This window comes from Nocardia salmonicida NBRC 13393, from assembly GCF_001613085.1.
Classification (GTDB): domain Bacteria; phylum Actinomycetota; class Actinomycetes; order Mycobacteriales; family Mycobacteriaceae; genus Nocardia; species Nocardia salmonicida.
The window spans coordinates 114139-166581 of sequence record NZ_BDBR01000024.1; the positions used below are offsets into that span (position 1 = coordinate 114139).

Below are 52443 nucleotides of genomic sequence, written 5' to 3' on the forward strand. Positions count from 1 at the left end.
GGATCTCACGCTGGCCTTGGTGGCCGATGATTTCGGAGACGAATTGGCGTTGCGGGTAGCTCGCCAGCTGGTGATGTATCTGAAACGACCGAGTGGGCAAAGTCAGTTCAGTGTGTCGCTCGAGCCGGTGTCGACCACTCGGCGGATCGAGGATCTGCGGCACTACATCGCGCGCAATATCGCGAATTCGCTCACGGTGACCGACCTCGCCGAGCAGGTCCATGTCAGTGAGCGCCAGCTCACGCGGATCTTTCGCACCGAACTCAGGATGACGCCCGCGGCCTATATCGAGTCGGCGCGGGTGGAGGTGGCGCGGCATCGGCTCGAGACGAGCGACGAAACGCTCCAACGGATCGCTGCCACTTGCGGTTTCAACACCATCGATACGCTCGCGCGTGCCTTCCGCCGCCAGCTCGATACGACCCCCAACGAGTACCGCCGCCGATTTCGTATCGGGTGACTCACTATGATGTCGATCAGGACATTGTCGGTGATGGTATGAGCAGTAAGAGGTTTCGGGAATGGGTATTGCGGAGGAATGGCCGACCGGGTCGGCTACGACGATGTTGTGGGGAATGACCGGGCTGTTGCAGTTGTTGGTGAGTGGCTCGGCGGCCTAGAACTTGTCTTGCGCCCTTTCAGTGGTCTGCCATCGAGGGTTCTTTCGCTGTTGAACATCTTGTGCGGCGGAAAATCCGTGGCAAATCTGAACAATGAAGGGTTCACAATGAGCAAGATTCGTGTCTTCGGTGTGGCTATGGCTGCGGCGGCGAGCATCGCCGTGCTCGGTGCGGGTGCGGCGTCGGCGGAAGAGCCTGGCCCCAGCACCGGGTCGTCGGAGCAGCTGGCCGCGATCCTGGCCTCGCTGACCTCGGGGTCGGGCGAGGAAGCCGAGTAACTCCGGAAGAATCGCGGGCCTCCGTTGTCGCGGCGACGGGGGCTTCGCTGTGGGTCATCGAACGGGGATCAGGCGGTACAGCCACCACGGGCGGCTGGGGAACGCGGGGTCGTAGACGCGCAGCATCATGCGTCGCTCCAGACCGGTGCTGCGTTCGCGCAGGCGCAGGTGGCGCCGCGCGATGTCCTGCGGGCGAACTTCGCTGGTCCACACCGGGTCCCAGTCGGGAGAGTCGCTGCACGCCGCGGTGATGGCGGTGATGCGCTGGGTGGGGGCGAGCGGGGCGAGCATGCGGAAGGCGTGGACCAGGAGCTGGGCCTCGGTGGTCCAGTCGAGATAGACCTTCTTCGCCACGGGGTTGAGGAACATCCACTCGAGCATGTTCACGCCGGCGCCGAGGCCGGGGAAAAGGCGCTGGTAGTCGGAGTTCGCGGCGAGCATGTCCATGGTGGGGAAGCGGGCGAAGCAGGCGGGGTGGGTGAGGCTGGCCAGGTCGGCGAGGTCTTCGGCCGAGGGGGTCGTGGGTGCGGTGCCGGATTCGATGGCGGGCAGGCCGCGGACCAGAATGTGTTTGCGGTACCACTGGGGCACGTCGAGGCTGTCGAAAAGTCGTTGCAGCATCGCGGGATTGGGGACGAGGGCCCCGGATTCGATCTGGCTGATGAGAAGTGGCGCGAGCTGTGTGCGGGTGGCGAGTTCGCCCCGCGCAAGCCCCGCGGCCAGTCGTCGCTCGCGCAGATACACACTGAGCGCAGTGCTTTCGGCCATCCCAACCCCCGAGCCTCACCCCGACCGACGGTAGATCCCAGAGTACGCCGGGTGGGTAGCCGGACGGCGGGGAACCGCGACCGCCGAGGCCGTCAGCGGGCTGGTTTCAGGTGCTCACCGCGTCGAAGGAGGACTGAGCGGGCATGTTCGCTCGGCGTTCACCTCGTCAAGGTTGTAGGTAACCATTCCGTGATAGGAATGGCCGACCCACTTCGAAGGAGATTTTCATGGATGGCCTGATGTACTTCCTCACGACGCTCGCTGCACTCTCCAGCGGCTCCGCATAGAGGCAGAGACAGAAAACGGGCCGGAGCTGAATGCTCCGGCCCGTTCTGCTAACTACCTGCGGATCAGAAGGCGGCTTCGTCCAGGTCCATGATGTCGTTGTCCAGGTTGGCGAGGATCGCGCGGGTGGCGGTCAGCTCGGGCAGGACGTTGCGGGCGAAGAACTGCGCCGAGGCGACCTTGCCGGTGTAGAAGGCGACGTCGGAGCCGGTGGCGCCGTTGTCGAGCGCGGCGAGGGCGATCTCGGCCTGGTTCAGCAGCATCCAGCCGATGAACAGGTCGCCGACGGCCATCAGGAAACGCACCGAACCAAGGCCGACCTTGTACAGCTCGGTCGGCTGCTCCTGGGCGCCCATCAGGTGGCCGGTCAGGGTGGCGGCCATGGTCTGCACGTCCTCGAGCGCGGTGGCGAGCAGCTTGCGCTCGCCCTTGAGGCGCTCGTTGGCCGAGTCGGACTCCAGGAACTTCTGGATCTGGCCCGCCACGTGGGCCAGGGCCACACCGCGGTCACGCGCGATCTTGCGGAAGAAGAAGTCCTGCGCCTGGATGGCGGTGGTGCCCTCGTAGAGGGAGTCGATCTTCGCGTCGCGGATGTACTGCTCGATCGGGTAGTCCTGCAGGAAGCCCGAGCCTCCGAAGGTCTGCAGCGAATCGGTCAGGTACTGGTAGGCGCGCTCGGAGCCGACACCCTTGACGATCGGGAGCAGCAGGTCGTTCACGCGGAACGCGACGTCCTTGTCCGCACCCGAGACGACCTCGGCGATTTCCGGGTTCTGGTGCGCGGCGGTGTAGAGGTAGATCGCGCGCAGGCCCTCGGCGTACGCCTTCTGGGTGGCCAGCGAACGGCGCACGTCCGGGTGGTGGGTGATGGTCACGCGGGGCGCGGCCTTGTCGGTCATCTGGGTCAGGTCGGCACCCTGGACGCGGGTCTTGGCGTACTCCAGCGCGTTCAGGTAGCCGGTCGACAGGGTCGCGATGGCCTTGGTGCCCACCATCATGCGAGCGTTCTCGATGACGTCGAACATCTGCGCGATGCCGTTGTGCACCTCGCCGACGAGCCAGCCCTTGGCCGGAACGCCGTGGCCGCCGAAGGTGACCTCACAGGTGGCCGAGGCCTTGATGCCCATCTTGTGCTCGACGTTGGTGACGAAGACGCCGTTGCGGTCGCCGTAGGTCTCGGTGTCGAAGTCGAAGTGGGTCTTGGGTACGTAGAACAGCGACAGGCCCTTGGTGCCCGGTCCGGCGCCCTCGGGACGAGCCAGCACCAGGTGCATGATGTTCTCGAACATGTCGTCGGAGTCACCCGAGGTGATGAAGCGCTTGACGCCCTCGATGTGCCAGGTGCCGTCTTCCTGCTTGATCGCCTTGGCGCGGCCCGCGCCGACGTCGGAACCGGCGTCGGGCTCGGTCAGCACCATGGTGGCGCCCCAGTTGCGGTCGGCGATCTTGGCCGCCCACTTCTTCTGCTCGTCGGTGCCGTTGTTGAAGAACACCTGCGCGAAGCCCGCGCCCGCCGCGTACATCTGGATGGGCGGGTTGGCGCCGAGCACCATCTCCGACAGCGCCCACGCGACGGCGGACGGGGCGCCGAGGCCACCGAGCTCCTCGTTCAGCGGGACCTTGGCCCACTCGCCGTCTTCGAGCGCCTTGTAGGACTTCTTGAAGGACTCGGGGATGGCCACGGTGTGGGTGTTCGGGTCGAACACGGGCGGGTTGCGGTCCGCGTCGGCGAAGGATTCGGCCAGCGGGCCTTCGGCCAGCCGGCGGACCTCGGAGAGCATTTCCTTGACGGTGTCGGTGTCCAGGTCGCCGAAGGCGCCTGCGTCGAGCACCTTGTCGATGCCGAGGACCTCGAAGAGGTTGAACTCGAGGTCGCGAACGTTTGCCTTGTAGTGGCCCATGTGAGTACTCACTCTCCATTGAGTTCTGGTGCGGTCGGTGGTGTGCCGTTCCCGCCCGTCGCCGGTTTTCCGCATGCTACTCGCGGGTAACTTATCCACCATATTACCGGTGGGTAATGGTCTCGGCAAAGGGGTAGGCGGCAATGTGATGTGAAAAACACGCGCGGCTGCGGAGGCGTTGCTCGCCGCGACCTCGGGGCTACCGTGAGATGTGCGCATCGAGACGACTGTGGGACCGGCCGAGATCGAGCTCGACGAGGTGCGTGACCCGGCGTTCCTGCTGGTGATCACGCATGGGGCCGGTGGCGGCGTCGATGCCGAAGATATTCTGGCCGTGCGTGATTCGGCCGTCGAAGCGGGCGGGACGGTAGCTCGGGTGGTGCAGCCCTATCGGGTTGCCGGTGGGCGGGCGCCGGGGAACGCGGACAAGCAGGACCGGGCCTGGCTCGAGATCGTGACGGCGTTGCGGGCGAGATTTCCCGGAGTGCCGGTTGTCCAGGGGGGTCGCAGCAACGGCGCGCGGGTCGCGTGTCGCACGGCGGTGGACGTCGGGGCGAGGGGCGTCATCGCGCTGTCGTTCCCGTTGCATCCGCCGGGCAAGCCGGAGAAGAGCAGGCGCGATGAGCTGCTGGCGACCGGAGATATCGAGGTTGTGGTGATCAACGGGGGTAGTGACCCGTTCGGGGTGCCCGACGCCGCAGACGCCGCCGAAGTGCGGGTGATTCCCAAGCAAGCGCACTCGTTCCGCACCGGATTCGACGTCATCGCCGCGACCGTGGCCCCCTGGTTCGCCCGTTGGGCGCGGTGATCAGTCGGTGGATTCGGGGAGCGGGCGTTCGGCGATGAGCAGGGAATCGATCGCGTCGGGGCCCTCGGTGGGGCGGAAGACCTCATTCGCGAGGGAGATGGTGATGTCGTCGCGGGCCAGGTCGGCTCTCAGGTCTTCGGGGGAGAAGAGGATCTGCGCTTCCTGGGGGCCGCCGTAGCCGTCGGTGATGTTGCGGGTGGCGTGACCGAGGACCAGGAGCATGCCGCCGGGGGCGAGCATGTCGGACAGTTGGTGCAGCAGGGTGCGGCGCTCGTCGGCGGGGAGGTGGACGAAGACCATCAGGATCAGTTCGAAGGGGCCGGTGATGTCGGCGGCTTCGAGGTCGGTGATGTCGGCTGTTTGCCAGTGCACCCGGGAACGGACCGAGCGCGACAGGCGAGCGGCGACGGTTCTGCCCTTGTCGATCCCCACCTGGGAGAAATCGACGGCGGTCACCTGCCAGCCGTGGGTAGCCAGCCAGAGTGCGTGGCGGCCCTCGCCGCAGGCCAGGTCGAGAGCCCGCGGGAGCGACGGCGCCACCCCTGATTCGTCGGGGAGCAGGGGGATTCTGCGGTCGAGGCCGTACACATGTTCGACGACGGTGCTGTTCGGCGGTGCGCCCCAAACCAATTCACTGCGCGCATAACGCGCATCCCAATCCGCCGCTTCCATGAGTCGAGTGTAGGACCGGCGGACGCCGTCAGAGGGTGGTGCGCATCAATACGACGTTGTACTGGGTGTGGATGGTCGTCATGAAGTACAGGTCGCGGCCGGTTTGATACGGGAAGATCGACGGGGCGTAGGCGGTGGGGAGTTCCCGGGCATCGATCAGCACCTCCGGGGCGCTCCACGGGCCCACCGGCGAGGACGCGCGGCGCATCACCACGGAGTTGAACGGGTCGGTGGTGAGGGAGATGAACTGGCCGAGGTACTCGTTGTACATCACCGAGAGTTCGCCGACGCCGCCCATGATGGGGGCCGCCGCGTTCACGTCGTTCAGCTTCCACTCGTGGCCGTCCCAGTACTCGTAGGCCGCGAGGTTCTCGATCTGGGCTTCGGGGACGCGGGCGATGAAGGCCTCGCTATTGCGGCCGGCGCGGGTGCCGTATTCGTAGACGAAGCCGCCGTCCTTCACGAAGCTGTTCATCTGGAAGTTGGCGTTGCCACCCTCGTCGGGACGGCGGGTGTGGCCGAGATCGGCCCAGGTCTCGCCGTTGTCGGCCGAGGCGGCGAGGCCGGAGAAGCTCGTGGTCCATTCACCGGGGGCGTCCCAGGTCTTCACCGACATCAGCGACATGTACTGCACGCCGTTGGCCGAGATGCCCGCGGTGGGGATGCGGCTGATCTCGAGGAAGGGGATCTTGGGGCTGGGAATCAGGTCGCGTGCCTGGCCGATGACATCGCGCACGACACTGTCGAACATGACCCCGTCGGCCGGGTTCTGGTCGTGGCTGCGGACCAGGATGTTGGAGCGCCACGCCCAGGTACTGCCTGCGAGCAGGTTGGGGAAGCCGATGCCCGCGGTGTCGCCGAAGGCGGTGAGCATCTCGCCGCGCCCGTTGTCCCACATGATGCCGAGGTCGGTGCCGAGAACGTTGTAGTTCTGGGTGTTGTTGGGGCTGGCCATGCCCGTGACCTGGAAGACCGCCTGGGTGCGTCCGTGCAGGACGGGCAGGCCATGGGTGCCGTTGAGGACGGGAATCGGGTTGATGGCGTTCGGGTTCGCCACGACGGGAGGCGCGGCGCTCACCAGCAAGGCCGTAGTACCTGCGAGTGCGGACAGCAGGATGGATCCGGTCTTGTTCACGGGTGTTCGAGCCTCCGGGTCAGGCCGAAATCCGGGAACGTCGCGGCTTTTCCGTCACGCACCACTCTTCGGCTGGTCAGCGAATCGAAGCGATGCTAACAGCAGCTAAGAGTGATATGCGGTACATACGTTGGGTAGCCGACATGAATTTGCAGGTGGATTGCTTGTCAGTCGCTACTACTCATGGCCTTACGCAGGAGCAATGGCAGTTGGGCCAACCGCTCGGCGGCGAAGGTCGCACGGGAAGCGCGGTGCCACGAGCGGTCGAACAGGTGCTTGGCGGCGGCCACTGCGGCGCGGTCGCGGGCGGTGACGCGGTCGGCGAGGGCCTGCGCGGCCTTCACGGGATCGTCGGCGACGTCGGTGATCAGACCGATCCGGAGCGCGTAGTCGGCGTCGATCGAGTCGGCGGTCATCGCCAGCAACTTGGCCTGGTCGATGCCGATGAGCTGTGACAATGTGGCCGGGCCCGTCATGTCGGGAATCAGGCCGTGGGCGACTTCCATGACCGAGAATTCGGCCGTGGGGGCGGCGATCCGGAAGTCGGCGGCCAGTGCGATCTGGAGGCCGCCGCCGAAGCAGCGCCCGTGGACCGCGGCGATTACCGGGACGTCGAGTCGGCGCCAGGCCCAACAGGCTTCCTGGAAGGTATTGGTGCCGCGCAGGGGCCGAGGGAGGAATTCTTTGACGATAGCCACTGGATTGCGGGTGGCGGCGGCGATATCGAGTCCGCTACTGAAACTCGGGCCGTTTCCGGTGAGGATGACAGCGCGGGTTGTCTTGTGGTCGGCCACTTTTCGAGCCGCCTCGACAAGATCGCGGAGCATTTCCAGAGTGAGCCCGTTGTGTTTGCCGGGCCGGTTCAATTCGACATAGGCGCGGTCGTTGTCGAAGCGGACGGTGATGTGGTCTCCCATATCGCTATCTTACTCGTGAGTCAGTTCGAGTGGGTGGCCACGCGGACGACGGTGCGGCATGATCCGAACGCATCGCGCGTCATTCGATGCGCGACGATCGAAAGGACTCACCGAATGCGGATCTGTCTGATGGCCGCGGCGCTGCTCGCGCTGCCGGTGCTGGCGGCCTGCGGCAGTGGCGACGAAGCACCGGCGGTTACTCAGGCCGAGCTGTCGAAGTCGTTGCAGGACAAGGGTTTGAGTAACCCCGCGCTGGCCGACTGCGCCGCGCAGGTTTTCCTCGACTCGGGGATGTCGCAGGAGGGGCTGCGGGTGATGGTGTCGAACGCGCAGTCCGACGATCCGGCCAAGCTGCTCAGCGAGGGCGACGCGGCCAAGGTGAGCTCGGCGCAGTCGAAGATCGCCGCGGATTGCGTACGCGTGGGGAGCTGATCGGAGCCCGTATCGATCGCGTCGATTCAAACCCTCGTCGGGGTCGGCTGCCGGTGTTGCACTGGAACAGCCGACGACGAGGAGGAACTGCCCGTGACCACGGAGAGAATCGCCGACCAGGTCTCGTTCGCCTACTGGGTACCCAACGTCAGTGGCGGGCTGGTGACCAGCGATATCGAGCAGCGCACCAGCTGGGATTTCGACTACAACAAGAAGCTCGCCCAGACCGCGGAGCGCAACGGTTTCGACTACGCGCTCACCCAGGTGCGCTACACCGCGTCCTATGGCGCCGAGTTCCAGCACGAGTCGACCTCGTTCAGCCTCGCGCTGCTGGCCGCCACCGAGCGGCTCAAGGTGATCGCCGCCATCCATCCTGGACTGTGGCATCCGGCCGTGCTGGCCAAGTTCGGCGCCACGGCCGACCACCTGTCCGGCGGCCGGTTCGCGATCAATGTGGTGTCGGGCTGGTTCGCCGGTGAGTTCAAGGCGCTGGGCGAGCCGTGGCTCGAACACGACGAGCGGTACCGGCGCAGCGCCGAGTTCCTCGAGGTGATCCGCAAGATCTGGACCGAGGACGCGGTGAACTACGGCGGCGACTTCTACCGGATTCGCGACTTCACCTTGAAGCCGAAGCCGCTCAACACCCCCGAACGGCCCAATCCCGAGCTGTTCCAAGGTGGTAACTCCACGGCGGCTCGACGCAACGGTGGCCGCCACGCGGACTGGTACTTCTCCAATGGCAAGGACTTCGACGGCGTCACAGAGCAATTGGACGATCTGCGCGAGGTCGCCAGGGACAACGATCGCGAGGTGAAGTTCGGGCTCAACGGGTTCATCATCGCCCGCGATACCGAGAAGGAAGCGCGCGACACCTTGCGCGAGATCGTCGAGAAGGCGAACAAGCCCGCCGTGCAAGGGTTCCGCGATGCGGTGCAGCAGGCGGGCGCGTCCACCGGTGATCGCAAGGGCATGTGGGCCGATTCCACGTTCGAGGATCTGGTCCAGTACAACGACGGCTTCCGGACGGGGCTCATCGGCACGCCGGAGCAGATCGCCGAGCGGATCGTGGCCTACCGGGCGCTCGGCGTCGACCTGATCCTGGCCGGGTTCCTGCACTTCCAGGAAGAGGTCGAATACTTCGGCGCCAAGGTGCTGCCGCTGGTGCGTGAACTGGAGGCCGCCGCGACGCCGGTCGCGGCGGGACGCTGATGACGGTGGTGACCGCTGAGCGGATCGCCACGGCCGACCAGGCGGTGCGGATCGCGGCCGAGTTGGCCCAGGCGTTCGCCGCTGGTGCCGCCGAGCGCGATCTCTCGCGTCGGCTGCCGCACGAGGAGCTGGATCAGCTCTCGGCCAGTGGCTTGCTCGCGATCACCGTGCCCGCCGAATTCGGTGGCGCCGACCTACCGCCGAGCGTGGTCGCCGAAGTAGTGCGGATTCTGGCCGCGGCCGATCCGAATATCGCGCAGGTGCCGCACAGTCACTTCGTGTATCTGAATCTGTTGCGGCTGACGGGAACTCGGGCGCAGCGGCGGGACTACTTCGGCAAGGTGCTCGCTGGTGCGCGGATCGCCAACGCGCAGTCCGAACGCAGCGGCGCGACGGTTGCCGAGATCGCGACGGTGCTGCGGCCGATCGATGGTGCGGCCGGACGCGGCGGTGCTCGGCGGTTCGTCGTCGAGGGGACGAAGTTCTATTGCACCGGGTCGCTGTTCGCCGATGTGCTCGCGGTGTTGACCAGACTCGATGATCCACAGGGCATTTCGAGGCTCGCGCCTGGGGAGTACGTGGCTTTCGTGCCCGCGCTCGAGCCGGGCGTACGGATCGTCGACGACTGGGATGCGCTGGGGCAGCGGACAACCGGCAGCGGGACGGTCGAGTTCGACGCGGTGGAGGTCGGGCATGAGCAGCTGGTCGCACGGGCATCCGCGGTCATCGCGCCCACCGGGTACGGCGCGTTCGCCCAGCTCCTGCACGCCGCCATCGACGCGGGTATCGCACGCGGTGCCTTAGAGGCGGCGGCGGAGTTCGTCCGGACGCGGAGCAGGCCCTGGTTCGAGGCCCAGGTAGCGAATGCGGCCGACGATCCGCTCGTCGTGCACCGGTTCGGCGAACTGGCTGTTGCCGTCGCGGCCGCTGAATCGACGCTGATCGCCGCGGGTGCGGCGGTCGACGCGGCGGTGCGGCCCGGGGTGATCGCGGAGGGCGAGGGCCCGGTGGCGCACCTCGATAGCGCGGGCGCGCGGGCATCGATCGCCGTCGCCACGGCCAAGATCCTCGCCGACCGTGCTGCGAACGAGGTGTCCGCCGCGATATTCGAAGTGGGCGGCACCCGCAGCGCCGCGTCCGAGCACCGGCTCGACCATTTCTGGCGCAACGCGCGCACCCATACGCTGCACGACCCGGTTCGCTGGAAATACCAGCACATCGGCCGGGCCGTTCTGCACAACCGACCGCCGCCGCTGCACGGCGTCATCTAGAACCATCACGCGAGACAAGGACAGCCCATGACAGTGACGGTCGTCGTCGGAAACCCGAAACCCGCTTCGCGCACCCTCGCCGCGGCGGTGCAGGTCGCGCGAGCACTTCGGCCTGATGCCGAGCCGCAGGTGATCGACCTGGTCACCCTCGGGCCCGGCCTGCTCGGCTGGGGTGACCCAGCGGTGACGGCGGCCGCGCAGACCGTCGCGACCTCCGAACTCGTCGTGTTCGCCAGTCCGACCTTCAAGGCCACCTACACCGGGCTGCTGAAGCTGTTCCTCGAACAGTTCGACGGCGGTACCGGCCTGGCCGGTGTGGTGACCGTGCCGGTGATGCTCGGCGCGGGGCCGGCCCACGCGCTCGCACCCGATCTGCTGCTCAAGCCCGTGCTGGTGGAAATCGGTGGCACCGCCGCGCTGCCCGGGCTCTATCTGTCCGACCGGACTTTCGGTGAGGACGGCGTCATCGAGGAATACGCCCGGCGATGGGGACCCGTCGCCGCGGCACTGACAGACCCGGCCGTGCGGCCGGTGGAGGCAACGAATCATGCATGAGCTCTTGGAATTTCCCGCCGACGGCAACGGCTTACGCCGCGCCTTCGCCAACTTCCCCAGCGGCGTGGTGGCCGTGTGCGCCGAGATCGACGGCGTCCCACACGGTTTGGCGGTGAGCACCTTCGTGCCCGTCTCCCTCGATCCGCCGCTCGTGTCGTTCTGCGTGCAGAATTCGTCGTCGACCTGGCCCAAGCTGGCAGGCGCGGGCCACCTCGGCCTGAGTCTGCTCGGGACCGACCAGCAGGCGGCGGCCAAGGCGCTCGGCGCCCGCAACGGCGACCGCTTCCGCGAGACCGCCCTGCACCGGGGAACCGGCGAGGCGGTGTTCATCGACGGCGCGACGGCCTGGATCGAAGGGGTTCCGGAAACACAGGTCAGCGCGGGCGATCATCTCGTGGTGATCCTGCGCGTGAATCGTGTCGCCGCACGGGAGGACATCGATCCACTGGTGTTCCACGGCAGTAAGTTCCGGACTCTGCACACGGGCTGAACCTGCGTCGTACCGCTCAGGACGGGCGCTGATCCTTCACTCGGCCGCGGATGAAGAGCACCAGCACGTAGCCACTGATGATCAAGAGCATGGTGAACAGGCCGGCGGCTTGGAGGAGACCGCCCGAGGACGCGTCGGCGGCGACCTCGTCGACGCCGCCGGTGGCGAGCATCGTGGTCGGGTCGGTCAAGCCGTGCATCACCATCGCACCCAGCAGAAAACCGGTCACCCGCATCGTCAGGTACATCAGTACGCCGAAGGAGAAGGTGTAGAGGATGGTGGGGCCGACGACCGTGATCGACTGCCCGCCGAGCAGATTCATGCTGTGCGACAGCGCGAAGGCGAGCGAGGTCACGGCCGCGACCACCAACTCACCGTGGCCCCCGTCGCGCAGCATCTTGACCGCGAACCCGCGGTAGGTGAGTTCCTCGACGAAGCCGATCAGCAATCCGGTGGCGAGCAGGAGCGCGACGACGTCGGCCTGATGCAGGCCCCAGTCGATCCCGAGCACGCGCAGCACGATCGGCGTAGCGACGATCACCGGTGCGATCCACATCCACTTCGACCGGTAGATGGGCTGTCGGCCGTACAGCTCCCGGTTCCAGCCCAGATACGCGGAGAACGCCGCCAGCACAACGGCTCCGATGATCAATGATGCGGTGACCTGGAGGAACACGCTGCCCAGACTGCTCAGCAGATCATCGTCGACGTAGTGCCCGCCGAGGTGGCCGATCACGTACCCGGAACCGAGGTAGATCACGAGATAGACAACGAGGAAGGCGAGAAATCGCCAGAATCCGCCGCGATTCATGAAGCCCCGCAGGCCGCGTTGTTCCTGCGACACAGGCACCGTATCGGTCATGTCGACTCCATGCTCTCTCGGGCAAGGCTGAGCATGTCCACGGTATGTGATGCGTCTTCCGACAGCGGGGATTTGCCAGCGAGTCCGGGTTCGCCGCTGATCTGTCGTAGAAATGACGAAAGGCCCCAAGGTGACCTGGGGTCTTTCGTTGTTGAGCCGATGACGGGAATCGAACCCGCGCCATCTGCTTGGGAAGCAGAAGTTCTACCATTGAACTACATCGGCAGTGCGCTGTTGGGCGCGTTCGCGACTCTATCAGACCTCTCGCCGTGCGAGGTAAGTGTTGATGTGTCCGCTCTCCTGGTCGGTGGGCTGACGAGGGCGCTCGCTGAACGGAGCCGCAGGGGTCGGGGTTCTACCTGGGGTGCAGCTGCCTACACTGGGCCGGTGCTGCTCTCCGATCGTGACATCAGGGCCGAGATCGCCGCGGGGCGGCTCGGTGTCGAACCGATGCTCGAGTCGATGGTTCAGCCGTCGAGTATCGACGTGCGCCTCGACGGGCTGTTCCGGGTGTTCGACAACAGTCGCTATACCCATATCGATCCGGCGCAGCAGCAGGACGAGCTGACCAGTCTGGTGGAGCCGAAGCCGGGGGAGCCGTTCGTGCTGCATCCGGGGGAGTTCGTGCTCGGGTCGACGCTCGAGGTGTGCTCGCTGCCCGACGATCTGGCGGGGCGGCTGGAGGGTAAGTCGAGTCTGGGGCGGCTCGGGCTGCTCACGCATTCGACGGCGGGGTTCATCGATCCGGGTTTCAGTGGGCACATCACCCTGGAGTTGTCGAACGTGGCGAATCTGCCGATCACGCTGTGGCCGGGGATGAAGATCGGGCAGCTGTGCCTGATCCGGCTGTCGAGTCCGGCCGAGCACCCGTACGGCAGTGCGAAAGCCGGGTCGAAGTACCAGAATCAGCGGGGGCCTACGCCGTCGCGGTCGTACCTCAACTTTCCCCTCTCGCCCGATTCCTTGAGCGCGGTCGAGACGCGCTGAGGGCCTGCCGCCACCGCGATACGCAGCACCAGCGACAGGGCGGGCAGGGTGTCGCCGCCCCCGGACGGCGGGCGCACCCAGTGGCAACCCTCGCGGCTCCAGCGACCCAGATTGGTCGGCAGCATCACTGCGCTGCCGATGCCGGGGATATCGATGTCGAGCCCCGCGAGCTCGGCGGCCTCTTCCTCGGAGGGCCTGGCGTCGGGTGCGGCGAGCACGCTCCAGCGGATCTGGCGTGCCAGCACCGGACCCTCACAGCGTTGCTCGCGCAGCGCCGTGAGCACCTTCTCGGCGCGCGTGGTCGGCAGATGCACCACGCAGAGCCGGTCGGTGATCGGCAGCATCACAAAGCCACCGCGCTCGCGGACGGGTAGCCGGAATTCGCGCTGGTAACACTGCACCCAGTCGTCGACAGTTCTGGCTTCCACGTTTCCAGAATCCCGTATACGGGAGGGCCTGACCACTGCCCCGCACCGCCCTTTCACTGCCTCTGGCAACCGATTCCGCGAACTTGTGGTGTGTCTCACTGTCACGCTCGTACTCTGGAGGGAGTTGTTCGTCGGATGAGGTGACGCCGTGGTCGGAGAGTGGACAGGGAGAGAGGCCAGAGCTCTTCGCGATGCCAAACGAATGAGCATCCGGGAGTTCGCGGCCCATCTCGGTGTGCACGAGCGGCTGGTGTCGAAATGGGAGGCCGGCGGGGTGCGGGTGCGCCCACGTCCGGTGAACCAGGCAGCGCTCGATACGTCACTGGCTCGCTCCGATGACGTTGTGCGCGCGCGATTCTCGACCCTGCTGGCGCCCGCGGGTGATGCCGACCTGCTCGCGTTCGTCGATGCGGGAACTGTCAAAGGTGCTGTCCCCGAGGTGTTGTCGGAGAGGGAGTTGATCATGGCGGCTGCGCACGAGGCCAGCGAACACGCGGCCGCCGCGGAGGGTACGAACGTGGGGGCGACGACGTTGGCCCAGCTCGACGCCGACGTCCGGCGCATCGCCAACGAATACGTTCATGCCGCACCGGCGCCGATGATGGTGGAGATGCTGCGGGTGCGCAGGCGGGTGTATCGACTACTCGACGGGCAGCAGAAGCCGGTCGACACCAGCCACCTATATCTGCTGGCCGGTACGTTGTCGGGGCTGCTGGCCAACGCGAGTACCGACCTGGGCTATCTCGATGCCGCGGGCGAACAGATCAGGGCCGCTTGGGCTTACGCGGAACTGAGCGGGCACAACGGGTTACGCGCGTGGACCCGCGGCATGCACGCGCTGATCGAGAACTGGTCCGACCGGCCGCGCAACGCCGTCCAATTAGCCCGCAGTGGACAGGAATTCGCCGGTCCGGGGCTGGGGCGGGTGCGGTTGCTCAATATCGAGGCAAGGGTGTGGGCACGGCTCGGCAGCGATACCGAGACCGACCGGTGCCTGCGCGCGGCGGAAGTGGCGGCCGGTGATCGCCGAGACGAGCTGCACGACGAGATCGGCGGGGTGTTCGGTTTCGGCCCACCCAAGGCCGCCTACTACGCGGGCGCCACCTGCATCCAGCTCGGCCGCGCCGAACAGGCACTGGCCGCCACCGAACGCGCCATCACCCTCTACTCGAGTGGCCCGCCGCTGCAACGCTCCTACGGGGCCGAATCGCTGGCCCGCGTCGACAACGCGGCCGCCCACCTCATCAACGGCAGCATCGACGGCGCCGCCGACGCCCTGCGCCCGGTCCTCGACCTGCCCGAGGACAAACGCATCGCCCAGCTGAGCGAGCGCCTCGTCGGCCTTCGCCGCCGTATCGCCGCACCGACTTATCGCGACGCGGTGGAAGCGCGCGGACTCGACGAACGCATCGAGGAATTCTGTGTAGCGACCGCCGCGCTTGCCAGCCATCCGCGACCGTAGAGGGCTGTCACCAGGCACAAGGCGACCGTGCGACCAAATGAGGTTGCGCAGGATGGCAACATAGGTCCGGTGAGTCCTCAATCGCCGCATGTGCCCCCGCGCGTTCTCGAGCAGTCGACCAAACTGCAGAACGTGGTCTACGAGATCCGTGGGCCGGTACACGCACAGGCAGCACGGCTGGAGGCCGAGGGCCACCGCATTCTCAAGCTCAACATCGGCAACCCGGCCCCCTTCGGGTTCGAGGCGCCCGATGTGATCATGCGCGACATCATCGCCGCGCTGCCGTATGCCCAGGGGTACTCCGAGTCCAAGGGCATCCTGTCGGCGCGGCGCGCGATCGTGACCCGCTACGAGCTGGTGCCCGGCTTCCCCGAGCTCGATGTGGACGACGTCTACCTCGGCAACGGGGTGTCCGAGCTGATCACCGTCACCATGCAGGCCCTGCTCGACAACGGCGACGAGGTGCTGATCCCGGCGCCCGACTACCCGCTGTGGACGGCCATGACCAGCCTGGCCGGCGGTACTCCGGTGCACTACCTGTGTGATGAGGAGAACGGCTGGCAGCCCGATATCGCCGATATCGAATCGAAGATTACCGACAAGACCAAGGCCCTGTTGGTGATCAACCCGAACAATCCGACGGGTGCGGTGTACTCGACGGAGGTGTTGCAGCAGATCGTCGACCTGGCGCGCAAGCATCGGTTGCTGCTGCTGGCCGACGAGATCTACGACAAGATCCTCTACGACGACGCCAAGCACATCTCGCTGGCCTCGCTCGCTCCCGACCTGCTGTGCCTGACCTTCAACGGCCTGTCGAAGGCGTATCGGGTGGCCGGTTACCGCTCGGGTTGGCTGGCGATCACCGGGCCCAAGGAGCACGCGGCCGGTTTCCTCGAGGGCATCGATCTGCTCGCGTCCTCGCGACTGTGCCCGAACGTGCCCGCTCAGCACGCCATCCAGGTGGCGCTCGGCGGACACCAGAGCATCGAGGATCTGATCCTGCCCGGCGGGCGGCTGCTCGAGCAGCGCGATGTGGCGTGGGAGCGGCTCAACATGATCCCGGGTGTGTCGTGCGTGAAGCCGCGTGGCGCGCTGTACGCGTTCCCTCGGTTGGATCCGAATGTGCACGAGATCCACGACGACGGAAAGCTCGTGCTGGATCTGCTGTTGCAGGAGAAGATCCTGATGGTGCAGGGGACCGGGTTCAACTGGCCTGCGAACGACCATCTGCGGATCGTGACGTTGCCGTGGGCGCGAGATCTGGCCGTGGCGATCGAGCGATTCGGCAACTTCCTGTCCAGCTACCGTCAGTAGCGATACAGTCGGCGCTCACTTGTAAGGGCTTTGACCAGTGAGTTTTCTGGGCTCGGGCCAGGATGGCCATCCTGGTATCGCAGGGAAAACCGACTGTGAGTTCGGAATGTTGGATGTTATGAAGATCTACTAGTGCAAAAGTCCATCTTTTGTGTACAGTAGACCTCGGCGCTTCGGCGCCCTGGCCCGGTTGTCTACCCCCCCTGGACAACCGAGAGCCTTAAGGTATGCGCGCCTACCCCCCTGGGCGCCTGCCTCCGGCGGCGGAGACACCCCCCTGCTCTCCGCCGCCGCACAAACCCGCCTCCCCGGGCCTAGGCCAGACCTAGCCCGGGGAGGTTTTTGTATGCGGCCGGGGGTCTGATCTTCGGCCGAGTTGGCCCGTCCCCGGTGAGTTACCCATGTTCTTGCGAGATCTGGTGTTGCGAGGGTGTTATTGAAAACCGCAGCCTTTAAGCTCTGGGCGTGAGCGAGCATCATCACCATCACGACCATTCCGGGCCGATAGCCATCAGTGACACCGCGGCGAAGGTGGTTGTCGGGCTGCTGGCGATCATCGGGGTGGTGGTATTGGTCGCGACGGTGTTCCTGTGGCCGAGCGCGCAGCACGTCGAGATTCCGTTGCCGATGCAGACCATGTCCGGCGGGGCGGTACAGACCGAGGCCGGAACCGTCGTCATGCAGGACATCGGGGCCTGCGGGAGCCCGTCGATCGGGAAGGTGTTCGAGGACAAGCCGGAACCGCCGCGGGTCGCCTCCTATACGTGTCAGCGCAGCATCATCGACATCAGGACGGGGCCCGACGAGGGCAAGAAGACGCTGTTCGAGATCGCGCCGGGGCCCGGCCAGCCCGATCTGCGGGCGGGCGACAACATTCGGGTGGTGCGGGCCGCGGATCCGGCCGGAGTCACCATGTACGCGTTCGAGGACTACGCGCGCGGACTGCCGTTGACCTTGATCGTGCTCGCGTTCGTCGTGGTGATCTGTGTGGTCGCGCGGTGGCGGGGATTCCGGGCGCTGGTCGGGTTGTGTTTCGCCTTCGCTGTGGTGGTGATGTTCCTGTTGCCGGCGCTGCTCGACGGGAAGTCGGCGATTCCGGTGGCGCTGGTGTCGGGGGCGCTGATTCTCTACGTGGTGCTCTATCTCGCGCACGGGGTGAATCTGCGGACCAGTTCGGCGTTGCTCGGAACGCTCGCGTCGATGGTGCTGGCGGCGGTGCTGTCGTGGGTGGCGATCGAGGTCACCCATCTCACGGGGCTGTCCGAGGAACAGAACACCAACGTGGCCACCTACATTCAGCACGTGAGCATCACCGGGCTGCTGCTGGCGGGGTTCATCATCGGATCGCTCGGTGTGCTCAACGACGTGACCATCACGCAGGCTTCGGCGGCCTTCGAACTCGCCGCGCTCGACGAAGGCGCGACGCGGCGGGAGATCTTCACCGCGGCCATGCGGGTGGGGCGCGATCACATCGCCAGCACGGTCTACACGCTCGTGCTCGCCTATGCCGGTGGGGCGTTGCCGCTGCTGCTGCTGTTCAGCGTGGCGGGGCGATCGATCACCGATGTGCTGACCGGAGACGCGGTGGCCATCGAGATCACGCGCTCGGCGGTGGGCGGTATCGCGCTGGCGTTGTCGGTGCCGTTGACGACGATGATCGCGGTGATGCTGGCACGGCCGTTCGGCGCGAAGACGGCCGCGGTGGCGCCCGCGCGGGCCAGGCACGCTCGGAACTGATCCTGTTCGGATGCCGGACGGGCTCGCGGAATTCGATTCGGCAGCCGGGCGGTGTCCAGCAGAAGGGGTTACTGACCGGCAGGTGGGAAGCCAGGTAGGGCCACCGGGGGCAGAGTGGGCAGTACCACCGGGGGCAGGCCTGGGACCACGGTGAAGGTGTTGGGGCCCTGGGTTGGTGGGGCGTCGGTGGTTTGCTCGACCTGGCGCGGATTGCTCGGTGGCGCCGCGGCGGTTTCGTGTTGGGCCTCGGTGGTCGCGGCCGGGGCCGCCGACGGACTGACCGCGCTGGGGCGCGGGGGAGTGGTCGCGGGGACGGCCTGCGAACCATCGCTCGACGAACCGCGCTCGAGCACTTCGGGACCGTAGCCGAGGCCGAGGCCGATCGCGGCGACGACCACCAGCGAACTCACCGTCAGCACCGCCACATTCAGTTCGCGACGGGAATGAGCCCGGTTGGTGAGTGCGCTGAGCGGGCGGCGGCCGCGGGTGGGCGCGGTGAGCCAGGCGGGGGTCGTGTCGTCGTGTTCGTCCATCGGAACCGGCGCCGGAGCGACGGGCGCCTGCTGGACCTGGGCGGGGCGGGCGAGCAGCGCGGCGCCGCGGGCGAGCGCGGTCTCCGGCTCGGCCGGCACGATCACCGGCACGCCGATCGTGCGCTCGAGCACGCGCGCGATCAACGGAATCCGGGCGCCACCACCGAGAACCATCACCGCCTGCACCGGATGCTGCGCGCGGATGATGACATCGCGGGTCATCCGGGCCGACGACTCGATCGCCAGCATCATCAGCGCTTCGAAGTTCTCCTGCGTGAGCAGAACCAGGCCCTGCTCGCTGGGCAACGCCACCGCATTGCTGTTGGACAGCTGCTCCTTGGCGGCCCGGCACAGCGCGTCGAGGGCGGCGAGGCCCGCGGGGTCGGCCGGATGCGCGATCCGGCCCGAGGCGATCTGCTGCTCCCTGATCAGCGAATCCAGGTAGTCGCCGCTGATGTCGCTGATCCGCTCGCACTGGTACACATCGCTGGTGCGGGCGTTGATCACGCTCACCGTGAGACCGGAACTGCCGAGGTCGTAGACGGCCAGGGTGGACACTTCGCGCATATCGCTGGTGGCGTGGGCGAAGTTCACGGCGGCAACGGCTTCGGGCACGAGCTGATAGTTGGTGAGCTGGCGCCGTGCCATCGCGGCGCGCACCGCCCTGGCCTGCGGCTCGCTGCGGAAGGTGATGGTGGTGGCGGCGATCTCCGGCGATGCGGCCAGCGTGGCGGCGATCGCGTCGGCGGCGGTCTCCTCGGCCTGCTGTTCGGGCATCGGGATCGATTGCAGGTCGAACGAATACGGCGGGACGGAACCGTGTGGGCCACCGTGCTGCGGACGTGCGAGGCGCACCGTCCCGGCCCCCACCGAAATTCCCAGAACCGAACTCATCCGCTGCCCATCTCGTCCGTGCTGCACGACATGCGAGGACTGCGATAACGCGGACCGAAATCCGCTCCAGCCCCCGCTTGGCTCGTTACTCTACGGGGTGCCGAGTCCGGCGTATACCCACCCGGCCGCACGCCAGGTTGCGCTGTCCAAGCAGTTGCGACCGTCGATAATCGAACGGGACCGTACCACCGGGTCGAGGTCGGCCGGGGTCAATGCGGTGAATTCGTTCCACTCGGTAAGGACCAGCACCACATCGGCGCGATCACAGGCCTCCGAGACCGAGGTGGCATAGTTCAACGTGGGGAACACGCGGCGTGAATTCTCCACGGCCTTGGGGTCGTACACGGTGACCACGGCGCCGTGCAGCTGGATCATCCCGGCCACATTCAGGGCCGGTGAATCGCGCACATCGTCGGATTCGGGCTTGAAGGCCGCGCCGAGGACCGCCACGTTCGCACCCAGCAGGGAACCGCCGCAGGCGCGGGCGGCCATGTCGACGACCTTCGTGCGGCGGCGCATATTGATGTTGTCGACCTCGCGCAGGAACGCCACGGCGTGATCGGCGCCGAGTTCGCCCGAGCGTGCCATGAAGGCGCGGATGTCCTTGGGTAAGCAGCCGCCGCCGAAACCGAGTCCGGCATTGAGGAATCGGCGGCCGATGCGGGCGTCGTAGCCGAGGGCGTCGGCCAGCATGGTGACGTCGGCGCCGGTGGCCTCACAGACCTCCGAGACGGCGTTGATGAACGAGATCTTCGTCGCCAGAAAGGCATTCGCCGAGACCTTCACCAGTTCCGCGGTGGCCAGGTCGGTGAGCAGGAAGGGGATCTCGGCGGCGATGAGGTCGGCGTAGATCTCGCGGATGTGTTCCTCTACCCACGCCGAACGTTCGCGGGCATGGTCGAGACCGAGGACGAGGCGATCGGGGCGCAGGGTGTCCTGAACCGCGAAACCCTCGCGCAAGAACTCGGGGTTCCAAGCGACCTCGACGTCGACCTTCGCTTGCTCGCGGGCCCGAACGCCGAGGGCAGCGGCAGTTCCCACCGGCACCGTGGACTTGCCGACGATCATCGCCGGGCGTTCCAGCATCGGGGCGAGCGTATCCACCACCGCGTGCACGTATTTCAGGTCGGCGCCGTACTCGCCCTTCTTCTGTGGCGTTCCGACACCGAGAAAGTGCACGTCGGCGTGGGCCGCGGCATCTTCGTAGTCCGTGGTGAACCGCAGGCGGCCGGTAGCGAGGTTGCGTTGCAGCACTTCCTCGAGCCCCGGTTCGTAGAACGGCACCACACCATCGGCCAACTTGGCCACCTTGCCGGGATCGACGTCCACCCCGACCACGTCGTGTCCCAACTCGGCCATACACGCTGCATGCGTGGCTCCGAGGTACCCCGTTCCGAAGACTGTGCATCGCATAGTTCTGTTGGTAAGCGGCGCGCGTGGCTACGCCGCGTCAGCGAGGCAAGAGGGGGCGCAACATCTGGTGTACAGGGGGAAACGCCAGCGAGGGTGATCCGCGTGCGGGGCTCTCACCTGCGTAAACGAGAAAGTCGGTGGGTGCACGGTTCGGATCGTGGGCCTGCACTCGCAGCGAGCCGCTCGGGTGTGTGGGGGTTGGCATAATCGGGCGGGATCGCACGAATACCCCATCGGGGATGGAGCATTGACTATGCGTCGGGTCCTGTTCGCCACGGGTGGATTGCTGGTCGTGGTGTTGATCGCGGTGGTCGCGCTGTGGCCGGTGTATGTGCGGCCGCGCACGGACGATCCGCAGGTCGCCGATGCGATTGTGATCCTCGGTGGGGCGCACGACGGCCGCGAACAACTCGGGCTGCGGTTGGCCGCGCAGGGGTACGCGCCACGCGTGCTGGTCTCCAACCCCTATGACCACAGTCCGATGGTGAATCGAATCTGCCACGGGGGCTACAGCTTCGAGGTGATCTGCTTCGACCCGAGTCCGCGCACGACCCTCGGTGAAGGCCGTGAACTGGCTCGCCTGGGTACACACTGGCAGCGAGTCATCGTGGTCACTTTCACCCCACATGTCTCCCGCGCCCGCTACATCCTCGGAAAGTGTTGGTCGGGCGAACTGCTTTTCGTCGATCCCCGGCCCCACCTCTCGCCTGCTCGCTGGGCTCGCGACTACACCTACCAATCCGCAGGGTTCGTGAAGGCCTGGTTCGCCCACTGCTGATCCGCCTGAGGTAGAACGAAGAGAGCACCCCGGATTCCGAGGAATCCGGGGTGCTCACTTTCGCGGACAGTGGTCAGTTCTTGCGACCAGGAGCCTTTGCGCCGGACTTGAAGCCGAGGCCGCCGGGCTTGGCGGTCGGCGTGGCCGCCGGGGTGCCGTTGCCGTTGGTGGGTTCGGGCTGGGCGGCCGTCTCCGCAGACTCGGTTTCGGGTTCTGCCGGTGCCACGGGTTCCGCCGTGACCGCGGGTTCAGCCGGGGTCACGGTGGGTGCCGTGGAGGGGGTGGATCCGGGAGCCTTGGAGGTGGGGCGCTTGAGGCCGGACTTCATGGCCAGGCCCTTGGCGGGAAGCGACGGCTTGGATTCGGTGGGGGCCGAACCCTCCGGGGTCGCGGGGGCTTCGGCGGTGGTCGCCTCCGCTGCCGGTGCTTCGGGCGCTGCCGCTGCCGGGGCTGCCGACGTCGGCGCGGTGCCGGGTGCCTTTGCGCCCGGAGCCTTGGCCTTGCCCTTCATGCCGAGCCCCTTGACCGGCGGTGCGGGAGTGGCTGCGGCGGCAGGGGTTTCCGTTGCAGCGCCTTCCGGGGCCGCTTCAGCCGCAGGGGCTTTGGTGCCGGGGGCTTTGGCGCCGCCCTTCATGCCGAGGCCACCACCGGGAGCCTTCGCTCCGCCCTTCATGCCCAAGCCTTTGACCGGGACAGCGGGAGCCGCGGTCTCGGCCGCCGGGGCCACTTCAGCCGCAGGGGCCGCTTCAGCCGCAGGGGCTTTGGTGCCGGGGGCTTTGGCGCTGCCCTTCATGCCGAGGCCACCACCGGGAGCCTTCGCTCCGCCCTTCATGCCCAGACCCTTGGCAGGAGCCGCTTCAGCCGCAGGTGCCGCATCAGCTGCGAGGGCCTTCGCGCCCGGTGCCTTCGCGGCGCCCTTCATGCCGAGCCCACCGGGTGCCTTCGCGGCGCCCTTCATGCCGAGGCCACCACCAGCAGGGGCCGTCCTCGTGGCGGTGTCGGTCACGTCCTCGACCACCGGGCTGGGTTCGGGTTCGGGTTCGGTCACCGGTGCGGTCTTGGGTTCCTGGACCACGACCAGATTGGCCGACAGTTCATTGGCGTCGATACGTGTGATCGAGTCCAACATCAGCTGTGAGACATCGACGACCTCGACACCCTCGCCCTGGCCCTGTTCCTGACGGGCGGTCACACCGTCGTTGAGCATGACACGGCAGAACGGGCAACCGGTCGCGATCTTGGTCGGGTTGGTCGCGAGAGCCTCGTCGACACGGTCGACGTTGATGCGCTTGCCGAGCTGCTCTTCCATCCACATCCGGGCGCCACCGGCACCACAGCACATCGAACGCTCACCGTGACGGGGCATCTCGACCAGAGTCGAGCCCGAGGCTTCCATCAACTCACGAGGGGCGTTGTAGATCTTGTTGTGCCGACCCAGGTAGCAGGGGTCGTGGTAGGTGATGTTCTGCGAGACCGTCGCGACCGGCACCAACTGCTTCTGCCGGACGAGTCGGTTCAGTAGCTGGGTATGGTGTACGACCTCGTAGGTGCCCCCGACCTGGGGGTACTCGTTGTTCAGGGTGTTGAAGCAATGCGCGCAGGTCACGACGATCTTCTTCTTCGACTGTTCGACACCTTCGAAGACCGAGTTGATGACCTCGATGTTCTGCAATGCAAGCTGTTGGAAGAGGAATTCGTTGCCCGCGCGGCGCGCGGAGTCACCGGTGCAGGTTTCCTCGGCGCCGAGGACCATGAACTTGGTGCCCGCGGTGGCGAGGAGCTCGGCGACGGCTTTGGTGGTTTTCTTCGCGCGGTCTTCGTAGGCACCGGCGCACCCGACCCAGAACAGGTACTCGTAGCCGTCGAAGCTGTCGGCGTCTTTCCCGAAGACCGGGATGTCGAAGTCGACTTCGTTGATCCAGTTGAGGCGGTCCTTGGAGTTCTGGCCCCAGGGGTTGCCCTTGTTCTCCAGGTTTTTGAACAGTCCGGCGAGCTCGGAGGGGAACTCCGACTCGATGAGGACTTGGTAGCGGCGCATGTCGATGATGTGGTCGACGTGTTCGATATCGACCGGGCACTGCTCGACGCAGGCACCGCAGGTGGTGCAGGACCACAGCACTTCGGGGTCGATGATGCCGCGGAGATCCTCGCCGCCGACCAACGGGCGTTCGGCCTCGGCGCGGGCGGCGTCGGAGATCTTGGCCAGCGCTGCCTCGTCAGGCTTGCCGTCGGCGTCTACCAGTCCGATCTCATCGCCACCGGCGTCCTTGCGGCCACCGGCCAGCAGGTACGGCGCGACGGCGTGACCGTGGTCGCGCAGCGACATGATCAGCAGCTTCGGCGAGAGCGGCTTACCGGTGTTCCAAGCGGGGCACTGCGACTGGCAGCGACCACACTCGGTGCAGGTGGTGAAGTCCAGCCAGCCCTTCCAGGAGAAGTCCTCCATGCGGCCGACGCCCAGCGTGTCGACCTCGGGGTCGACGTTCTCCATGTCGAGAATCTTGCCGTTGGACATCATCGGCTTGGCCGCGCCGAGGGCGACGCTGCCGTCGGCATTGCGCTTGAAGTAGATGTTGAAGAAGGCCGAGAAGCGGTGCCAGGCCACGCCCCAGTTGACGTTGAGGCTTACCACCACGACCCACACCAGAGCCGCCATCAACTTGAAGAAGGCGAACACGGACACGAGGGTGGCACTCGCGGGCAGCAGCTCGGCGACGTGCATGCTGACGAAGTCACTGCTGGCATGGGACTCGCCTGTATAGGCCAGAACCAGAGCCTTCGCGCCCAACATGCTGATGCCCTCGACGAGCACGATCAGCTCGACGAAGTAGGCCGCCGTGAAGTTGGAGCCGGAGAATCTCGAGAGCCGCTCCGGAACGCGCGGATGGTTCAGCTGGCGGATGGTGATCAACACCAGGGCGCCGATGATGGTTCCCAGAGCCAGCAGCTCGTCTGCGAGGTGGTAGACGAAGGTGTTGCCGATCAACGGCCAGGTGAAGGTCGGGCTGAAGATCTGGCCCTGGGCCTGGAAGACGGTGACGAAGCCGATCATGAAGCCGACCATCACGAGCCAGTGGGCCCAACCGACGGTCCGGAACTTCACCATCCGGGTATGCGCGGCGACCTCTTTGACCATGTTCGCGAATCGCGGCACCAGCGGCAGGAACCGGTCAGGGGCAGGCTGCCCCAGCATGATGCTCCGCACCATCCTCCGCACCGCTAGACCGAACCCAATCCACGCGGGGACACCGACCAGAATGGAGATGATGCCCAACGTTGTTGATATGGGGCTCATGCGTTGGCCTTTCGTTCACGAAGCGACGCGGTGCCGCTCGTCCCAGGTCGCATCATAACCCCTTATAAGTTACCGACGAGTACGGGTAGGGTTTTTATGTTACTCGCGAGTAGGCAGACCCGCAGACCCGCCTGCGACCGTGTTGGCGGGCCGACCGCAAATGGCCGCGGGCGGCCGTCGTCATCACCTCCCGAGGGTGCGGGTTCTGGCACGCTGGGCGTATTCGGCGGGATCGATGCCGCGCAGTCTGCAGATCTCGGCGAGGCGGCCCGTCAGCAGCACATCGGTGTGTGTCAGGTCGGTCACGGTCTCGGCGCCGAGCAGTGCCATGAGTTGCCGAATCCGGGTAATCCACGTGTCTATCGCCGCGATCAGCGCGTCGACGCCCTCGGTCTGGAGGATCGACAGGAAGTATCCGGATACTCCGACCGCTCTGGCCCCGAGCGCGAGGCTGCGGACGACATCCAGCGGATTTCGCACCCCGCCCGAGGCCAGCAGTGTCACCCCGTGTCGTCTGGCGGCCTCGCTCGCGTCGACGAGGCAGGCCGGAGTCGGCAAACCCCAGTCGGCGAGCAGGTCGAAGTCGGCTCGTTGCCGCCTGGCGTTCTCGATCAGCGCGAAGTTCGTTCCGCCTGCCCCGGAAACATCGACATGCCGTACACCGAGGTCGGCAAGCTGCGCCACAGTGTCGGCGCTGATCCCGAATCCGACCTCCTTGACGATCACCGGGACATCGAGCGCCTTTGTGATGCGAGCGATATTGAGTGGCCAGGCCGAAAAGTCTCGATCGCCCTCGGGCATCACCGTCTCCTGGACCGCGTTGACGTGTACCTGTAGCGCATCTGCGCCCAGCAACGCGACCGCCCGCGCCGCCAGCTGCGGCGTGGTGTTGGCGTTGACATTGGCGATGACGTAGCCGTCCGGATTCTCTCGCCGCAATACGCGATATGTCTCGGCTACCGAGTCGTCCGCGAGGTACGCGCTCATCGAACCGGACGCGATAGCCAAGCCGGTCTCCCTGGCAGCGATCGCCAGGTCTCGGTTCACCTCGCCGGTGCGGGCGCTGCCGCCGGTCATCGCGTTGATGTACAACGGTACCGGCCAGGTCGTGCCGCCCACGTCCGTGGTAAGCGAGAGGGCGTGCTCTGCGGTGCCCCGCAAGGCGTGGTGGACGAACTCGACCTCATCGAACTGGCACAAGGGTCGCGTGTCCATGAATTCGCGTTGTTGTGTGACAGCCAGGCGGACATGATCATCCTTGCGGGTGGCGTAGCTCATCTGATTTCCCTTCTTCGGGGAGCGTGCAAGTCGGGCGAATTCGCGACACCTCGCGAGTGGTCGTTTGACCAATTCGCGGTATCGGCGACATTCGAATTATCGAGGGGCCGCGAAATTTCGGGTCCTGGCGCGATTTTCTGGGATATGAGGGGTAATTATGCACCGGTATCGCCCGGTGCGGAATCGGCCGATAGTCCCATTTCGTATCAGCCGCTGAGCGGTGCTTCCGGTCGGCCGGCCGCCGGGCGCGACCATCTCCGCGCGGCTTGCTTCCCAGAAAACATACCTTAAGGTCTGTTTCGTCCGAATTATGGTGTCCAACTGTGACTTTGCTCAGTTGAACAGGCGGGCCTCGGTGATCGCTGAGTGTGGCTGGACCTTGTCTCCCCGCGCATCGGACCTGCGGATACCCCCCCTGACCTGCCGGTCGGGGTCGTCGCCACCGCCGGATCGAACGCTTGCTCGAAGAGGCGGCCTGCGATAGTTTTTTTACGCGGAACTTGATCTTGGGATACTTAGCTTGAAGGACCGGGGGGGACTGAGGACGTGGAATATTCGTTGAAGACGGCGCGTGTTAAAAAGTCTGTGGAAATCGAATCGCTGGTAGTTTTCGGCTCCCCCAGATCCGAGGGGGAGGATCAATCGCATATCGAACGGCTGATCGAGGCCGAATGGCCGTTGCCGCCGATTCTCGTTCATCGACAGACCAACCGTGTAATCGATGGATTCCATCGCACAATTGCTGCCCGGCGGAAAGGTCTCACCCATATAGACGCATATCTGGTCGATGGCTCCGATGAACTCGCATTCATTCTGGGGGTCCAGGAGAATGTGACACATGGCCTCCCGTTGTCCTTGGCGGATCGTCGCGCCGCCGCCGAAAGGATCGTCAGAACGCATCCGCACTGGTCGAACCGTTCGATTGCGGCAGCCGCCGGTCTGTCCGCGAAGACGGTGGCATCGATTCGAGGCGGAACCGGCGACAGTTCGCAGGGGAGTCACCGCTTGGGTAGCGATGGCCGCCTCCGTCCGGTCGATACCAACTCCGCCCGGCGAACAGCCGCCGAACTCATCATGGCCCGCCCTGATGCGTCGCTCCGGAGTATCGCCAAGGTAGTCGGGCTGTCCCCGTCGACCGTCCGCGATGTGCGAGCCAGACTGGAGAGCGGCGCGGACCCGCTCGTTCATCCAGAAGAAAACAAGACATCCTGTACCAAGCCGGCGTCGGAGAGCGCCGGACCAGCAGCGACCGACCGGCTCGGTCTGTCCTCGCAACCCAAGAAGCAGGTCGATATCGAGGCTCTGCTAGGTGTGCTCTCCCGTGACCCGGCGTTGCGTATGAGTGTTGGCGGCCGCGAACTACTTCGTTGGCTGCATCAGCATGCGGTGATCGGCAGTGACGTCGCGAAGATAGCAGCGGCCGTCCGCCCACATTCCTATTACCACGTGATCGAATTCGCTAATCAATGTTCGGCCAACTGGGCGACCATTGCCCAAGCCTTGCAAGCCGCTTCCGTCGAGGCGCCCAGCAGCTCGCCGGATGCCCGCTCTGCTTGAGCTCCGACAGTTCCTTTCTCGAACATTGACCTATGGTCTCGTGACGCCCCCATTCAATACCCGAAGGGTTTGGTATGTCCAAAATTGCTGTTATAACCAGCGGCTTGCAATACGACATCGTCGGAAAGAATCCTGAGCGTCAAGCGGCAATCGCCGCTGCGGCCCCGCATGTTTCGAATTTCTTGTCCGAAATGCGCAAACGCGATTATCCCGTGTTCCATCTGCAGCTCATCAACCAACCGGACGATCCGCTGGCCGAGCGGTACGACGGCAGGGTCCCAGCCCTGCGCGGGACACCGGGCGCCGAGGTCGTCCGGGAGTTTCTCGGCTCGAATGACGTGATCCAAGAGCGCAGCAAGGACAGCGGCTTCTACGAGACCGATCTGCACGATCGGCTTCAGGCGTCGGGCGTCGAGACCCTTGTGCTGATCGGGCTGCAAACGCAGATCTGTATTCAAACGACAGCTGCCGACGCGTTCTTCCGTGGATACGTTGTCGCCGTGCCGAGCGATTGCGTGTTCTCTGCTGTGGAAGCCGATCGACTGCGGGCACTCGAATGGCTGGAGAGCTATTGCGCCACGGTCGCCGATTCCACAGAAATCCTTCGAGTGATCGATGAGAGTGGCAGTCTCCCGCGTAAGGAGACCAAGACGCCATGACTCTGGCAACGCAGAATATCCAGCTCGACCACGGCACCGGGGCGGCACTGTCCAACGAACTCGTAGGTTTCATCGCGCAGACATTGGGTGATGTCTATGTGGGCGAGATGGAAGACAGCGCGGTCCTTCCGGTCGAGGGTAGCCGTATCGCGATGACCACAGACAGCTTCGTGGTCGACCCGCCGTTTTTCGGCAACGGGGACATCGGAAAGATCGCGGTCTGCGGGACCGTCAACGACTTGGCGGTCTCCGGTGCCGCTCCCCGGTACCTCACCCTCGGGATGATTCTCGAGGCCGGCCTTCCGTTCGATCACCTGTCTCGTGTACTGACTTCCATTCGGGAGACCGCGCGAGAAGCAGGGGTGCAGATCGTGTGCGGAGATACGAAGGTCGTGCGTGCCGGCGAAGCGGATCAGTTGTACCTCAACACAAGTGGTGTCGGCTTCTTCTTCCGGGAGCCACTGCGGATGGATTCGGTCCGCCCCGGAGATTCGGTCATCCTGTCCGGGCCTATCGGCAATCACACCGTCCATCTGCTGTCGATTCGGGAAGGTCTCGGTTTCGAAGCCCGCGTTCTCAGCGACTGCGCACCGCTCAACGTCATGATCGACCGCGTGTTCGAGGCTGTGCCGGACGGGGCGATTCGCTCGATGCGTGATGTCACGCGCGGCGGTCTGGCGGCGGTATTGCACGAGTACGCGGGCCGAGTCGGCACCGCCATCACCATCGATGAGCAGACGCTGCCGATCCAGCCCGAAACCGCGATGGCGGCCGACATGCTGGGGATCAACCCGCTGCACTGTGCCAACGAAGGCTGCGTTGCGATCTTCGCCGATCCGGTCGCGGCCGACGACATCCTCGCCGCGCTTCATCAGCACGAGTACGGGAGGCATGCCGTTGTGATCGGCGAAGTAACCGGTCGCGATGGCGCGGCGGTGGTGCTCCGGGATTCCGGCGGGCGCGAATCTACCCTGCAACCTCTCCGGGGCGCAGAGCTGCCCCGGCTGTGCTGACCGCCGCCGTGAACAGACAGGCAACCTGGCAAGTCAGGGTTACCGGCGTCGTTCAGGGTGTTGGGTATCGCCCGTTCGTCTACAAATTGGCACTCGAACGGCAATTGGTCGGCTGGGTCCGCAATGATCCCGAAGGCGTGCTCATCGAAGCGAGTGGCGGCGAACACACGCTGGAACTGTTCAGCGCGGAGCTGTCCACCCGGGCTCCCGAGCTGGCCAGGGTCGATCGTGTAGTAGCCCTCAGCAGATCGGTCGGAAGATCGGCGGCCACCGGTTTCGATATCGTGCACAGTGAGCACACCGGGGAAAAGACGGCCCTGGTACCCGCTGACACTCACGTGTGCGCCGACTGTCTGGCCGAATTGCGCGACCCAACCGACCGGCGATACCGCTACCCGTTCATCAACTGCACGAACTGCGGGCCCCGATACTCGATCATTCGCGCACTACCGTACGACCGGTCGCAAACCACCATGCGCTCCTTCGATATGTGCGCGAAATGCGACGAGGAGTACCGAAATCCGATGAGCCGGCGGTTCCACGCGCAGCCCAATGCCTGTGCGGACTGTGGACCACGACTGTTTCTCGCCGACCGGGACGGAACGACGCGCACAGACCAAGAGGCATTGCGGCAATGCGTCCAGGAGCTGACGGCAGGGCGTGTCGTGGCGGTTAAGAGTGTCGGGGGTTTCCATCTTGCCGTGGACGCGATGAACGCGGAGTCGGTGGCCTTGCTTCGCGAGCGGAAACGTCGGGATTCGAAGCCGTTCGCCGTCATGGTTCGAGACCTCGCGACCGCCCATCGGGTCGTGGAACTGTCCGCGGCGGAGGAGGCCGTGCTGCGCTCGCCTGCCCGCCCGATCTTGCTGGCTCGCAAGCGCCCCGGCGCGGTTCCGGAAGGCGTTGCACCCAGAAATCCGAACCTGGGTGTGATGCTGCCGTCGGCTCCGCATCATCACCTGCTTCTCGACGAATCCGGCTCGGACATTCTGGTCATGACTAGCGGGAATGTGTCCGGCTATCCGATCGTTCATCGAAACGAGGACGCGCTACAGCACCTGTTCGAGATCGCGGATGTGATTCTCTATCACAACCGTGAAATCGAGTCCAGGGTAGATGATTCAGTGGTACGGCTGTCCACTCATCCGGAACTGGACGGCGCTCTGCTGACCTTTCTGCGCCGGGCGCGGGGGTACGCACCGTATCCGGTCGAGGTGGGCCGTCAGTTGAGCCCGTTGGTCGCCTATGGCGCCGAGCTCAAGACGACGGTGGCACTGTCCGCCGGCTCCCGGGTCTACCTCAGCCAGCACATCGGCGACCTGAAGAACGACGAAACGTTCGCCGCACATCGCCAGACCGCGGCGCACCTGGCATCGTTGTATGACTTGCGCCCCACGACAGGCGTTTACGACATGCATCCGGACTTCCGCACGAGCCGGGCGCACCAGGATTTCGGCGAACAGGCCGCACCGATATTCGTTCAGCACCATCACGCGCATATGGCTGCGTGCATGGCGGAGAATCAGCTCACCGGGCCGACGATCGGCGTCGTCTTCGACGGTGCGGGTTACGGCACTGACGGCACCGTTTGGGGTGGCGAGTTCTTGGTCGGGGACTTCGAACGGTTCGACCGAGCGACACATCTGCGGCGCCTCGCGCTGATCGGCGGTGATCAGGCCGTGCGCGAGCCGAACCGGACCGGGGTGTCGATCGCGCTGGACACCTTCGTCGACATCGATGCGGCAGTGCGGGCGTTTCCGGAAATCGGCCTACTCGAGCACGACCGCCGACAGGTGTACGCGACGATGCGCGCACGGGGCATCAATTCGCCCGCGGTATCCAGCATGGGCCGTCTGTTCGACGGAGTGGCCGCCCTACTCGGTATCTGTGCCCGCGCTGAGTACGAAGCCCAGGGTCCGATCGAATTGGAAGGCTTGCTGAATCGCGACCTCGATATGGTCGCCGGATACGAGTTCGGCCACACCACTACCGAAGTGGACTTCCGCCCGGTGGTGCGCGCGATCGCCACGGATCTTGCCGCGGGTGTCGCGCTCGACGAGATCAGCCGCCGGTTTCACTCCGGCGTGGTCGCCATGGTTCGCCGTCAGTGCCGGGAGATTTCCCGCGCGACCGGCGTCCAGCAGGTCGTGCTGTCCGGCGGTGTGTTCCTCAATGAATTCCTACTGGTCAACTGCATTGTGCAGCTCGAGCGCGAAGGGCTCGAGGTCTACAGCCACCGTCAGGTTCCGCCGAACGACGGGGGTATCGCCCTCGGTCAATTGATGGTCGCGGACCGGGCACACGGGGAGCGATGATGGGTTCGTCGAATTTCGCAGTTGTCCTGCCGGTCGCGCTGGTGGTGGTGATGTTCGGGTTGGGTTTGACACTGACACCACAGGACTTTCACCGGGTGATTCGTCATCCGAAGGCGGTGGCGATCGCGCTCGGCTGCCAGTTGGTGGTGCTGCCCGCCCTGTGTCTGCTGCTTGTGGTGCTGTTCGGGCTGACCGGAGCACTGGCGGTGGGCATGATGTTGCTGGCCGCTTCGCCTGGGGGTACGTCGGCGAACTTGTTCAGCCACCTCGCGGGTGGGGACGTGGCGCTGAATATCATGCTCACCGCGATCAATTCGGTGCTCGCGGCGTTCACGATGCCGATCGTGATCACGCTGTCGGTCGCCGCATTCATGAACGATGATGCGGCAGTCGGGCTGCAACCGGCCAAGTTGGTACAGGTGATCGCTGTCGTGCTGGTGCCCGTGGCGATCGGTATGTGGATCAATCATGTGTACCCCGCCTTCTCCGGACGAATGGCGAAGCCGGTGAAAATCGCTTCCATGGCGGTGCTGGTGATGGCGGTCACCGTAGCGGTCGGATCCGAATTCGACACGCTGCGTGAGAATCTCGGCCGGCTCGGGTTGATCACCGTGATGTTGTCGGTGCTGAGTTTGTCGATCGGATACTTCGTGCCGCGGTGGTTCGGCGTCGGCATCCGCCAGGCCATCGCCTCCTCCATGGAGATCGGCATTCATAATGCGACCCTTGCCATCGCGGTCGCGGTGTCCGTTCTCGGGAGCGAAGTCATGGCAGTGCCGGCCGCGACCTACGGGATCGTCATGGGTGGTCCAGCCGCGATCTCGGCGTTTCTGCTGGCGCGGAGGGCGAAGCGCACCGGCGACCGGGCGGATTTCCGCTCGCGGAGAACAGAGCTCGACGACCTGGACCCGAGCGGGTCGCCTTCGACTCGATCGAGCTCGGAACCTGCATGAGCACTACGTGGTCCGAACTCGCTCGATGTCATCAGTGCGCTTACGGAAACCGCTTCGCGATCGCCTCGGCGATCTCGTTCGGTGCGTGTTCCTGAATGAACTGTTGCGCGTGTGGCAGCTCGACTACTTCGATATCGGTGAAGACCGAACGCATCCGGGGGATGTGGGCTTTCGGGCGATATACCATGTCTCGCATGCCCCATACCAGCAGCGTGGGCTTGTCCCCGAGGATGGCGGGTACGTCGCGGGACAGCTGATCCAGCAGTGGACGTGCGTCCCGAATCTGTCGGGCGATCACTCCGAGCCCGCGCCGGGATTCCGGGGTCGGCTGCACCATTCGGTAGTGATCGATCTCGGCCGCGGTCAGTGTGCGCCCCAGCTCCGAGAGCAGGATCCGCTCGACGAGGAAGTTCTTCTCCAGCACCCGCCGCTGCATCGGCGAGGTGCGCATCACCCGGCTGAAGATACGGTTCGCCTTTGCTTCGAGCGGCCAGAACATCGTGTTACCCAAGACGATTCCACGTACCCGATCCGCGCGGGTGGTCACCGCGCCCAGGCCGATGGGCCCGCCCCAATCGTGTCCCATCAGTACGAAGTCGTCGAGCCGCAGATGATCGATCAGCTCGCCGAGAATCGAGATATGTTCGGCGACCGTGTAGCCGAACTCCGTCGGGCGTTCGGACAGGCCGAATCCGAGGTAGTCGACGGCGATGCAGCGGTACCGGTGACGCAGCTCCTTGATGATGTGCCGGTAGAGGAAACTCCAGGCCGGAACACCATGACAGAACAGGATGGTCGGTCCGGACCCCTCGTCGATGTAGTGGACCCGGCCGGCCGACGAGTCGAACCAGCGGGACTCGAAGGGGTACAGGTTTATATCGGGAACGAAGTCGATCAGCATGGAAAACCTCTCTGCGAGACAAGACCTCATTTGATATACCCCGCTCACGCAGATTAGCGCGAATCGCACTGTTCGAGATCGGCGGTTGTGTGCAACTGGAGAAAGTCACGGTTGGACGATCTGCCGCCTCGTTCGATTGTCATGTATGGTCGAAATCAGCCGCCGATATCGCGGCGAGGCCACAAACGGGGGATGTAAATATCGGCGTTTGTAAGGTCCGGATCGTGCAATATTGGAACTGCGCATGACGAATGGGCTGTGATCGTGACTGGAACAATTTCGAAACCCACGCTCGATGAATTCCTGAACAAATCGGCAGACAAGAGAATCGATTGGGTGAACTCCTCTGAGGGTTTAGCCACGGGTGTTCTCGAACGTGTCGGACTGTTTCTTTCATTCGCGCGGCCGCGTACCTGTCTTCCGGGAATGCTCGCGTTTTATCTTGCTTGCAAGCTGCTCAGCCTGCCGATCGATCTGAATGTTCTCGTCGGCTTGTTCATCAGCTTTATGTACAGTGCGGTCGCTAATCTGTTCAACGCCTACTCGGACATTGCCGAAGACAATCAGAATATCCCGGCACGGCTGTACCTGCTCGGCATGTACGGGCGAAAGCGGTTGTTGCGAAGCGCGTGGGTCGTGTGTGTCGTGATGCTGGCGGCGGCGGCGGTCGTCGGCCCCGAATTCGTCTTGCTCACCGTGGTATGTATCGCCATCGCCCACCAGTACTCCTTGCCGCCGTTCCGGGTGAAAGCAAGGCCGATGCTGTCGCTGGGCCTCTTCGCCCTGGATATCGCCTTTCCATTCCTGATGGCTCCAGCCGTGACGGAGAACGGTCCCGCGATCGCTGGGAATTGGCCCTTCTTCATCATGGCCAGCTATTTGTTCCTATGGTTCGCGGCCAAGGGTTTGGTGAAGAATCTGCCAGACTTCGAGGGTGATCGTGAAGCCGGATTGTCTACCTCGGCGACAATTTTTGGAACAAGGAATCGGGCCGGAATCGCGGCATCGGTGGCCACGGCTCTGGTCTATCTGGGGCCGTTGTTCCTGGTGTTCGGCGCACAGTTCGACGAGAAATATCTGATCGCCCTCGGGTGGTTTCCGGTCGTCTGCATCCAATGCGCGCGGATGATCCTCAACGCCGACAGCCGGTCGGCGAACAACATGCTTCGTTTCGATATGATCGTGTCGACTGGGTACCTGTCGACATGGATTCTACTGGCGGACACTTCCATATCATCGATGACTGTCGTGGCCGGATCGTTGGTAATCATCTTTCTAATGGATGCGCTGAAACTTGATACACGCAAAAAAGAAGATATCGGGTGACGGGGCGTGGAAAGGTTGATGGGTGTGCGTGACGCAGTTTTGCTGAACGAATATCGATCCGGTGAGGAAGTCGATACCTCCGCGGCCGTGATAGATCTCTCGAATAATGCTCTTCCCTTCGCTCCGCGGCCGAGCGTTCGCACAGCGATCGCGGACGAAGTGGATCGCGCTGCGGCCTATCCTGCTGCGTCATACCGATCGCTGCGAAGCGCGATCGCACGATTCGCTGACTGCGCGCCCGATCAAGTAGTTGTCGGGCCCGGCAGCGTCGGCGTGCTGGGTTACCTCGTCCGCCGGGTCGCCGGACACGGCGGACGAGTCGTCTTCGCGGTCCCGGCTTTCGACGCGTACGAGCGGGTGGTGGTGGGTGCCGGCGGGATCGCGGTACCGGTTCCGGGGTCGCCGAGTCGGTGGCAGCCACTGGAGGCGATGGTGGCAGCGGTCGGCGACGACGCGGTCGCGATCCTGATCTGCGCGCCGCACAACCCGACGGGCGAGCGGGTAGGGCCCGACGAGGTCGAGATGGTCCTGTCCCGGGTTCCTCGAAGCACGGTGGTCATCGTGGACGAGGCCTACATCGAATTCGATCGGAGCACTGATCCGTCGGCAATTCTGCGGATGACCCGACGGTACGCGAATCTGATTGTCCTGCGGACTTTTTCGAAGGCCTATGGCCTAGCTGGTCTTCGCGTCGGCTACGCGGTCGGCCATGCTGACCTGATCGGTGCCTGCCGAGCCATGGCGATGCCTTTCGGGGTGAATCGTCTGGCGGTGGCAGCCGCTGTCGCGTCGCTGGACGTGGTCGACGAGCTGGTGAGTCAGGTGGATTCGGTGGTTCGCGCCCGGTCCGCGTTCATCGAGTCGATTCGCGGGCGAGGCATCGATCTCCCCGATTCGTACGGAAACTTCGTCTGGGTGCCGACACACACTGCGGTTCCGCTCGTCGAGCATCTCGCCGAGTCCGGGATCGCGGTGCGGTCGTACCCGGACACGGGTGTGCGGATCACCGTTCCCGTTGTCGGGCAGATCGCCGAAGTCGTTGACGTACTCGCGGATGGATACAAACGAGTGGAGCCAATTTCATGCAAATGAATACACACCTCGGCGCGGACTTGCTGGGGCGTCCACGGTTCGCCGATGCCCTCGTGGACCGACTGATTCGTAACGATGTGCGCTACATCTTCGGCATGCCGGCGGAGTCGGTCAATTGCCTGGTGGATGCGGTGGGACGTCGTCCAGACATCGACCTGATCGCGGTACGTCACGAAAGCGCGGCCTCCTGGATGGCTGTGGGGTACGCCCATGGTTCGGGCACTGTCGGGGTCTGTTTCGGTACGGCCGGACCCGGTGCGACACACCTACTGCCCGGCGTCTACGACGGGTTGTACGACCGCCTACCGGTGCTGGCGATATCTGGTCAGGTGGCGCGTGCTGAGATCGGCACGAGGTCGTTCCAGGAGATCGATTCGGCACGACTGTTCCGGGACGGCACGTGGCGATCGTCGGATATCGTCTCGCCCGATCAGATCGCGGTCTTCGACCAGATGGTGCTTTCCGTACGGCTGGAGCAGACGTCGGCGCATGTCGCGATTCCGTCGGATGTGCTGAATTCGCCGGTCGATGCGCTCGAGCAGGTGAGCCCGTACCGGTTGGGCGCCCGCACGGCGACAGAGGTGGACAAGAAGCGCGTCGAAGATCTCGCGGACTACCTCTGCGCGACACCGACGACCGTCGTGCTGGGTGCGGGTAGCCGCGATGTTGCGGATTGCGCTCGTCTGCTCGCGCACGCGCTGGATGTTCCGCTCACTGCACTGCCCGAGTCGGGAATCCCGGAGTGGTCGGCGAACCAGGTGGACGATGGCGGGCCGTTGGCGGCGATGGAGAGCGTACTACTGATCGGCAGACCGACTGCTGGTGTGGCGCGGTACTTTCCATCGGCGGATCTCATCGTGGAGATCACCGATGTCGCTACATCGGGATTCGACGAAGGATGCCGCAGGATCGGCATCGCCGGCGACGTCCCATTGATCGTGCAGGCGCTGGCCTCGGCCGTGTGGAATCGCCGCGGCGCACCCGCCGAGGCATCGGTGATTCCGGCCGACTCGTCGCAGAAATCGGACGCGCCCGGCGGCTGGGAGGTGCTCGCGCGACAACTCACGGGTGCTTCTGTCGCTGTCGACCCCGGAAAGACGTTGCGGCTGGCACGCAGGTACCTCAACGAGCACACGAATATCCGCAGTGCGTGGAATCTCGAGGCCGAGGGGTCGGCGCTGCCCATGTCGATCGGTCTCGCCTTGGCGACCAACGATCGGTGCTATGCCCTGACGGATCTCGCTGCGCTGGACCAGTACATCGCGGAGCTTTCCACGGCCGCGCGCTACGAGGTGCCGGTAACGGTCATCTGTCGCGCTGAGTCCGGCGCGACGATCCGAGATCTGGCCAAGGCCTTCGATATCGCGGTGTTCTGGGCGGCAGACGCCACCGAACTGAGTGCGAGGATGCTGGAGGCAGGTCGAGAACGTGGACCTGTCCTGATCCTGACCTCGGCGCTGGACGTGGCATCGGCGCCTGACTCCCCAGCGACCTCCCGCACCGATGTCGTGGAGTTCATCAGCCACCTGTTCGCGGCAGTTACCTGCAGGGGAATAGATTCGGCGTATCTGTCGAGAAGAAGTTGTGCCGCGCTCGGCGTGACAGCCGGCGCGGATTCCGGCCTCGACCTGCAGGTCGTCGCCGATATTCAGGCGGCTGCCATGCGGGCGACCGCGGCGTTCAAGGCCGACGGGGCTCCTGCCTGCGTGGTGGTGACTTCGCCGGCGGAACTGCTCGCGCAACTGAACGGGCTCTACGACGCCTCGTTCGACAATGCTTCCGTACTCCTGATCTCCGTCGAGACCGACCGCTGGTTGCTGGACCCCGTCGACGTACTGGCCGAGATCGCGGCGATATCGGTGGTTTTGGATGGCACCGGCAAGGATTCGGCGCGCCTTCACGAAGCGTTGTCGACTGTCGTCGCAGGCGGCAGGGGAGTGACGCACATCCATGTGTCGAGTTCCGCGATATCGGCTCGTAACAGTGCAGCGCTCGGGGACAACGCGCCTGGGATTCCGGCCTCGTTGCGCGGACTGCCAGGCAAGACGGCTGCCGCGATCGAAGAGGTTGTGCGGGCGGCAGAACTGATCACAGCAGCCGAGGATGTCGCCATCATCGTCGGGCGTGGTGCCGCAGGCGCACGAACCGAGCTCATCGAGTTGGCGTCACGTACCGGAAGCTCGCTCTATTGCACGATGGGCGCGTTGGCTGCGGATGTCGTGGGCGAGCACTGCGCCGGTTTGGTGGGGACTTCTGGAAACGACGACGCGATGCAGCGGATCCGCCAGAGCCGACTCGTCGTCGTCGTGGGTGTGTCGTGGCGGGGTTCCGCGTTCGAGATGGTCGGGCACAATCCGGTGATCTCGGTGAACACCGATCCGCTGACCTTCCTCCGCCTCCCGTCGGACTCGATCGGTTTGCTCGGCGATGCCCGCGAGACGTTGGAGGCGCTGGTCGGACTGTTGGGTGATGGCGCCGCTACCGCGCGCGAGGTCATCGCCCAGCCGACGCCGCAGCGCCGGGGGCCTCGCGAAAACGGCCGACGACTACGGGCCGCCACGGTCGCGCAGGTCATCGACAAGGAGCTCGCGCGTGCCGGTCGGGCCTCGACTCTGAGTGTCGACGTGGGCATCAATACGTTGTGGGCCTACCGCTACGTCCGGTCGGCACACCGATATCTGTGGACCGCGTCGTTCGCGACCATGGGATTCGCGGTGCCCGCCGCAGTCGATGTCGCCGTGCGCAATCCGGACGACATCTCCGTGGCGATCGTCGGTGACGGCGGGATCGGTATCACGCTGGCCGAACTCAGAAACGCCGCAACTGTCGATTCGACGATGGTGATCGTGGTCTTCAACAACAACGCGCTGGCGGCCATCAAATTCGAGAGCTGGATCATGGGGTGGCCGGACCGGTCGTCCGCATTCCACGAGGTCGATTTCGCGAGCTTTGCCCGGCATTGCGGCCTGTCCGCGGTCACGGTGCGGACCTCCAAGGAATTCGGTAACGCATTCCGCACTGCGCTAGGCAGCGATGGTCCGATGCTCATCGACGCACGCGTCCCCGCGACGGAAGCCCCCGTGCTTGCAGGACGTGCGCACATTCGTCAGTTCGCCGGTCTGCTTGCAGGTTGGTTGCGCGACGGCAAGAGCGCGCGCTCCGGCGCCTGGTCCACCTTGATGGCTTTCGGTGCAGAAAAGACCGTGCGGATCATTCGCGGCGCGGACCCGCGCCGGTGAAACGTACCGGAAACGAGCGAGAAGAGATCTGAATGGTCGGGACGCGTCCTGCCACGCCGCAGGCAATGTTCACGAAAATAGCTCCGCGCTATGACTTGGTCAATTCGGCCCTCACTCTGGGTGGCGACAAGAGGCTTCGTCGCAGGGCGGTCCGCGCACTGCGTCTCGAGCCCGGCGCTGACGTGCTCGATATCGCCGCGGGAACGGCCGAGATCGGATCTGCGCTCGCCGCTGAGTACCACGTACCGATCTCCTACTGTGCTGTCGACCTCAATGAGCAGATGCTCGAGGTGGCAGAACGCAAGTTCGAGCGGCTGCGCAGGGAGCGACCCCACAGCGAGTGGCGGCTGGCGTGTGGCAGCGCGGAATCCTTGGCCTTCGAGTCGTCGAGTTTCGACGCTGCCGTGATGTGTTTCGCACTCGACGACATGGACGACCCGTCGGCGGCCCTTACCGAGACGGTGCGGGTGCTGCGCGACGACGGACGCTTTCTGCTGATCGAGCTCGCGATGCCGGACAGCCCGCTGCTGCGGAATGTCCTCAAATTTCGCCTATGGCTGATCCGCGGGGTCGCGGGTTTGGTCGGCATGGACTCCGTTGCCCACATGACCCGAGAGGTGGAGATGGATCGCGGCGCGCAACACACTGTTGTGCGCTGCGAACATGCCGGCTTGAGGCTGGAATCGGCAGGCAGGCACCTCGGCGGTCTAGTCCGCGCTTACGTGTTCCGGAAGAGCCCCTCGGCCTAGCTCAGCCACAGCGCCACGGGCGCATCGATGTAGACAAATTCTTGGCAGTCCACCCGTAAGGGAAAGGTTCGTAATGCCCGAAAAATGCCCACATGCTACGGAGCAAAAGGTGCCCTCCGTCACCGGCATAACCAGCCGCCGACTCTCGAATAGTCATCTGCCCGGACCGCCCGGCCATCGCTTGATGGGTTCGTATCCCGAATATTCGAAAGATCGCAACAAATTCTTGCGTGATGCGGTCCGCCGATACGGTGATGTCGTCCGAATCAAGCTCCCGCTTCGGGACGTGGTCGTACTGGGTAACCCGGAAGACGCACACAAGGCGATGGGAGACACCTCCGGCGATTACAGCAAGTTCGGAAACTACCATCCTGCGGTCGCAAAGCGGCAGAACGGGTTGTCTTTCATCGAGGGAGAGATCTTCCGAGAGCGGCGCCGGGTCGTCAGTCCGCTGGTCACGCGAGGCGGTCTGCAAAGCACGTTCGATGCGAACGCTGAAGCCTATCTCGCGAGCCTCGAGTCGAATATCGCCGCAGCGACCGACGCCGATGGCGTTACCGACCTCCAGGAAGCGATATTTCAGACCCTTTTGCGAGGCGTGCTGAAGCAGACTTTCACGGAGCCGTTCACTCCCGACGAAATCCATGATCTGCACGACGGTCTCTCGACGTTCACGAAGTTTCTCGGATCGACGCTGAAGATCGCTGATCCGCCGAATCTGGTACGTCCGTGGGGTCGGTACAACATCCGTCCGTGGGCGGTGTACTCGGCGGGGAAGATTGTCAAGAACCGAGTTGTCGAGCGGCAGAACTCGCCGTCATTGGGAACCTATGGCGATGTCTTGGACGGCATGCTTTTGGGGTACAAGAAGCTGAAGACCCCGATGACGTTCTGGGACCTGTGTTTCGACGTGGCGACGATGACCAGTGCGTCGTATGGCACAACGGCCGGCGCCATTACGCAGACTGTCGTTCGCACCTGCCTCGCCGAGGAGGCGAAGGATCGCTTGGTGGAGGAGGTAGACACTGTCGATCTCGCCGACCCGACCATCGAGTCGGTACGCAGCATGCGTTGGGTGAAATCGTGCTTCGAAGAGTCGATGCGAATGCAAGGGCTGCCGCTGTTGCTCCGGTTCACTTCGAAGGGGGCAACCTTCCAGGGCTACGACATCGCACCGAACACTATGCTCGGGATTCCCATCTCGACGATTCATCGCGATGAGCGTTGGTGGACCGATCCCGACAAGTTCGATCCGAATCGCTTCCTCGACAACAGCAAGCGCGTGGATGCGCCGCGGTTGCTGCCCTACCTGGCCTGGGGTGGGGGGCCGCATCGTTGCACCGGTGCCCAACTGGGATACCTGATCGCCCCGTACCTCGTTGCCTTGATCTTCGGTCGGTACAAGATCGAACTGCCCCCGAATTGGTCGCTGAAAGAGGACCCCGGCCTGGCGCCGATGATCAAGGGCGGGTTCAACGTCCGACTGACTCCACGATAATTTGTCCGACCTAGAGAAATCTGAGAGATTCGAATGAAATTCGCAGAGCGGTACGATATTGCGGCACCGATTTACGACAGGACGGCGTGGTTTCTGTCCCTGGGCGGTATCGACAAGTTGCACCCTGGTCTGGTCGAAGGTCTCGATCTGACCGGGAAAAAGGTGGCCGACCTCGGGTGTGGGACCGGCCTCGCCTTTCCGGCGTTGCTCGAAGCGGTCGGTCCGACGGGACATGTGGTCGGCGTGGACAACAATGCTGCCATTCTCGGAAAGGCAGAGAAGCGTGTGGTCGAGAACAAATGGACTAATGTCTCATTGGTCACCGAGGATATCGCGAAACTCCCGGTCAATCAGGACGTCGATGTGGTTTTCAGCTGCATCGCGATGAGTTGTGTGCCGCACCCGTCGCAGAAGTTGGCGGAGTTGCTCGACAATCTCGCGCCAGGCACCCTCGTGCGGATCATCGACGCTCTGCCACGCACGACCGGCCTCAGTCGCTATCCGATAAACGGCTACAACTTTGTGAAGTCGGGCATCGTCGGATCTCATTTCCGGGAACTCCACCCGTTCGAGCAGGTATTCCGCGATCAGCTGAGCGAGGTCGTCGTCGACAGCCTGCACGGCGGAATCTACACGCGACTGACCGGCGTCAAAGGCGCGTAGGCAGAGGCCAGGCGTACCGCGCGCATCGTCGTGTCCAGCGTCGGTGCGCGCGGCGTCCGGAGGCGAACGACTGTGGGAAGAGGCCGACTTGAGTATCTGTGAACTGAAAGTCGATGGCGGGAGCAAGAAGTTCGGCGACAGCGTCGTGCTGGACAACGTGGACATCTCGGTCGACCGCGGCGAGTTCTTGGCTGTGCTCGGACCGAGCGGCAGTGGGAAGTCCACGATTCTGCGGGTATTGGCCGGATTGGAGCAGCTCACGACCGGCACGATCAGCTGGAGCTCGGACGGTGCCCGGCCACGTACCGGGATGGTATTCCAGCAGCCTCTGCTGATGCCTTGGCTCACTGTTATCGAGAATATCTCCCTGGCAAGCTGTTTTGCCGTTCACCGTCGTGGATTCGACCAGCGGTATCCCGAATCCTTGTTGGCGCGATTCGGATTGGACGGCCTCGCGAAGCGACTTCCGAGTGAGTTGTCCGGTGGTCAGGCACAGCGCGTAGCTGTGCTGCGCGCGGCCGCGACGCGGCCCCGTCTGCTCCTGCTCGACGAGCCGTTCAGCGCCTTGGACCCCGCTACTCGGATCGACTTACAGCAGTGGCTGGCGGAGCTGGTGGCCGGCATCGATACCACTGTCGTGCTCATTACGCACGATGTCGACGAAGCGATCTCGTTGTCCGACCGCATCGTCCTGCTCGACCAGGGAAGAATTCGTCGTGAATGGCGGGAGATACGGGATTGCCGCGATGCAGCCGCGCTCCGCGCGGATATCCTCCAGCAGTACCACCCGGTCGAGGTCGTAGTTCCGTGACCAACTTCTCGAGACGGCACCTGTTGACAGGGGCTACAGGACTCACCGTCTCCGCCGGTCTTTTCGGCTCGGCTGACCTTGTCCACAGCGCGGCAACCGCTGGGCAGCGACCGGAGCCGACCCTGCGCATCGGCTACCTTCCGATCACCGACGCAGCACCGTTGCTGATCGCGCATTCGTCGGGTCTCTACCCGGTCGGCTCGGCAAGTAGCCACAAGCCTGTGATGTTTCGAAGCTGGGCCGGTCTGGCAGAGGCATTCGTGTCTCGCGAGATCGACGTTGCGCATTTATTGATGCCGATGGCACTGCAACTCAAACATGTGCTGGGCGCAGGCGTGCGAGTTCTGGGATGGAACCATACCAATGGCTCAGCGCTTACCGTCGCCCCCGACATCACGGAGCTGGAACAGCTGGCGGGAACTCAAGTGGCGATCCCCTTCTGGTGGTCGATTCACAATATCGTCCTACAGCAGCTTCTGCGAGCGCACGACATCACACCGGTCATCCGACGAAGTGCATCTCGATCCAAACGCACGGTCGAACTCGTCGTCATGAGCCCGTCAGATATGGTTCCAGCTCTGGCGAACCGGTCGATTTCAGGATTTGTGGTGGCGGATCCGTTCAATGCCATTGCACAGATCAAAAAGATCGGGCGAATCCACGTCTTCCTGGGTGACGTGTGGCGTGAGCACGCCTGTTGTGTTCTGGTTACCAGGGACGATGTGATAGCTGAGCGGCCGTCGGCGGTGCAGCAAGTCACTGATGCCGTGGTTTCCGCTCAACTGCGGATAAACGGGGATCGGAATGGCTCCGCAGCCGCTTTGACATCTGGCAGCTATCTCCCGCAGCCGCTGCCCGCGATTCGTACAGCGCTCGCTTATCCGGAGCCGCCGTATCAGCTTCGACGCCCTGATTGGGCACCACAGCTGATCGGGTTCCAGCCGTACCCGTATCCGAGTTTCACTCGGCGGCTGGTCGAAGCGATGCACGAAACGGTAGCCGATGGTGACCGTAGCTTTCTGGACGGCATAGACCCGAGCAGTGCGCACAATGAGCTGGTAGACGACACCTTCGTGCTGAATTCAATGCGTGCAAGAGGTGGACCGCAGGCATTTGGATTGCCCGCTGATCTCGAGAGAATTGAACAGGTGCATCTGTCGTGACTTCAACTACTGTTCGATCAAAACCCGCTCTGCAGACCGCAACCAGATCGGCAGCTGCCAAGGCCTGGCCCGCAGCGGCGGCAATCACGCTGGCGATATTTCTCTGGTGGACAGTGACCACTGTATTGTCGCCGGATCACTCGCTGTTACGGCAGACCGCGCCGCAACATGTGCTGCCCGCGATCGCTGAACTGTATCAGCGCGGTGTGCTGGTTTCCGACTCTGCGATAAGCTTGTGGCGGTTGTTCATCGGCCTGGCCATCGCGATGGTTATCGGTATTCCGATGGGTCTGCTCATCGGCCTGAGCACGCGGGCCGAACAGGCGGCGTCACCAATTGTGCAGTTTTTGCGGATGATATCCCCCTTATCGTGGACACCGATTGCGATCGCACTGTTCGGTATCGGCAATCAGCCGGTATATTTCCTCATCGCAGCAGCCGCAGTATGGCCGATTATGTTGAATACTGTTGCTGGAGTCCATGCTATCGACCGCGGATTTCTGGACGTCGCACGGTCCTTTCACGCCACCCGAGCCGAGCAAGTTCGGGTCGTGATAATCCCTGCGGTACGTGATCATATTCGGACGGGCCTGCGACTCGGTCTCGGAACGGCGTGGATCGTTCTTGTCCCCGCTGAGATGCTCGGTGTCAGGTCGGGTCTGGGCTATCAGATCCTCAACGCACGCGATCAGTTGGCGTACGACCAGGTTGTGGCAATCATACTGCTCATCGGCCTGCTGGGATCGGCCGTGGATTTCGTAGCGGGCTACGTCCCAGGCCGGACCCGTCATCAACGTACGACTTGATGAAATCGCTGGATAATCGATCAAGGATTGCTATGGATCATTCTCACGAACTTACCGAAATCGATGTGAAGAGAGCCGCTGACCGGATCCGCGGTCACATCCGCACAGTTTCCCTCGCACCGGCTGATTCGGCGATGATCGACGGCCCTGCCTCGGTGTGGATGGCGCTGGAGTTCATGCAGCACACCGGTTCTTTCAAAGCGCGCGGCGCCGTGAACTTCCTGGCCGCGCATCTCGAGGACGCAGCGGTGCCGGCGATGGGAGTGGCGATCGCCTCGGGCGGCAATGCAGGCTTGGCCTGCGCGTGGGCTTGCCAGCGCCGTGGTGTTCCCGCAACGGTGTTCCTCCCTGAGAAGACGCCCAGGGTGAAGGTCGACAGGCTCGCGCGATACGGCGCCAGCGTGCGGATGGTCGGGTCCACCTACGCGGACGCCGCGGCTGCGTGCGACGAATTCGCGGTTTCGGTGGGCGCCTTGAAGTCTCATGCGTTCGACCACCCTGATATCGCAGCCGGCGCGGGAACCCTGATGGCGGAGATCCTGGAACGGCTCCCGACCGTGGACACCGTCGTTGTTGCGGTGGGTGGCGGCGGTCTCTTCGCTGGGATCGCCACCGCGGCAGCGCACTATGGAATTCGGGTCGTCGGCGTCGAACCCCAGAACTCCCGGGCATTCAACGCGGCCCTGGCCGCCGGTAGCCCTGAGCCGGTTCAGGTCGATTCGATCGCCGCTGATTCACTCGGCGCACGTACAACGACGTTGATGGCCCTCAACGCCGCGGCTCGGTCCGACAGTAGGTCTGTTCTGGTCCCCGACACTGCAATCGTCTCCGCCCGCGGACTTCTGTGGGATCAGCACCGTCTCGCGGTCGAGCCCGGAGCCGCCACTGCCCTCGCCGCAATCGTTACCGGTGCGTATCGTCCTGAGCCCGGGGAAGTAGTGTGCATAGTCCTATGCGGTGCCAACGCGGATCCTGCCGACCTCGCCGCGCTGCCGGACGGCCGCTGTCGTTGATCTTGTTCGCGACATCCCAGCAACTGTGGTGAATATCACAAAAATGATTGCCTCTGAGATTTCGCGACACTGCTGAACACCGCAAACCGTATGTTGTCCATGGTGGAGATAAGGCCAGGCTAACTAGCTCCGCCGAAATTCCTTCTGGTCTCCGGGGTTTCGGTCGATTAAGCTCCAGCTGTTCTGCATGCTGTGCCGGTCTTCACACTGCTCGGGGAGAAGTAGGGGACACCTCATAGGGATGTTCCCGCTTGACGAGTCTCGCGTGTCGATTGATCGCACGCCGCACCACACCTGATGATTGGAACCTGAATGAACTTCCGTAGGACCACTGCGGCTGCCGCACTGGTTATCGGGGCGATGACCGTTGCCATGGGCACCGCCCATGCCGAAGACGCGCCGCAGGACATCAAGTACTCGGTCAAACTAGTCGACAAGACCGTTGTTGCAACCCTGCAGAACGGCACCTTCTCTCTCGTCGAGCAGGCGGGCGAGACGCCAGAAGCTCCCAAGACCAAAGTCGCTGAGGTCAAGGACAGTCGGGGGGCTGTCGTGATCTCGCTGCCGATCGAATACGCCATCGGTGGCGCCGAGATCCCGATCAAGACCGAAGTCGACAAGTCCTCGTCGACTTTGCTGCTGACCCCGGAGAAGCCCGCGGGCGTCGAGATCAGCCGTGACGCGCTCGCTCCGGCGCCGGTTCTCCGAGCCGCTCCGATCGCTTCGGTACAGGAGAATCAGAAGGCGATCAACGACTTCTCGAGCAAGTTCAGCATCGGCACCGCGATCGGTACCTTCGTGGGCACCGCCATCGGCGCGCTCGTCGGTTGTGTCATCGGCGGCATCATCATTCCGGCGATCGGCTGCATCCCGGGCTTCGGCACCGGTGCCGCGGTCGGTGGCATCCTCGGGATGGTCGCTATCGGTGGTCCGACCATGGCTGTCGCCGGTTTCGAGCTGCTGAACATCATGCAGGCGCCGGACGGCACCACCGCATGGGCCGAAAAGCCGGTTGCTGCTGCGGCCAAGTGATCAGGCCTACGATCTAATAGGTTCCTGCAGAGGCCCCGCTCTTCGGAGCGGGGCCTTTTGCGTTGCCAGATGTGTTGTTGTTCGTGGTGTGGAGCCCGAGCCGAATGTTGTGAGCACCGAGTCGGCGGGCGTGGTGTGCACGGCCCGTATCCGCGGCGTATCAGCCGCTGGTCGCGGCACTCGACACCAAGGGCCGAGAGAGTCAACGGTCGTCCCGCCGCGTGCCCTGCTGAGGTATCGCCCCTGGCCCCCCCGGGGGGTCAACAACCAGCAAAAGGCCGGTAGCGGGAGCGCTACCGGCCTCTTTGGGGCTGCTCTGTGCCTACATGGTGGTGATCAGTTGGTGCGGACCGCCAGGCCGGGGTTGTCCGAGAGGACGACGGTCAGGGGCTGGGCGAACAGCTGGGGAGTGTCGCCGGTGAGGGCGCCGATGATGTTCGGGATCTCGCAGATGGGGAAGTCGGCGACCGAGGAGGCGCTGGAGATGCCGAGGGCGAGGCGGCCGGTGACGATGGCGCCGCCGGAGTCGCCGGGGAGGGCGCAGATGTTGGCCGAGAAGCTCTGGGTGAGCTGACGGTCGCCGACCTGGACGGTCTGGTCGACGCCGTTGATCACGCCGCAGCTGAAGCCGGTGCGGGCACCGGACTTGCAGACGGGAGCGCCGACCACAGGGGTGGCCACGCCGTCGACGGCGATGGGGGCCTGGCCGGGGATGCGGACCAGGTTGTTCTCGAAGCGGGCACGCGCGTTGTCGTTGACCCGGATGATCGAGTAGTCCTGCTCGCCGAGCACCGACTTCTGGAAGGTGCCGAGCTGGGCGCCCGCACGGTCGCCGTTGATCTCGTAGACGGCGGCGGCGTTGCCGGTGCCCGCCGACTCGATGTCGGGGTTGCAGTGGCCCGCCGAGATGTTGATGACGTTGCCGGCGCGGTCGGTGCCGTTGAAGCCGAGCGAGCAGCGCAGCGAGCTACGGCCCACGATGGAGGCGTAGGCGTCGCCGCCTGCCAGCGCGCCGTTGCCGTCACCGGCGATGGGGGTGGCGGACAGGTCGACGCGCTCGCCTGCCACCGGCGGCGCGGTGACGATGACGCGGGAGGGGTCGATGAAGCTGGGCAGCGGAAGCCCGGCCTGCTGCACGCGGACCGCGATCGAGTTGTTCACGGTGTCCACGACGACGCCACGCACCAGCGCGGAGATCTCCGGCGGCGCGGCGGCGAGCCAGTTCTCGAAGGCGGTCTTCTCACCGCGCAGAGTGGACTCGCTCTTGGCGACGTTGCGAACCTCGAAACCGGCCGACTGCGCGGCTTCACGGGCATGGTCGGCGCCGGGGCCGTGCGACAGCGCGACGACGGCGTTGCCCTGATCGCTCAGCCAGGAACCGGCGAAGACCTGCGGGAACTGGCGCTGCGCGGTGGTGGAGAACGCGGCGACCTGCTGCGCGACATCGGCGCGGCGCAGGTACTCGTCGGGGGAGATCTTCAGATCGCGGGTGACTGCCTCGATGAGCTGGGCGGGCAGGTCGGCGGGCGCGGGCTGCGCGTCGGCGACCGCCATCGTGGGGCCGAACAGCAGAAACGCCGCCGAAGCGGCGATCATGGATTTCCGAGCTCTTCTCGAGCTTCGCGCGGACGGGGTACGACCCATACGTGGCAGGAGCATGGTCCGAACTATATGGGCTCGAGCGACTTATGCCTACTCGGACCGGGCAAGAGATTTCGCTCACCCGGTCCGGTCGGTGATTTGTCCCCGCTCAGCCCGCGTTGGGCTTGGTGCGCACCATGATTCCGCTGCCGAGCCCGCCGCCGGAAGTGGCCTCGATATCGGCCAGGATGGGCCGGATCGGGATGCCGAGGGAAGCGGTGCCGCCGTAGGGGGCGAGCTGGGTGTTGGCCTCGGTGCAGTTGGGCGCGCCGGAGGCGTTCGAGCCGCTGGTGATGCCGAGGGCGAGCGTGCCCGACACGATGGCGCCGCCGCTGTCGCCGCCGAGGGTGCAGGCGGTGCTGGCGAAGCCGCGGATCGTCTTGCTGACGCCCGTCTCGGTGAACAGCTGGGTCTCCACGTGGTCAGCCGAGACGAAACCACAGGTGAAGGTGGAGGACTGACCGGTCTTGCAGACCGGCGCGCCGGTGACGGGTTCGGCGGTGCCGGTGAGCGTCAGGGTGGTGCCTTCGGCGCCGCGCACCCGAGGCTGGTCCATGCCCGCGTTCACCGCGCGCTCGTTGAGCTTGATCACCGAGTAGTCGAGCGAGGCGGGCCCGCCGAGCACCGAGCGGGCGAACGAGCCGACCTCGGGGCTGTTGGGGATATCGCGCACGTGCGGTACGTAGACCGCGGCCGTGCCGCCGTTGTCGACGTTCGGGTTGCAGTGGCCCGCGGAGATATTGAGCGCGTTACCCGCGGCGTCGGTGCTGTTGAACCCGAACGAGCAGACATCCACGCCGCGCAGGTCGGCGTCGTGCAGGTCCTTCTTCGCGGTGATGTAGGTGTCGCCGCCCATCGGCTTGTATTCCACCGGACCACCGCCGCCGGGCGAGAGCACCACCTTGATGGTGGCGATCAGGGTCGGCAGGTTGAGCATGTGGCCGGGGCCGGTGTTGGCCACGTTGAGCACCAGCTGGCTGTTGAGCGCGTCGATCGCGATCGAGCTGATCGGCGCGGAGATGGCGGGCGGCAGGCTCGCGACCCACTGACTCAGTTGCACCAGCGCGCCTTCCAGTCCACCGGCCGAGATCGGCGCGAGGTGGGTCTGGTAGCCGGCGGCGGTGACGAGCTTGCCCGCCTCGGCATCGGTGGTGGCGACGACCGCCTTGCCTTCCGGCGTGAGCCAGGCGCCGGCGAAGGTATCGGGGTTGGCGGCGCGGAAATCGGTCGCGTAGTCGCGCAACTGCTGGGCGCGCGCGGCGCGATCGAGGTACTCGGTGGGGGTCATCCCGAGATCACGTGCCAGCGCGGTCACCAATTCGCCGGGTAACGCGTCGGCTGAAAGTTGTAGTGGCGCAACGGGTTCCGAGTACGCGATACCGGATCCGAGCAGGGGTGCGAGTAGAACAGTCGCGGCGAACCCGGCGGAGGCTGCCTTGACCGCGGCGCGACGCGCCACCAACTTGCGCATGAAATCCCTTCGTCGACAACCAGTGACCGAGAACACCGCCGGCGGCGATCATGTCGGTCAGCGCATCACTCTAAGGCACGCTCGCTCAGCTGGCTCGGTTACCGTCCGGCTGCTGGATTCAGCGCTGACCCGGGATGGTGAGAGGCGCGGGGAGATAACCCGGTGGGTAGGTCCCGAAGGGCGACCGCGGACGGCTGGTGGTGGGGCTCGGCGTGGTCGTCGGCGGCGTGGTCGTCGGTTCCGGGGTGGTCGTCGGCGGCGCCTCGGTGGTGGTCGTCGGCTCCGGCTCGACGGTGGTGGTGACCGGCGGGGTCGATTCGACGACCGGCGGCGGGGGCGGCGCGGGTGCCGAGGTGGGGGTCAGCGTTTCCGGGCGGGCATCGGAAATCGTGGGGGGCTGGGTGGTTTCGGCGTCACGGATCAGCACCGAGACAGCGACGCCGCCGAGCAGCAGGCCGATGAGCGCGGCGGCGGCGATCAGCAATGGGGTCTTGCTGCGGGTGGGCTTCGTGGCGGGCACCACCGCGGGCTCGGCGATCGGGGCGGGCGCGACCGGTGCCATCGCCTTCGTCGGCAGGGGGGTGACCGGCAGCGCCGCCGAGTACGCCTGCGCGGTCACCACGGGCGGCTCCAGCGCGGGCATCACATCGGTGGCGACCGTGGCGTTCTCGGTGACGATCGGATCGGGCGGGGTCGCGCCCGCCGGGGTGGCCAGCACCGCGACCAGCGCGGCCTGGGCGGCGGCGTTGGCGTAGGTCTTGCCAGGATCGGCGCCGTGCTCGGGCTGGGGCAGTTCGTCCTCGCCGAGCAGGGCCACCGACTTCAATCCCAGATAGTCCAGTGCCTCGCGCACGCCGCGCACGACCTCGGTCGACCAGCCGGCGGGGTGGGTCGCGTAGAACTCGGCGGGACCACTGAGGTGCTCGGTGGTGAGATCGATCAGGCAGAACATGGCCGTCGCGAGGAGGTCTTCGGCGCGATAGGCCTCGCCGCCGTCGACATCGACACCGGCCGGGTCGCCGATCGCGCGCACGAATCCGGCGATCGAGTGGGCGTGCCCGGTGGGTGCGGGTCCGCCGAGGGCGGCGTCACCTTCGTCGGACATGTGCAGGACCGAAGCACGCTCGATGACCTGAACCGTGCCGTCCTCGGTGACCACCGCGGCGATGCATTCGTCATCGGCGATACGCAGGCCGACCCCAGTGGCCATCGGCGGTACACCCCTCACTTCGGCATAGATCGTCCGCGCGAGTCACACCAGCAGTTGGCCGTGTCCCATCGCGCGCAGCATTGACAGTAATTCCGATCGTGAGCGCGCGCCTATTCGACGTCGGATTCGCGCGACGTGATGCTCGACGGTCTTCGCGGAAATGTACAGCCTCGCGCCGATCTCGCGATAGGTCAGACCGAGCAGTACCAGTTCGGCCACCTCGCGTTCACGGTCGCTCAATGCGCTGGACTCGCTGGTCAGCGGCGTGCGACCGGCGGTTACCTGCGGCAGCGGGTGTGCGGTCGGTCGTGGGGGCTCGACCGGCTGGGACTGGGTGCGCACCGACCGCGCGAGTTTGAGCAAGGCCGTCGCGGTTGTCGAATCACCTGCCGCGAGGGCGGCCTCGCTGGCGAGTCGGGCGGCGTCCCAGGTGAGTCCGAGTTCGGCCAGTGCCGACACCGCGGCCTGCACGTCGGCCGCGGCCACCTGTCCGCGCAGCACTAGCAACCAGGTGCGCCCGGCGTCGGCGAGCACTGCGGCCTGCCGGTCACCCGCTTCCGCCGCCGTCTTCAGTGCATGGGCGTGGGGCAGTAGGGCGCGAGGTGACTCGTCGGCCAGCGCGGCCTGTACCCCGTACCAGTGGAACGAATTGGTCCAGGCGGGGGCGCGGCCGAGCTTGCGGACCAGCGCCCGCGCGGCGTCGACGAGCGGCTCGATCCGGCGCACGTCTCCCAAGCGGGTGCCTGCCAGCCACAGTTCGCCGATCGGCAACAGGCTCAGCAGGTCGGCTTCCAGCTCGTCGAACAGGGGACAGGCCACCTGCCACGCGTGCGCCAGGGCGGCGTGGTCGCCGCCGCGGCGGGCCAGGCCCACGGTCAGGGCGTGGGCGAGAAGCTGATCGCGTGGCGCGAGGGTGCGAATGTCGATGTCGGCGAGGGTGCTCGCGGCGCGGCGTTCGTCGCCGCCGAGCAGCGCGGTCCACGCGGTGAGCACCGGAAGCTGTCGGCTA

The 52443-nt window shown here is 65.0% G+C and carries 45 protein-coding genes and 1 tRNA gene (1 of these 46 only partly in view); 29 read left to right on the forward strand and 17 right to left on the reverse strand.

All coding sequences use genetic code 11. The features are described 5' to 3' along the window. On the forward strand, positions 1-460 hold the end of the coding sequence (locus tag NS1_RS23325; protein WP_255284653.1) for a GlxA family transcriptional regulator. It extends 515 nt beyond the left edge of the window; the window shows 460 of its 975 coding nt (coding positions 516-975); its start codon lies beyond the left edge, outside the window; the stop codon is at positions 458-460. Positions 461-727: 267 nt separating this feature from the next. Beyond that, positions 728-898, forward strand: a complete 171-nt coding sequence (locus tag NS1_RS23330; protein WP_157125354.1) for a hypothetical protein — start codon at positions 728-730, stop codon at positions 896-898. A gap of 54 nt (positions 899-952) precedes the next feature. On the opposite strand, the gene NS1_RS23335 is transcribed toward NS1_RS23330, so the two are convergent. Both NS1_RS23335 and NS1_RS23340 read right to left on the reverse strand, forming a co-directional pair. Then, positions 953-1666 carry an MmyB family transcriptional regulator gene (locus NS1_RS23335; protein WP_062987750.1) on the reverse strand — a complete coding sequence of 238 codons (714 nt, stop codon included), beginning with the start codon at positions 1664-1666 and terminating at the stop codon, positions 953-955. A gap of 350 nt (positions 1667-2016) precedes the next feature. After that, complete coding sequence (locus NS1_RS23340) at positions 2017-3852, reverse strand: acyl-CoA dehydrogenase (protein ID WP_062987752.1); 1836 nt, start codon at positions 3850-3852, stop codon at positions 2017-2019. A gap of 211 nt (positions 3853-4063) precedes the next feature. Between NS1_RS23340 and NS1_RS23345 the strand changes: the two genes are divergently transcribed. Next, positions 4064-4660 (forward strand): alpha/beta hydrolase family protein, encoded by a 597-nt coding sequence (locus tag NS1_RS23345; RefSeq protein ID WP_062987754.1) that lies wholly within the window; start codon positions 4064-4066, stop codon positions 4658-4660. Here the strand turns inward: NS1_RS23345 and NS1_RS23350 are convergent, their stop codons facing one another. The 3 genes from NS1_RS23350 to NS1_RS23360 all read right to left on the reverse strand — a co-directional run bounded on the left by NS1_RS23350 (position 4661) and on the right by NS1_RS23360 (position 7384). Further along, complete coding sequence (locus tag NS1_RS23350) at positions 4661-5332, reverse strand: class I SAM-dependent methyltransferase (protein ID WP_062987756.1); 672 nt, start codon at positions 5330-5332, stop codon at positions 4661-4663. Positions 5333-5360: 28 nt separating this feature from the next. Then, positions 5361-6467: a glycoside hydrolase family 183 protein gene (locus tag NS1_RS23355; RefSeq protein ID WP_062987758.1), complete on the reverse strand. Its 1107-nt coding sequence runs from the start codon at positions 6465-6467 to the stop codon at positions 5361-5363. 167 nt (positions 6468-6634) lie between these two features. Next, positions 6635-7384, reverse strand: a complete 750-nt coding sequence (locus NS1_RS23360) for a crotonase/enoyl-CoA hydratase family protein (RefSeq protein ID WP_062987760.1) — start codon at positions 7382-7384, stop codon at positions 6635-6637. A gap of 114 nt (positions 7385-7498) precedes the next feature. On the opposite strand from NS1_RS23360, the gene NS1_RS23365 reads away from it, so the two are divergent. The 5 genes from NS1_RS23365 to NS1_RS23385 all read left to right on the forward strand — a co-directional run bounded on the left by NS1_RS23365 (position 7499) and on the right by NS1_RS23385 (position 11341). Beyond that, the gene (locus NS1_RS23365) at positions 7499-7816 is read left to right on the forward strand and encodes a hypothetical protein (RefSeq protein ID WP_056823598.1); all 318 of its coding nucleotides are present in this window, start codon (positions 7499-7501) and stop codon (positions 7814-7816) included. Between the two features lie 93 nt (positions 7817-7909). Then, on the forward strand, positions 7910-9025 hold the full coding sequence (sfnG, locus tag NS1_RS23370) for a dimethylsulfone monooxygenase SfnG (RefSeq protein ID WP_062987762.1): 1116 nt from the start codon (positions 7910-7912) through the stop codon (positions 9023-9025). After that, on the forward strand, positions 9025-10296 hold the full coding sequence (locus NS1_RS23375; RefSeq protein WP_062987764.1) for an SfnB family sulfur acquisition oxidoreductase: 1272 nt from the start codon (positions 9025-9027) through the stop codon (positions 10294-10296). Before sfnG ends, NS1_RS23375 begins: the two co-directional genes overlap by 1 nt. Before the next feature lie 27 nt (positions 10297-10323). Beyond that, the gene (locus NS1_RS23380; RefSeq protein ID WP_062987766.1) at positions 10324-10851 is read left to right on the forward strand and encodes an NADPH-dependent FMN reductase; all 528 of its coding nucleotides are present in this window, start codon (positions 10324-10326) and stop codon (positions 10849-10851) included. Then, entirely contained in the window at positions 10844-11341 is a 498-nt protein-coding gene (locus NS1_RS23385) for a flavin reductase family protein (protein WP_056823586.1), read from the forward strand. Before NS1_RS23380 ends, NS1_RS23385 begins: the two co-directional genes overlap by 8 nt. 16 nt (positions 11342-11357) lie before the next feature. Here NS1_RS23385 and NS1_RS23390 read toward each other — a convergent pair whose 3' ends face one another. Both NS1_RS23390 and NS1_RS23395 read right to left on the reverse strand, forming a co-directional pair. Next, entirely contained in the window at positions 11358-12203 is an 846-nt protein-coding gene (locus NS1_RS23390) for a CPBP family intramembrane glutamic endopeptidase (protein WP_062987768.1), read from the reverse strand. A gap of 154 nt (positions 12204-12357) precedes the next feature. After that, positions 12358-12428 (reverse strand) — tRNA-Gly (locus NS1_RS23395). A 162-nt stretch (positions 12429-12590) separates the two neighbouring features. Here NS1_RS23395 and dcd point away from each other — a divergent pair. Further along, on the forward strand, positions 12591-13190 hold the full coding sequence (gene dcd, locus NS1_RS23400; RefSeq protein WP_056823535.1) for a dCTP deaminase: 600 nt from the start codon (positions 12591-12593) through the stop codon (positions 13188-13190). Here dcd and NS1_RS39245 read toward each other — a convergent pair. Further along, positions 13109-13618 (reverse strand): hypothetical protein, encoded by a 510-nt coding sequence (locus NS1_RS39245; RefSeq protein WP_255284654.1) that lies wholly within the window; start codon positions 13616-13618, stop codon positions 13109-13111. The genes dcd and NS1_RS39245 overlap by 82 nt on opposite strands. 202 nt (positions 13619-13820) lie before the next feature. Here NS1_RS39245 and NS1_RS23410 point away from each other — a divergent pair, with 202 nt between their 5' ends. From NS1_RS23410 to NS1_RS23420, 3 genes are all read left to right on the forward strand, one after another. Then, on the forward strand, positions 13821-15080 hold the full coding sequence (locus tag NS1_RS23410; RefSeq protein ID WP_084503930.1) for a helix-turn-helix domain-containing protein: 1260 nt from the start codon (positions 13821-13823) through the stop codon (positions 15078-15080). 60 nt (positions 15081-15140) lie between these two features. Further along, complete coding sequence (locus tag NS1_RS23415; RefSeq protein ID WP_062987837.1) at positions 15141-16394, forward strand: pyridoxal phosphate-dependent aminotransferase; 1254 nt, start codon at positions 15141-15143, stop codon at positions 16392-16394. Between the two features lie 465 nt (positions 16395-16859). Next, a complete protein-coding gene (locus NS1_RS23420; protein ID WP_062987774.1) occupies positions 16860-18131 on the forward strand; it encodes a YibE/F family protein in 1272 nt (423 codons plus the stop codon). Positions 18132-18199: 68 nt separating this feature from the next. Here NS1_RS23420 and NS1_RS23425 read toward each other — a convergent pair whose 3' ends face one another. Beyond that, positions 18200-19558, reverse strand: coding sequence for a DUF7159 family protein (locus NS1_RS23425; protein ID WP_063816238.1), 1359 nt, complete (start codon positions 19556-19558; stop codon positions 18200-18202). A 90-nt stretch (positions 19559-19648) separates the two neighbouring features. Continuing rightward, on the reverse strand, positions 19649-20971 hold the full coding sequence (locus tag NS1_RS23430) for a UDP-glucose dehydrogenase family protein (RefSeq protein WP_056823524.1): 1323 nt from the start codon (positions 20969-20971) through the stop codon (positions 19649-19651). A 253-nt stretch (positions 20972-21224) separates the two neighbouring features. On the opposite strand from NS1_RS23430, the gene NS1_RS23435 reads away from it, so the two are divergent. Next, positions 21225-21749 (forward strand): YdcF family protein, encoded by a 525-nt coding sequence (locus NS1_RS23435; RefSeq protein WP_062987778.1) that lies wholly within the window; start codon positions 21225-21227, stop codon positions 21747-21749. 73 nt (positions 21750-21822) lie between these two features. Here NS1_RS23435 and NS1_RS23440 read toward each other — a convergent pair whose 3' ends face one another. Together NS1_RS23440 and fni are read right to left on the reverse strand one after the other, a co-directional pair. Continuing rightward, a complete protein-coding gene (locus NS1_RS23440; protein WP_062987780.1) occupies positions 21823-25044 on the reverse strand; it encodes a (Fe-S)-binding protein in 3222 nt (1073 codons plus the stop codon). Positions 25045-25227: 183 nt separating this feature from the next. After that, on the reverse strand, positions 25228-26322 hold the full coding sequence (fni, locus tag NS1_RS23445; protein ID WP_062987782.1) for a type 2 isopentenyl-diphosphate Delta-isomerase: 1095 nt from the start codon (positions 26320-26322) through the stop codon (positions 25228-25230). 546 nt (positions 26323-26868) lie between these two features. On the opposite strand from fni, the gene NS1_RS23450 reads away from it, so the two are divergent. The 5 genes from NS1_RS23450 to NS1_RS23470 all read left to right on the forward strand — a co-directional run bounded on the left by NS1_RS23450 (position 26869) and on the right by NS1_RS23470 (position 32819). Then, entirely contained in the window at positions 26869-27879 is a 1011-nt protein-coding gene (locus NS1_RS23450; protein ID WP_063816239.1) for a ParB/RepB/Spo0J family partition protein, read from the forward strand. Between the two features lie 74 nt (positions 27880-27953). Continuing rightward, on the forward strand, positions 27954-28538 hold the full coding sequence (locus tag NS1_RS23455; protein ID WP_062987786.1) for a cysteine hydrolase family protein: 585 nt from the start codon (positions 27954-27956) through the stop codon (positions 28536-28538). Continuing rightward, positions 28535-29551, forward strand: coding sequence for a hydrogenase expression/formation protein HypE (hypE, locus tag NS1_RS23460; RefSeq protein WP_062987789.1), 1017 nt, complete (start codon positions 28535-28537; stop codon positions 29549-29551). Before NS1_RS23455 ends, hypE begins: the two co-directional genes overlap by 4 nt. 8 nt (positions 29552-29559) lie before the next feature. Further along, positions 29560-31866, forward strand: a complete 2307-nt coding sequence (hypF, locus tag NS1_RS23465) for a carbamoyltransferase HypF (protein ID WP_062987840.1) — start codon at positions 29560-29562, stop codon at positions 31864-31866. Next, on the forward strand, positions 31866-32819 hold the full coding sequence (locus NS1_RS23470; RefSeq protein ID WP_084503931.1) for a bile acid:sodium symporter family protein: 954 nt from the start codon (positions 31866-31868) through the stop codon (positions 32817-32819). The genes hypF and NS1_RS23470 overlap by 1 nt, the downstream gene beginning before the upstream one ends. A 40-nt stretch (positions 32820-32859) precedes the next feature. On the opposite strand, the gene NS1_RS23475 is transcribed toward NS1_RS23470, so the two are convergent. Further along, positions 32860-33720 (reverse strand): haloalkane dehalogenase, encoded by an 861-nt coding sequence (locus NS1_RS23475; RefSeq protein ID WP_062987793.1) that lies wholly within the window; start codon positions 33718-33720, stop codon positions 32860-32862. A 264-nt stretch (positions 33721-33984) separates the two neighbouring features. Here NS1_RS23475 and NS1_RS23480 point away from each other — a divergent pair, with 264 nt between their 5' ends. From NS1_RS23480 to NS1_RS23530, 11 genes are all read left to right on the forward strand, one after another. Beyond that, a complete protein-coding gene (locus NS1_RS23480; protein WP_157125356.1) occupies positions 33985-35046 on the forward strand; it encodes a UbiA family prenyltransferase in 1062 nt (353 codons plus the stop codon). Between the two features lie 18 nt (positions 35047-35064). Continuing rightward, positions 35065-36138 carry an aminotransferase class I/II-fold pyridoxal phosphate-dependent enzyme gene (locus NS1_RS23485; protein ID WP_062987796.1) on the forward strand — a complete coding sequence of 358 codons (1074 nt, stop codon included), beginning with the start codon at positions 35065-35067 and terminating at the stop codon, positions 36136-36138. Further along, positions 36135-39377, forward strand: coding sequence for a thiamine pyrophosphate-binding protein (locus NS1_RS23490; RefSeq protein ID WP_062987798.1), 3243 nt, complete (start codon positions 36135-36137; stop codon positions 39375-39377). The genes NS1_RS23485 and NS1_RS23490 overlap by 4 nt, the downstream gene beginning before the upstream one ends. A gap of 65 nt (positions 39378-39442) precedes the next feature. Beyond that, complete coding sequence (locus NS1_RS23495) at positions 39443-40126, forward strand: class I SAM-dependent methyltransferase (RefSeq protein ID WP_062987800.1); 684 nt, start codon at positions 39443-39445, stop codon at positions 40124-40126. A gap of 109 nt (positions 40127-40235) precedes the next feature. After that, the gene (locus NS1_RS23500) at positions 40236-41624 is read left to right on the forward strand and encodes a cytochrome P450 (protein ID WP_169812818.1); all 1389 of its coding nucleotides are present in this window, start codon (positions 40236-40238) and stop codon (positions 41622-41624) included. A 33-nt stretch (positions 41625-41657) separates the two neighbouring features. Further along, positions 41658-42287, forward strand: coding sequence for a class I SAM-dependent methyltransferase (locus NS1_RS23505; protein WP_062987804.1), 630 nt, complete (start codon positions 41658-41660; stop codon positions 42285-42287). A gap of 145 nt (positions 42288-42432) precedes the next feature. After that, positions 42433-43098 (forward strand): ABC transporter ATP-binding protein, encoded by a 666-nt coding sequence (locus tag NS1_RS23510; protein ID WP_255284657.1) that lies wholly within the window; start codon positions 42433-42435, stop codon positions 43096-43098. Continuing rightward, positions 43095-44261 carry an ABC transporter substrate-binding protein gene (locus tag NS1_RS23515; protein WP_062987806.1) on the forward strand — a complete coding sequence of 389 codons (1167 nt, stop codon included), beginning with the start codon at positions 43095-43097 and terminating at the stop codon, positions 44259-44261. Before NS1_RS23510 ends, NS1_RS23515 begins: the two co-directional genes overlap by 4 nt. A gap of 29 nt (positions 44262-44290) precedes the next feature. Further along, entirely contained in the window at positions 44291-45067 is a 777-nt protein-coding gene (locus tag NS1_RS23520) for an ABC transporter permease (RefSeq protein ID WP_157125359.1), read from the forward strand. After that, the gene (locus NS1_RS23525) at positions 45067-46080 is read left to right on the forward strand and encodes a threonine/serine dehydratase (protein ID WP_255284658.1); all 1014 of its coding nucleotides are present in this window, start codon (positions 45067-45069) and stop codon (positions 46078-46080) included. Before NS1_RS23520 ends, NS1_RS23525 begins: the two co-directional genes overlap by 1 nt. Before the next feature lie 312 nt (positions 46081-46392). Beyond that, entirely contained in the window at positions 46393-47112 is a 720-nt protein-coding gene (locus NS1_RS23530; protein WP_062987812.1) for a DUF8020 domain-containing protein, read from the forward strand. 336 nt (positions 47113-47448) lie between these two features. Here NS1_RS23530 and NS1_RS23535 read toward each other — a convergent pair whose 3' ends face one another. The 4 genes from NS1_RS23535 to NS1_RS23550 form a co-directional block, all read right to left on the reverse strand. Beyond that, a complete protein-coding gene (locus NS1_RS23535) occupies positions 47449-48708 on the reverse strand; it encodes a S1 family peptidase (protein ID WP_062987814.1) in 1260 nt (419 codons plus the stop codon). A 154-nt stretch (positions 48709-48862) separates the two neighbouring features. Next, a complete protein-coding gene (locus NS1_RS23540) occupies positions 48863-50224 on the reverse strand; it encodes a S1 family peptidase (protein WP_063816241.1) in 1362 nt (453 codons plus the stop codon). A 118-nt stretch (positions 50225-50342) separates the two neighbouring features. Continuing rightward, on the reverse strand, positions 50343-51434 hold the full coding sequence (locus NS1_RS23545; RefSeq protein ID WP_062987816.1) for a hypothetical protein: 1092 nt from the start codon (positions 51432-51434) through the stop codon (positions 50343-50345). A 42-nt stretch (positions 51435-51476) separates the two neighbouring features. Continuing rightward, positions 51477-52443 (reverse strand): LuxR C-terminal-related transcriptional regulator (locus NS1_RS23550; RefSeq protein ID WP_169812819.1); only part of this gene is annotated, 967 nt, incomplete at its 5' end.

Excerpts from the sequence above, each read along its gene's own strand:
- NS1_RS23330 (WP_157125354.1), top strand. The coding sequence starts at position 728 with ATGAGCAAGATTCGTGTCTTCGGTGTGGCTATGGCTGCGGCGGCGAGC.
- NS1_RS23335 (WP_062987750.1), bottom strand. The coding sequence starts at position 1,666 with ATGGCCGAAAGCACTGCGCTCAGTGTGTATCTGCGCGAGCGACGACTG.
- NS1_RS23340 (WP_062987752.1), bottom strand. The coding sequence starts at position 3,852 with ATGGGCCACTACAAGGCAAACGTTCGCGACCTCGAGTTCAACCTCTTC.
- NS1_RS23350 (WP_062987756.1), bottom strand. The coding sequence starts at position 5,332 with ATGGAAGCGGCGGATTGGGATGCGCGTTATGCGCGCAGTGAATTGGTT.
- NS1_RS23360 (WP_062987760.1), bottom strand. The coding sequence starts at position 7,384 with ATGGGAGACCACATCACCGTCCGCTTCGACAACGACCGCGCCTATGTC.
- NS1_RS23365 (WP_056823598.1), top strand. The coding sequence starts at position 7,499 with ATGCGGATCTGTCTGATGGCCGCGGCGCTGCTCGCGCTGCCGGTGCTG.
- NS1_RS23375 (WP_062987764.1), top strand. The coding sequence starts at position 9,025 with ATGACGGTGGTGACCGCTGAGCGGATCGCCACGGCCGACCAGGCGGTG.
- NS1_RS23380 (WP_062987766.1), top strand. The coding sequence starts at position 10,324 with ATGACAGTGACGGTCGTCGTCGGAAACCCGAAACCCGCTTCGCGCACC.
- NS1_RS23385 (WP_056823586.1), top strand. The coding sequence starts at position 10,844 with ATGCATGAGCTCTTGGAATTTCCCGCCGACGGCAACGGCTTACGCCGC.
- NS1_RS23390 (WP_062987768.1), bottom strand. The coding sequence starts at position 12,203 with ATGACCGATACGGTGCCTGTGTCGCAGGAACAACGCGGCCTGCGGGGC.
- NS1_RS23410 (WP_084503930.1), top strand. The coding sequence starts at position 13,821 with ATGAGCATCCGGGAGTTCGCGGCCCATCTCGGTGTGCACGAGCGGCTG.
- NS1_RS23425 (WP_063816238.1), bottom strand. The coding sequence starts at position 19,558 with ATGAGTTCGGTTCTGGGAATTTCGGTGGGGGCCGGGACGGTGCGCCTC.
- NS1_RS23430 (WP_056823524.1), bottom strand. The coding sequence starts at position 20,971 with ATGCGATGCACAGTCTTCGGAACGGGGTACCTCGGAGCCACGCATGCA.
- NS1_RS23435 (WP_062987778.1), top strand. The coding sequence starts at position 21,225 with ATGCGTCGGGTCCTGTTCGCCACGGGTGGATTGCTGGTCGTGGTGTTG.
- NS1_RS23440 (WP_062987780.1), bottom strand. The coding sequence starts at position 25,044 with ATGAGCCCCATATCAACAACGTTGGGCATCATCTCCATTCTGGTCGGT.
- fni (WP_062987782.1), bottom strand. The coding sequence starts at position 26,322 with ATGAGCTACGCCACCCGCAAGGATGATCATGTCCGCCTGGCTGTCACA.
- NS1_RS23455 (WP_062987786.1), top strand. The coding sequence starts at position 27,954 with ATGTCCAAAATTGCTGTTATAACCAGCGGCTTGCAATACGACATCGTC.
- hypE (WP_062987789.1), top strand. The coding sequence starts at position 28,535 with ATGACTCTGGCAACGCAGAATATCCAGCTCGACCACGGCACCGGGGCG.
- NS1_RS23470 (WP_084503931.1), top strand. The coding sequence starts at position 31,866 with ATGGGTTCGTCGAATTTCGCAGTTGTCCTGCCGGTCGCGCTGGTGGTG.
- NS1_RS23475 (WP_062987793.1), bottom strand. The coding sequence starts at position 33,720 with ATGCTGATCGACTTCGTTCCCGATATAAACCTGTACCCCTTCGAGTCC.
- NS1_RS23485 (WP_062987796.1), top strand. The coding sequence starts at position 35,065 with ATGGGTGTGCGTGACGCAGTTTTGCTGAACGAATATCGATCCGGTGAG.
- NS1_RS23490 (WP_062987798.1), top strand. The coding sequence starts at position 36,135 with ATGAATACACACCTCGGCGCGGACTTGCTGGGGCGTCCACGGTTCGCC.
- NS1_RS23495 (WP_062987800.1), top strand. The coding sequence starts at position 39,443 with ATGTTCACGAAAATAGCTCCGCGCTATGACTTGGTCAATTCGGCCCTC.
- NS1_RS23505 (WP_062987804.1), top strand. The coding sequence starts at position 41,658 with ATGAAATTCGCAGAGCGGTACGATATTGCGGCACCGATTTACGACAGG.
- NS1_RS23525 (WP_255284658.1), top strand. The coding sequence starts at position 45,067 with ATGAAATCGCTGGATAATCGATCAAGGATTGCTATGGATCATTCTCAC.
- NS1_RS23530 (WP_062987812.1), top strand. The coding sequence starts at position 46,393 with ATGAACTTCCGTAGGACCACTGCGGCTGCCGCACTGGTTATCGGGGCG.
- NS1_RS23535 (WP_062987814.1), bottom strand. The coding sequence starts at position 48,708 with ATGATCGCCGCTTCGGCGGCGTTTCTGCTGTTCGGCCCCACGATGGCG.
- NS1_RS23540 (WP_063816241.1), bottom strand. The coding sequence starts at position 50,224 with ATGCGCAAGTTGGTGGCGCGTCGCGCCGCGGTCAAGGCAGCCTCCGCC.
- NS1_RS23545 (WP_062987816.1), bottom strand. The coding sequence starts at position 51,434 with ATGGCCACTGGGGTCGGCCTGCGTATCGCCGATGACGAATGCATCGCC.